This window comes from Ruegeria sp. CH6 (genome assembly GCF_056537005.1).
The window spans coordinates 225920-283273 of the sequence record NZ_JBQFQS010000002.1 but is presented as its reverse complement, the minus strand read 5'-3'; the positions used below and the strand labels follow the sequence as shown (position 1 = coordinate 283273).

General features: G+C 55.2%; 55 protein-coding genes (2 of these 55 only partly in view). 24 read left to right on the top strand and 31 right to left on the bottom strand.

The genetic code is table 11. From position 1 onward, the window contains the following. From rpsF to ACR0CW_RS05650, 6 genes are all read left to right on the top strand, one after another. On the top strand, positions 1-167 hold the end of the coding sequence (gene rpsF / locus ACR0CW_RS05675) for a 30S ribosomal protein S6 (protein ID WP_155151103.1). 187 nt of this gene lie to the left of the window's left edge; 167 of the gene's 354 nt are visible here — the last part of the coding sequence; its start codon lies beyond the left edge, outside the window; its stop codon occupies positions 165-167. Positions 168-194: 27 nt separating this feature from the next. After that, positions 195-422, top strand: coding sequence for a 30S ribosomal protein S18 (gene rpsR, locus ACR0CW_RS05670; protein ID WP_005982441.1), 228 nt, complete (start codon positions 195-197; stop codon positions 420-422). A 12-nt stretch (positions 423-434) separates the two neighbouring features. After that, on the top strand, positions 435-1055 hold the full coding sequence (gene rplI, locus ACR0CW_RS05665) for a 50S ribosomal protein L9 (RefSeq protein WP_170330987.1): 621 nt from the start codon (positions 435-437) through the stop codon (positions 1053-1055). A 151-nt stretch (positions 1056-1206) separates the two neighbouring features. Further along, complete coding sequence (locus ACR0CW_RS05660; RefSeq protein ID WP_155151877.1) at positions 1207-1683, top strand: lytic transglycosylase domain-containing protein; 477 nt, start codon at positions 1207-1209, stop codon at positions 1681-1683. A gap of 226 nt (positions 1684-1909) precedes the next feature. Continuing rightward, positions 1910-2611 carry a helix-turn-helix transcriptional regulator gene (locus tag ACR0CW_RS05655; RefSeq protein ID WP_170330989.1) on the top strand — a complete coding sequence of 234 codons (702 nt, stop codon included), beginning with the start codon at positions 1910-1912 and terminating at the stop codon, positions 2609-2611. A gap of 96 nt (positions 2612-2707) precedes the next feature. Next, positions 2708-3571 carry an acyl-homoserine-lactone synthase gene (locus tag ACR0CW_RS05650; protein WP_480787098.1) on the top strand — a complete coding sequence of 288 codons (864 nt, stop codon included), beginning with the start codon at positions 2708-2710 and terminating at the stop codon, positions 3569-3571. 96 nt (positions 3572-3667) lie between these two features. Here ACR0CW_RS05650 and tig read toward each other — a convergent pair whose 3' ends face one another. The 3 genes from tig to ACR0CW_RS05635 form a co-directional block, all read right to left on the bottom strand. Next, a complete protein-coding gene (tig, locus tag ACR0CW_RS05645; protein ID WP_155151109.1) occupies positions 3668-4999 on the bottom strand; it encodes a trigger factor in 1332 nt (443 codons plus the stop codon). Between the two features lie 184 nt (positions 5000-5183). Then, positions 5184-6308: a porin gene (locus ACR0CW_RS05640; RefSeq protein ID WP_170330993.1), complete on the bottom strand. Its 1125-nt coding sequence runs from the start codon at positions 6306-6308 to the stop codon at positions 5184-5186. Between the two features lie 310 nt (positions 6309-6618). Beyond that, the gene (locus ACR0CW_RS05635; protein ID WP_480787097.1) at positions 6619-8355 is read right to left on the bottom strand and encodes an NAD(P)H-hydrate dehydratase; all 1737 of its coding nucleotides are present in this window, start codon (positions 8353-8355) and stop codon (positions 6619-6621) included. A 169-nt stretch (positions 8356-8524) separates the two neighbouring features. Here ACR0CW_RS05635 and ACR0CW_RS05630 point away from each other — a divergent pair, with 169 nt between their 5' ends. Both ACR0CW_RS05630 and glnA read left to right on the top strand, forming a co-directional pair. Continuing rightward, positions 8525-8863 carry a P-II family nitrogen regulator gene (locus ACR0CW_RS05630; RefSeq protein WP_108800222.1) on the top strand — a complete coding sequence of 113 codons (339 nt, stop codon included), beginning with the start codon at positions 8525-8527 and terminating at the stop codon, positions 8861-8863. A gap of 37 nt (positions 8864-8900) precedes the next feature. Beyond that, on the top strand, positions 8901-10307 hold the full coding sequence (gene glnA, locus ACR0CW_RS05625) for a type I glutamate--ammonia ligase (protein ID WP_155151118.1): 1407 nt from the start codon (positions 8901-8903) through the stop codon (positions 10305-10307). A 54-nt stretch (positions 10308-10361) separates the two neighbouring features. On the opposite strand, the gene ACR0CW_RS05620 is transcribed toward glnA, so the two are convergent. Next, the gene (locus ACR0CW_RS05620; protein ID WP_480787096.1) at positions 10362-11723 is read right to left on the bottom strand and encodes an MFS transporter; all 1362 of its coding nucleotides are present in this window, start codon (positions 11721-11723) and stop codon (positions 10362-10364) included. Positions 11724-11947: 224 nt separating this feature from the next. Between ACR0CW_RS05620 and ACR0CW_RS05615 the strand changes: the two genes are divergently transcribed. Together ACR0CW_RS05615 and ACR0CW_RS05610 are read left to right on the top strand one after the other, a co-directional pair. Further along, positions 11948-12745: a lytic murein transglycosylase gene (locus ACR0CW_RS05615; RefSeq protein ID WP_480787095.1), complete on the top strand. Its 798-nt coding sequence runs from the start codon at positions 11948-11950 to the stop codon at positions 12743-12745. Positions 12746-12925: 180 nt separating this feature from the next. Beyond that, the gene (locus ACR0CW_RS05610) at positions 12926-13855 is read left to right on the top strand and encodes a hypothetical protein (protein ID WP_480787094.1); all 930 of its coding nucleotides are present in this window, start codon (positions 12926-12928) and stop codon (positions 13853-13855) included. 36 nt (positions 13856-13891) lie between these two features. Here ACR0CW_RS05610 and ACR0CW_RS05605 read toward each other — a convergent pair whose 3' ends face one another. Next, positions 13892-14635: a heme-dependent oxidative N-demethylase family protein gene (locus tag ACR0CW_RS05605; protein ID WP_480787093.1), complete on the bottom strand. Its 744-nt coding sequence runs from the start codon at positions 14633-14635 to the stop codon at positions 13892-13894. Between the two features lie 123 nt (positions 14636-14758). On the opposite strand from ACR0CW_RS05605, the gene dddP reads away from it, so the two are divergent. Next, positions 14759-16102: a dimethylsulfonioproprionate lyase DddP gene (dddP, locus tag ACR0CW_RS05600; RefSeq protein ID WP_480787092.1), complete on the top strand. Its 1344-nt coding sequence runs from the start codon at positions 14759-14761 to the stop codon at positions 16100-16102. A gap of 484 nt (positions 16103-16586) precedes the next feature. Next, positions 16587-17807, top strand: coding sequence for a bifunctional alpha/beta hydrolase/OsmC family protein (locus ACR0CW_RS05595; RefSeq protein WP_480787091.1), 1221 nt, complete (start codon positions 16587-16589; stop codon positions 17805-17807). Positions 17808-17846: 39 nt separating this feature from the next. Here the strand turns inward: ACR0CW_RS05595 and ACR0CW_RS05590 are convergent, their stop codons facing one another. The 5 genes from ACR0CW_RS05590 to ACR0CW_RS05570 all read right to left on the bottom strand — a co-directional run bounded on the left by ACR0CW_RS05590 (position 17847) and on the right by ACR0CW_RS05570 (position 20320). Next, positions 17847-18197, bottom strand: a complete 351-nt coding sequence (locus ACR0CW_RS05590; protein WP_480740171.1) for a hypothetical protein — start codon at positions 18195-18197, stop codon at positions 17847-17849. Positions 18198-18207: 10 nt separating this feature from the next. Then, on the bottom strand, positions 18208-18747 hold the full coding sequence (locus tag ACR0CW_RS05585; protein ID WP_480787090.1) for a hypothetical protein: 540 nt from the start codon (positions 18745-18747) through the stop codon (positions 18208-18210). A 159-nt stretch (positions 18748-18906) separates the two neighbouring features. Continuing rightward, a complete protein-coding gene (locus ACR0CW_RS05580) occupies positions 18907-19494 on the bottom strand; it encodes a biotin transporter BioY (protein WP_480740168.1) in 588 nt (195 codons plus the stop codon). 68 nt (positions 19495-19562) lie between these two features. Continuing rightward, complete coding sequence (locus tag ACR0CW_RS05575; RefSeq protein ID WP_480787089.1) at positions 19563-19991, bottom strand: DUF6314 family protein; 429 nt, start codon at positions 19989-19991, stop codon at positions 19563-19565. Continuing rightward, complete coding sequence (locus tag ACR0CW_RS05570) at positions 19988-20320, bottom strand: hypothetical protein (RefSeq protein WP_480787088.1); 333 nt, start codon at positions 20318-20320, stop codon at positions 19988-19990. The genes ACR0CW_RS05575 and ACR0CW_RS05570 overlap by 4 nt, the downstream gene beginning before the upstream one ends. A gap of 89 nt (positions 20321-20409) precedes the next feature. On the opposite strand from ACR0CW_RS05570, the gene purB reads away from it, so the two are divergent. From purB to ACR0CW_RS05550, 4 genes are all read left to right on the top strand, one after another. Then, the gene (gene purB, locus ACR0CW_RS05565; RefSeq protein WP_480787087.1) at positions 20410-21714 is read left to right on the top strand and encodes an adenylosuccinate lyase; all 1305 of its coding nucleotides are present in this window, start codon (positions 20410-20412) and stop codon (positions 21712-21714) included. Between the two features lie 381 nt (positions 21715-22095). Then, positions 22096-22638, top strand: coding sequence for a tetratricopeptide repeat protein (locus ACR0CW_RS05560; protein ID WP_480787086.1), 543 nt, complete (start codon positions 22096-22098; stop codon positions 22636-22638). A 68-nt stretch (positions 22639-22706) separates the two neighbouring features. After that, positions 22707-23810, top strand: a complete 1104-nt coding sequence (locus ACR0CW_RS05555) for a flagellar motor switch protein FliG (RefSeq protein ID WP_480787085.1) — start codon at positions 22707-22709, stop codon at positions 23808-23810. A 117-nt stretch (positions 23811-23927) separates the two neighbouring features. After that, positions 23928-24851, top strand: coding sequence for a lysophospholipid acyltransferase family protein (locus tag ACR0CW_RS05550; RefSeq protein ID WP_480787084.1), 924 nt, complete (start codon positions 23928-23930; stop codon positions 24849-24851). Here ACR0CW_RS05550 and ACR0CW_RS05545 read toward each other — a convergent pair whose 3' ends face one another. Next, complete coding sequence (locus ACR0CW_RS05545) at positions 24852-25553, bottom strand: DUF1223 domain-containing protein (protein ID WP_480787083.1); 702 nt, start codon at positions 25551-25553, stop codon at positions 24852-24854. A 226-nt stretch (positions 25554-25779) separates the two neighbouring features. Here ACR0CW_RS05545 and acnA point away from each other — a divergent pair, with 226 nt between their 5' ends. The 3 genes from acnA (at position 25780) to ACR0CW_RS05530 (ending at position 30927) form a co-directional block, all read left to right on the top strand. Further along, positions 25780-28470 carry an aconitate hydratase AcnA gene (gene acnA / locus ACR0CW_RS05540; protein WP_480787082.1) on the top strand — a complete coding sequence of 897 codons (2691 nt, stop codon included), beginning with the start codon at positions 25780-25782 and terminating at the stop codon, positions 28468-28470. A 137-nt stretch (positions 28471-28607) separates the two neighbouring features. Then, positions 28608-29309: an SDR family NAD(P)-dependent oxidoreductase gene (locus ACR0CW_RS05535; protein ID WP_480787081.1), complete on the top strand. Its 702-nt coding sequence runs from the start codon at positions 28608-28610 to the stop codon at positions 29307-29309. Positions 29310-29424: 115 nt separating this feature from the next. Then, entirely contained in the window at positions 29425-30927 is a 1503-nt protein-coding gene (locus tag ACR0CW_RS05530; protein ID WP_480787080.1) for a BCCT family transporter, read from the top strand. A 72-nt stretch (positions 30928-30999) separates the two neighbouring features. On the opposite strand, the gene ACR0CW_RS05525 is transcribed toward ACR0CW_RS05530, so the two are convergent. The 10 genes from ACR0CW_RS05525 to yajC form a co-directional block, all read right to left on the bottom strand. Next, complete coding sequence (locus ACR0CW_RS05525; RefSeq protein ID WP_480787079.1) at positions 31000-31545, bottom strand: DsbE family thiol:disulfide interchange protein; 546 nt, start codon at positions 31543-31545, stop codon at positions 31000-31002. Further along, positions 31538-31696 (bottom strand): heme exporter protein CcmD, encoded by a 159-nt coding sequence (gene ccmD, locus ACR0CW_RS05520; RefSeq protein ID WP_155151176.1) that lies wholly within the window; start codon positions 31694-31696, stop codon positions 31538-31540. Before ccmD ends, ACR0CW_RS05525 begins: the two co-directional genes overlap by 8 nt. Further along, complete coding sequence (locus ACR0CW_RS05515; RefSeq protein ID WP_480787078.1) at positions 31693-32466, bottom strand: heme ABC transporter permease; 774 nt, start codon at positions 32464-32466, stop codon at positions 31693-31695. The genes ccmD and ACR0CW_RS05515 overlap by 4 nt, the downstream gene beginning before the upstream one ends. 61 nt (positions 32467-32527) lie before the next feature. Further along, positions 32528-33184, bottom strand: a complete 657-nt coding sequence (gene ccmB, locus ACR0CW_RS05510) for a heme exporter protein CcmB (RefSeq protein WP_480787077.1) — start codon at positions 33182-33184, stop codon at positions 32528-32530. Further along, on the bottom strand, positions 33181-33795 hold the full coding sequence (ccmA, locus tag ACR0CW_RS05505) for a heme ABC exporter ATP-binding protein CcmA (RefSeq protein ID WP_480787076.1): 615 nt from the start codon (positions 33793-33795) through the stop codon (positions 33181-33183). The genes ccmB and ccmA overlap by 4 nt, the downstream gene beginning before the upstream one ends. Positions 33796-33874: 79 nt before the next feature. After that, positions 33875-34228: an Mth938-like domain-containing protein gene (locus tag ACR0CW_RS05500; protein WP_170331035.1), complete on the bottom strand. Its 354-nt coding sequence runs from the start codon at positions 34226-34228 to the stop codon at positions 33875-33877. A 12-nt stretch (positions 34229-34240) separates the two neighbouring features. Further along, entirely contained in the window at positions 34241-34993 is a 753-nt protein-coding gene (locus tag ACR0CW_RS05495) for a TSUP family transporter (protein ID WP_480787075.1), read from the bottom strand. Further along, complete coding sequence (gene secF / locus ACR0CW_RS05490; protein ID WP_155151188.1) at positions 34986-35954, bottom strand: protein translocase subunit SecF; 969 nt, start codon at positions 35952-35954, stop codon at positions 34986-34988. The genes ACR0CW_RS05495 and secF overlap by 8 nt, the downstream gene beginning before the upstream one ends. Before the next feature lies 1 nt (position 35955). Then, positions 35956-37617: a protein translocase subunit SecD gene (secD, locus tag ACR0CW_RS05485; RefSeq protein ID WP_480787074.1), complete on the bottom strand. Its 1662-nt coding sequence runs from the start codon at positions 37615-37617 to the stop codon at positions 35956-35958. A 33-nt stretch (positions 37618-37650) separates the two neighbouring features. Beyond that, positions 37651-37938 (bottom strand): preprotein translocase subunit YajC, encoded by a 288-nt coding sequence (gene yajC, locus ACR0CW_RS05480; protein WP_155151194.1) that lies wholly within the window; start codon positions 37936-37938, stop codon positions 37651-37653. Between the two features lie 313 nt (positions 37939-38251). Here yajC and ACR0CW_RS05475 point away from each other — a divergent pair, with 313 nt between their 5' ends. Both ACR0CW_RS05475 and serS read left to right on the top strand, forming a co-directional pair. After that, positions 38252-39847 carry a mechanosensitive ion channel family protein gene (locus ACR0CW_RS05475; protein ID WP_480787073.1) on the top strand — a complete coding sequence of 532 codons (1596 nt, stop codon included), beginning with the start codon at positions 38252-38254 and terminating at the stop codon, positions 39845-39847. A gap of 86 nt (positions 39848-39933) precedes the next feature. Then, complete coding sequence (serS, locus tag ACR0CW_RS05470; RefSeq protein WP_155151200.1) at positions 39934-41226, top strand: serine--tRNA ligase; 1293 nt, start codon at positions 39934-39936, stop codon at positions 41224-41226. Between the two features lie 54 nt (positions 41227-41280). Here serS and ACR0CW_RS05465 read toward each other — a convergent pair whose 3' ends face one another. The 5 genes from ACR0CW_RS05465 to ACR0CW_RS05445 all read right to left on the bottom strand — a co-directional run bounded on the left by ACR0CW_RS05465 (position 41281) and on the right by ACR0CW_RS05445 (position 46751). Further along, complete coding sequence (locus ACR0CW_RS05465) at positions 41281-41952, bottom strand: helix-hairpin-helix domain-containing protein (RefSeq protein ID WP_480787072.1); 672 nt, start codon at positions 41950-41952, stop codon at positions 41281-41283. Positions 41953-42045: 93 nt separating this feature from the next. Next, the gene (locus tag ACR0CW_RS05460) at positions 42046-43032 is read right to left on the bottom strand and encodes a fatty acid desaturase (protein ID WP_480787071.1); all 987 of its coding nucleotides are present in this window, start codon (positions 43030-43032) and stop codon (positions 42046-42048) included. Between the two features lie 166 nt (positions 43033-43198). Next, the gene (gene der, locus ACR0CW_RS05455) at positions 43199-44662 is read right to left on the bottom strand and encodes a ribosome biogenesis GTPase Der (protein ID WP_480787070.1); all 1464 of its coding nucleotides are present in this window, start codon (positions 44660-44662) and stop codon (positions 43199-43201) included. A gap of 48 nt (positions 44663-44710) precedes the next feature. After that, positions 44711-46033, bottom strand: a complete 1323-nt coding sequence (locus ACR0CW_RS05450; protein WP_480787069.1) for a PQQ-like beta-propeller repeat protein — start codon at positions 46031-46033, stop codon at positions 44711-44713. 46 nt (positions 46034-46079) lie between these two features. After that, positions 46080-46751, bottom strand: a complete 672-nt coding sequence (locus tag ACR0CW_RS05445) for a hypothetical protein (RefSeq protein ID WP_480740131.1) — start codon at positions 46749-46751, stop codon at positions 46080-46082. A 225-nt stretch (positions 46752-46976) separates the two neighbouring features. Here ACR0CW_RS05445 and ACR0CW_RS05440 point away from each other — a divergent pair, with 225 nt between their 5' ends. Together ACR0CW_RS05440 and ACR0CW_RS05435 are read left to right on the top strand one after the other, a co-directional pair. Beyond that, positions 46977-48209, top strand: a complete 1233-nt coding sequence (locus ACR0CW_RS05440; RefSeq protein WP_480787068.1) for an efflux RND transporter periplasmic adaptor subunit — start codon at positions 46977-46979, stop codon at positions 48207-48209. Next, on the top strand, positions 48206-52006 hold the full coding sequence (locus ACR0CW_RS05435; RefSeq protein ID WP_480787067.1) for an efflux RND transporter permease subunit: 3801 nt from the start codon (positions 48206-48208) through the stop codon (positions 52004-52006). Before ACR0CW_RS05440 ends, ACR0CW_RS05435 begins: the two co-directional genes overlap by 4 nt. A 47-nt stretch (positions 52007-52053) precedes the next feature. Here the strand turns inward: ACR0CW_RS05435 and ACR0CW_RS05430 are convergent, their stop codons facing one another. From ACR0CW_RS05430 to ACR0CW_RS05415, 4 genes are all read right to left on the bottom strand, one after another. Further along, on the bottom strand, positions 52054-52377 hold the full coding sequence (locus ACR0CW_RS05430) for a hypothetical protein (RefSeq protein WP_155151218.1): 324 nt from the start codon (positions 52375-52377) through the stop codon (positions 52054-52056). A gap of 162 nt (positions 52378-52539) precedes the next feature. Then, positions 52540-52932: a DUF2147 domain-containing protein gene (locus ACR0CW_RS05425; RefSeq protein ID WP_480787066.1), complete on the bottom strand. Its 393-nt coding sequence runs from the start codon at positions 52930-52932 to the stop codon at positions 52540-52542. A gap of 43 nt (positions 52933-52975) precedes the next feature. Further along, positions 52976-54781: an ABCB family ABC transporter ATP-binding protein/permease gene (locus ACR0CW_RS05420; RefSeq protein WP_480787065.1), complete on the bottom strand. Its 1806-nt coding sequence runs from the start codon at positions 54779-54781 to the stop codon at positions 52976-52978. 77 nt (positions 54782-54858) lie between these two features. Beyond that, positions 54859-56244: a LysM peptidoglycan-binding domain-containing protein gene (locus ACR0CW_RS05415; RefSeq protein ID WP_480787064.1), complete on the bottom strand. Its 1386-nt coding sequence runs from the start codon at positions 56242-56244 to the stop codon at positions 54859-54861. A 126-nt stretch (positions 56245-56370) separates the two neighbouring features. Here ACR0CW_RS05415 and ACR0CW_RS05410 point away from each other — a divergent pair, with 126 nt between their 5' ends. After that, positions 56371-56922 (top strand): LOG family protein, encoded by a 552-nt coding sequence (locus ACR0CW_RS05410; protein ID WP_480787063.1) that lies wholly within the window; start codon positions 56371-56373, stop codon positions 56920-56922. A 42-nt stretch (positions 56923-56964) separates the two neighbouring features. Here ACR0CW_RS05410 and ACR0CW_RS05405 read toward each other — a convergent pair whose 3' ends face one another. Continuing rightward, positions 56965-57354, bottom strand: the 3' portion of a protein-coding gene (locus tag ACR0CW_RS05405) for a baeRF12 domain-containing protein (protein WP_480787062.1). 75 nt of this gene lie beyond the right edge of the window; only the last 390 of its 465 coding nucleotides appear in the window; its start codon lies off the right edge, out of view; its stop codon occupies positions 56965-56967.

The following is a 57354-nucleotide window of genomic DNA, read 5'->3' as shown; positions in this document are numbered from 1 at the left end:
TGAAGACCGACGCCCCCGCCGGCGCCGTTCAGGAAATGGAACGCCTGATGCGCCTGCATGACGACGTCATGCGCGTTCTGACCATCAAGGTCGACGAGCATGCCGAGGGCCCCTCGGTCCAGATGCAGAAGCGCGATGAGCGCGAAGGCCGCCGCGAGCGCCGCTGATCAACGCCTGACGAAAGGACATATACCATGGCCGCAAAACCATTTTTCCGCCGCCGCAAGGTTTGCCCGTTCTCGGGCGACAACGCGCCGAAGATCGACTACAAAGACACTCGTCTGCTGCAGCGCTACATCTCTGAGCGTGGCAAGATCGTTCCTTCGCGCATCACCGCCGTTTCGGCGAAAAAGCAGCGTGAACTGGCCCGTGCTATCAAGCGCGCCCGCTTCCTCGCCCTGCTGCCCTACGCCGTGAAGTAAGGAGAGACTGACATGCAAGTTATCCTTCTGGAACGCGTTGCGAAACTGGGTCAAATGGGCGACGTCGTTGACGTCAAGCCTGGCTACGCCCGCAACTTCCTGCTGCCCCAAGGCAAAGCGCTGAGCGCGTCCGAGTCGAACATCGCCTCGTTCGAAGCCCAGAAAGCGCAGCTTGAGGCACGCAACCTGGAAACCAAGAAAGAAGCTGAAGCACTGGCTGAAAAGCTGGACGGCCAGCAGTTCATCGTGATTCGCTCGGCATCGGACGCCGGCGCCCTGTATGGCTCGGTCACCCCGCGTGACGCCGCAGACGCCGCAACCGACGCTGGTTTCACCGTCGACAAGAAACAGGTCATCCTGATCGCACCGATCAAGGAACTGGGCCTGCACTCGGTTGCAGTTAAGCTGCACCCCGAAGTCGAAGTTGAGATCAAAATGAACGTTGCCCGTTCGGAAGAAGAAGCCGAACTGCAGGCATCGGGCAAATCGATCCAGGAACTGGCAGCCGAAGAAGAAGCCGCTGCTGAATTCGAGATCGCCGAACTGTTCGACGACATCGGCTCGGCCGCCTCGGAAGACGAAGAGCTGGCTCCCGAAGCTGCTCCGGCTGAGGAAGACGAAGCCAAAGCCTAATCCTTTTGGATTTCAGATACGAAAGGCCGCGTATGATTGCGCGGCCTTTTTTCTTTGCGCCATACGAGCAAAATTTGGCCAGAATTCAGACCTAAGCTTGCAGTCTGATGATGGCACCATATCATCGGCCATCGCATCTCGGAGATTCCCCATGACTGACTACTTTCGCCGCAGCGTATTGGCCTTTGTTCTCTTTGCTCCGCTGGCCGCTTGCGGTGGCCCGGATACGCCGACGCAAGATACATTCAATCCCCCACTCTACCCCAATGAAACGCCCGAGCTGCGTGAATCAATCAACAAATGGGCGGATCACTACGAGCTGCCGCGTGAATTGCTGCATAAACTTGCCATTCGCGAAAGCACCCACCGTCCCTGGGCCGTAAACCGCCCTTACTATGGCTTACTGCAGATCCTTCCCGCTACCGCGCGATCGATGGGCTACACCGGAAATGCTCAAGGGTTGCTGGATGCAGATACAAATCTCGAGTTTGCAGGAAAATACCTGCGCGGCGCATGGCTTCTGTCGGACGGTGATCAGCAACGAGCAATCTTTTTGTATGCCAAGGGCTACTATCCCGAGGCAAAAAAGCGTGGAATGTTGGTCGAGACCGGGTTGGTCAAAGAATAATGTCGTCTGATTTGCGAAAAACCCTCGGCCAAAGACCGTTTGGTGTGGATTAGCCGCAATAAACTAACAGAATCGAGTTAATCTGTTGCCAATAGCACTCAATAAGCCCATGTGATATACACAAATGGCTTGCACAAGACCCTTTGGTTGACGCAACGTAGACTTCTATGGGGAAAGATATGGCAGTTTGTTGGGGAACGCTGCCGACGGTACAAAGGTTGGACAGTTGAAGCTCATCGACTTGGCCGCAATAGATCACGAGGAGAAGTCGGCTTACGACATCATTAACTCTGTATGTGATGAGCTTGGCTTCGACTACGCCTCTTATGCGACCACACACCCAGTTAAGGGCGACGTGCAGGGTTATGCAAATTACCCTGACGAGTGGAAGATTCATTATGGGAGCCAAGGCTTTCATAAGGTTGATCCAACGCTCTATCAATCCGCGCTGAGTATTGCGCCCGTTGATTGGGGGCGTTTCAATCATGATGACAAGTTCAATGCCGTTTTCCGTGACGCCCATGATTTTGGAATAACCGATCGCGGGCTGACTGTTCCGATCCGGGGGCCATATGGCGAATGTGGCTTGTTGAGTGTCACCAAGGATTGTTCTGACACCGAATGGAAAAAGCTGAAGAAACACGTCATGGGGGATCTTCAGTTGGCAGCTGTACAGGCGCATGATACCGTTATGCAGTCAGGATTGCTGGCCAAGGCGCTATATCTACCTGCCCTGTCATCGCGCGAAAAAGAGATCTTACAATGGACAGCTGAAGGTAAATCTCAGCAGGATATCGGTGATATTCTTTGCATCTCTCACCGTACAGTCGAAGTTCATATGCGCTCTGGTCGTGAAAAATTGGGTGCTTTGACTACCCCACAAGCCATCGGAAGGGCAATAGGTCTGGGTTTAATCTACCCTGGGTAATCAAATTAGGCCCAAAATTACGGGAAATCCCCAATAGTCTTGTTTCGAAACTAAGTTAATCTCCTCTCTACGGTAACCAGACTGTAGGGGGATGGAATGATCATCGTAATTGATGGTATCAACCAGCATAAGTTCAATGATGTCTTGGATGACATGTATAAACTGCGGGCCCGTGTGTTCGGGGATCGCCTTGGGTGGGATGTAAATATCCAAGACGGGCGTGAGAAAGACCAGTTCGACGACCTGCATCCTGCACACGTGGTCAGCATCAACGACGAGGGGGACGTCGTTGGGTGCATGCGCCTTTTGCAGACCACCGGGCCACACATGCTGGCCGATGTATTCAGCTCGATTATGGACGGCGAACCGCCCATTCGAAGCTCTCAGGTATGGGAAGCAACCCGCTTCTGCGTAGACACAAAGAAGCTTGGACGTGGACGCGGTAAGAATTCCGTATCCTACGTGACCAGTGAGGTCATGATCGGCTCATTCGAATACGCCCAGGAGGCGGGTGTTCTGGATGCGATCGCGGTCATTGACCCAGTCATGAATCGGGTGCTTCAGCGTTCGGGCAATGCGCCGTGCGATTATGTCGGATCAGCAAAACCGATGGGCAAGGTTGTTGCGATGGCGGCATTGATGGATTGCTCGGATGAGCGTATCTCAGCCATTCGCGAATATGCCGAAATTGATCACGACGTCTTCCTGACGGATGAGCAGGCACTCGAAAGGTTTGAAGCAAGCCGGATTTCGTTCCAGCAAGACGCCACAACCGCTAATTTAGACCACCAACCGCTCACTGAACTGGAAAAGTACTTTGTCGAGCAAATGCACTCGGCAACAACGAAAACCGAAGTCGAAGCTGTTCTCAGATTGATCGAGGCACTTTCGGATCGGTTCACCCCAGAGCAAAAGACTGCTCTGTTAAAGACCCCCCGTGCTTTTGCTCATGAGGCCTGACCCCCTCACCTCATAAGTCAAAGCCACCCATGCGGAGCCGTCTTATTTCAGACGGCTCCGCTTTATTTTGGCCCCTGATCAGGGGAAGGAAGAGGATTATTCCTCTTCCAGTGCCTCAACGGCTTTCTGAAGGTCATCTTTGCTGACTTCTTTGTCTGCAACCTGAGCCAGTTCGAAGACGTAGTCGATAACCTTGTCTTCGAAGATCGGCGCGCGCAGCTGCTGCTGCATCTGAGCGTTCTGCTGCACGAACTCGAAGAACTGACGTTCCTGTCCCGGGTACTGACGTGCCTGGTTCATGATTGCCTGAGTCATCTCGGCATCAGTAACTTCCACTTCGGCTTTCTGACCCAGTTCCGCCAGCAGCAGACCCAGACGTACGCGGCGTTCGGCCAGCTTGTTGTGCTCGTCGGTCGGCTCGATCTCGGCGTGGTCGTGACCTTCCACTTCCGGGTTTTCTTCGTGCCACAGCTGATGTGCGATCTGCTTGGCTTCGGCATCAACCAGCGACGGCGGCAGGTCGAACGATACCTTTGTATCCAGCGCGTCCAGCAGGGCACGTTTCATAACTGCGCGAGATGCACCGGCGTATTCTGCTTCCAGACGCTCGGCGATCTGAGCCTTCAGCGCAGCCAGATCTTCTGCACCAAATTTGGTAGCCAGTTCATCGTTGACCTCAGCAGCGACGGGCTCTTTCACCTCTTTGATGGTGCAAGTGAAAACAGCGTCTTTGCCAGCCAGGTGCTCGGCACCGTACTCTTCAGGGAAGGTTACGTTGACGTCCTTCTCCTCTTCGGCCTTTACGCCAACCAGTTGCTCTTCGAAGCCAGGAATGAAGCTGTTCGAGCCCAGAACCAGCGGATAATCTTCTGCCGAGCCACCCTCGAACTCTTCGCCGTCAACTTTACCAACAAAGTCGAATACGATCTGGTCACCATCTTTGGCTTTGGAGCCTTTGCGACGCGCTTTGAAATCCTGCGCTGTCTCGGCCAGATTGTTCAGTGCTTCTTCGACAGCTGCGTCATCTGCTTTGACTACCAGCTTTTCCAGTTCGACCGACTTCAGGTCTACCTCAGGGATTTCAGGCAGCGCTTCATAGGACATTGCGACTTCGACGTCATCGCCTTCTTTCCAGTCCTCGTTGGTCATCTTGACCTCGGGCTGCAGGGCAGGACGTTCGCCGCTGTCTTCAAAATGCTTGTTCATCGCGCCGTCGATGGATTCCTGCATCGCTTCACCCAGCAGGCGCTGGCCAAACTGCTTTTTCAGCAGCGCCATCGGCACCTTGCCTTTGCGGAAACCCTTCATTTCGATTTCCGGCTGCGCTTCGGTCAGCTTTTCGTTGACCTTTTCGTCCAGCTCGGCGGCGGTGACAGTGATGTTGTAACCGCGTTTCAGACCTTCGTTCAGCGTCTCGGTAACCTGCATTATGGTAGTCCCCATAGGATTCGGGGCGCGCAAAACGGCGCGCCGGGCAAATTTGACGCCTTCTATTTGCCCAGCCGCCCGCGTGCAAGGGGCAAGTGCCAGATCTGCCCTGTTTTACCGGCCTAACAAACAAAAAAACGCCCCGGTGCGAGCCGAGGCGTTTTCAGATCACAAAGAGATCTGGTCAGAACCTCCATCGGGCGCCAAGCACCCATGCTTCGTTCTTGTCAAAGGACACACTGTCTTTGAAGTCATGGTTGCGATACTTCAGGTAAGCATCCGTATTAATGCTGTCTATACGCTGAACAACGGCGATACCCCAGGCTCTTGTGCTGGATCCGTCATTCTCAAAATCAGCGCCGTCGTAGTAGTCGATACCGACCCCGGTTTTACCCCACGAAATCCAGTCATCCTCATATGCGATCTTGCCATACCAGTAGTTCGGATCAGATGCGCCAACCGCATCATTGCTTCGTGTACCGCCTGCAACGGTAAAGCTCAGACCGTTTTGCAGCAGAACCGAGGCCGAACCGATGGTGTCCTTGCGATCACCCGAGTTATCGTCTGCCTGACGAACTGCATAAGCGACACCCGCCGAGAACTCGACGCCACCGCTGAAGGTGTTGTTATAGAAAACACCTACGTCGTAGTAGTCGTCATCATCGCTGCTGGACAGAATGTTCTGACCATATGCAAAACCGGCAGAGAATCCGTTGAAGCTGGGCGTGTCATAACGAATACGACCGCGGCGTGAGCCATCAAAGTTGCTGCTGGAGTCGCCGACGGTGATGTCACTCAGAATGCCGTCAGTGCCGCGATAAAAGAAGCCCGAGTTTTCATCATTGGTAAATGAGTAAAGCGCCGTACCTACATAGGACAGGTCTACTTCGGCAGCACCATCCGATACCATGCTGCCCTGACCGGCTGAGAATTTACCCCAGTTGCCCTTTAGTGCAAAATCAACGTGGCGGATGTCTTCACGCGTCCAGCCGCTGAAGTTGGTACCAAGCTGGTTCCATTCGGACGAGTTTGGCAGGCCCAGTGCCGATTCAAACCGGAACGTGAACTCGTTTTGGCCAAACGGCTGCATCAGGCGCAAACCAACGCGGCTGTTTGACAGATCGTTATCCAACACGCGGGTCTCAGTTTGCTGCCCATCATCTACCGAGATGAGTGCAGGGTTGAACTGTCCGTACAGCAGGACATATCCGCCACTGTTATTTTCGTATTTCAACTCGGCAGCGGCTGGAATTGCCGTCGTTGCGGCCAGTACTGCAGCTGCGGAAGAGAGTTTGAGATTAAGGGTCATTTCACTCACCATGAAAAGTTCCGGTTTCAGGTACTGCTCAAATGTTTACTGAACGCGATGGTTCCAGAGGCGCTCAGTCCATGCCGTATATTCATTGCAAATCCGCCACAGCCGACACAGCGATGAAAGACACATTCTTATTTCTTTTCAAAAGGCTACATTTACAAGCCCAGGTGGCAGCAAATTGCTCCCAAATAAATTCTGCCCTTCCGCTATGCGTCTGGCAAACACTCGCTATGCATTAACGCAGAATGAACCGGCATAAAGTCGCCAATCCTACGCTCAGTAGGCCACTATTTGCGCAACGCAATCAAACATTCAGCTTTTTAAGAACTTCAGGTAGCTGTTCGGGCAGATCTTCTGCGATCAGGCCGGGTCCAAACTGCCGCGCGCATTCCACGTGCAACCAGGCTCCGGTCTCGGCAGCTTGCATTGGACTAAATCCGCGAGCCAGCAAACCGGTTATGAAACCTGCAAGAACATCCCCTGCGCCCGCCGTTGCCAGCCATGGCGCTGCACGATCGTAGTGCGCTGAGTTAATCGCACACTGCCCATTCGGTGCAGCAACTACAGTATCCGGCCCCTTGAATAAAACCACGCACCCTGCCCGTTTGGCCGCATCGCGCGTTGCATCCACTTTGGAGTAGGCCGGGCCTTCGGTAGGCGTTGCCGCCAGCTTTTCGTCAATATCCGGAAACAGCCGCGCAAATTCACCTCCGTGCGGGGTTAACACGCAGTTTTCGTGCAATCGAGAGAACAACAATGCCGGATCATCCGCAAAAGCCGTCAGTGCGTCGGCATCCAGAACCGTTGCGCGCTTTGCCTCAAGGGCTGCGGGCACCAAATCCCGCGCACACTCTAAACCCAACCCAGGACCAAGACAGAGAGCGTTCAGCCGCTCGTCCTTAAGCACGTCGGTCAGCCCCTCTGCCCCCTCAACCTGCTGTAGCATGATGGCTGTCACCTGCGCCGCGACTTCCATCTGAGCCGCTGGAGGCACACCCAGCGTCACCAATCCAGCCCCAATGCGCAAAGCCCCTCGGGCGGCTAGCCGCGCAGCGCCGGTCTTAGCCGGACCACCCGAGCAAATGAGGGCGTGGCCGTGGGTGAACTTGTGATGTTGTTTGAATTTGGGCAAGCGATAGAGCGGCAACCCACCCCATGTTCGCTCGTCTTTCACGCGGCCCGGTGCCTCGGCAAGGGTTAGAAAAGCAGGGCGGCTCGCCCTGCGAGAAGGCTTTGGTCCCAACGTGAAAGCATCGTCATATGGTTCACCGTTAAAGCGGCAACGCTGCTTGGAAATACCGATGTCTTTAACAACGAGCTTGCCACACAAATCCGGCCCTTGCGCCAGGAAATGCCCGGGCTTTGGGCTGTCGAAACAAACGGTCAACCACGCAAAACGGTCGCGCAAAGCACGCGCGCCGCCCGCTTGGGCAATCTTGTTCCGTATCTCTACAGGAAAACTGTCCAGCACCTCGCGAGACCATGGGTTCGAAGCCTCTTGATGCAACGCCCGCCCGCTGTCCAAACACAAGCCGGATGGCGCGTCGATGCTGATCATGCGGTCGGTGTAGTGGTCCCCATTCACACCAGAAAGATGCCGAACGACCTTGAACAGTTCACCGTCCAAACCGCGTTTCAACCCCGTCCCGAACAGTGCGTCAACGTACAGATCGGCAAAACCACCCTTGCGCATATTCTGTTCGGTCAGCGGTACAACCTCTCTTAACTCCAGCCATCGATCATAATTCACTCTCGCATCTGCCGGCAGCTTTTCGGGATCGCCATAGAGAAACACCGCAACCTCCCAACCCCACTCCTTCAGCAGCCGCGCCACGACAAACCCGTCGCCGCCATTATTGCCGGGACCACACAAAACCACGGCTGTACCAGATGTCTTCGACAGCTCAGGCCACTCTTCAAAAATCGCCTCAACTACACCGCGTCCAGCCCGCTCCATGAGCTCCAGACCGGTCACCTCGCCAGACTCGATTGCTGCAAGTTCAATCGCCCGCATCTGTGCCGCTGTTAGCAATTCCGTCATCTCAAATCCCTCGGCGATTCAATTTTGATTACTTTTTGTGCAAGCCGATCAAAATTTGACCTGCCGCCTGTTTTCTCAGCGTCCAACCCGGACCATTTTCGCAATCACATTGCCGACCGAATTTAGACGTGGTCAGTGCCACAGTGACAAGAGTTAATAGGAGCCCGGGATGAAGAAGATCGAAGCGATCATCAAGCCGTTCAAACTCGATGAAGTAAAAGAAGCGCTGCAGGATGTCGGCGTCCAGGGACTCAGCGTGATCGAGGTTAAGGGCTTTGGCCGTCAGAAAGGACACACCGAGCTGTATCGCGGCGCGGAATATGTCGTCGACTTTCTGCCCAAAGTGAAGGTCGAGGTCGTACTGGACGACGATCAGGTCGATGCAGCGATCGAAGCGATCGTAGATGCAGCGAAAACCGACAAGATTGGCGACGGTAAGATCTTTGTCTCGCCCGTCGAACAAGCCATCCGCATCCGTACCGGCGAGACCGGTTCGGACGCTCTGTAAGCCAATTATCGAATTCTCAAACAGAGGACATGAGAGAATGAGCAAGGACGCAGTTCTTCAGCTGATTAAGGACGAAGGCGCCGAATACGTCGACGTTCGTTTCACCGACCCGCGCGGCAAACTTCAGCACGTGACCCTGATGGCCGATCAGGTTGACGAAGACTTTCTGGAAGAAGGCTTCATGTTTGACGGCTCGTCTATCGCGGGCTGGAAATCGATCGAAGCTTCGGACATGAAGCTGATGGTCGACACCGAAAGCGCTTATGTCGATCCGTTCTACGCGGAAAAGACAATCTGCGTGCACTGCTCGGTTGTTGAGCCCGATACCGGCGAAGCCTATGAGCGTGACCCGCGCGGCACCGCACAGAAAGCAGAAGCTTACCTGAAAGCATCGGGTATCGGCGACGTAGCCTACATGGGCCCCGAAGCTGAATTCTTCCTGTTCGACGATGTTCGTTTTTCGAACAGCATCAACAAGGTATCTTACGAAGTTGATGCAACCGACGCGTCGTGGAACACCGACACCGAGTACGAGATGGGCAACATGGGCCACCGTCCGGGCGTCAAGGGCGGTTACTTCCCGGTCAACCCGATCGACGAAGCACAGGACCTGCGTTCGGAAATGCTGTCGACTATGAAGCGTCTGGGCATGAAGGTCGACAAGCACCACCACGAGGTTGCGTCCTGCCAGCACGAGCTGGGCCTGATCTTCGACAGCCTGACCAAACAGGCCGACGAGCTGCAGAAGTACAAGTACGTCATCCACAACGTTGCGCACGCCTACGGCAAATCGGCCACTTTCATGCCCAAGCCGATCGCAGGTGACAACGGCACCGGCATGCACGTGAACATGTCGATCTGGAAAGACGGCAAGCCGCTGTTCGCTGGCGACAAGTATGCCGATCTGTCGGACGAAGCACTGTGGTTCATTGGCGGTGTTCTCAAGCACGCCAAAACCCTGAACGCCTTCACCAACCCTGCGACCAACAGCTACAAGCGTCTGATCCCAGGCTTTGAAGCTCCTGTTCTGCGCGCCTACTCGGCACGTAACCGTTCGGGTTGTGTACGTATCCCATGGACCGAAAGCCCGAAAGCCAAGCGTGTCGAGGCTCGTTTCCCCGATCCGGCAGCGAACCCCTACCTGTGCTTTGCTGCCCTGCTGATGGCCGGTCTGGACGGCATCAAGAACAAGATCGATCCGGGCGAAGCCATGGACAAGAACCTGTACGATCTGCCTGCCGAAGAACTGGCTGACATCCCGACCGTTTGCGGCTCACTGCGTGAAGCTCTGGAAGCTCTGGCATCCGATCACGACTTCCTGCTGCAGGGCGACGTGTTCACTAAAGACCAGATCGACGGTTACATCGCACTGAAGATGGAAGAGGTCGAAACCTACGAGCACACCCCGCACCCCGTTGAATACGGCATGTACTACAGCTGCTAATTCAACCCTTTGCGGTAAGATCAGGGGCGCCTTTCATGGGCGCCCTTTTTCGTTTCATGTCCCTTCGGCCGTGTTGATCTCATTCCTCTCAATCGCGATGTAGGCGTACATCAAAACCGCAGCAGATATTACTGCTGTTACCCAGAACACTGCAGCAAACGATCCCAGCATTGCATAGGTACTGCTGCAGACCGCCATTCCCAACGTTCCTCCCAACAACTGGCTGCTCAGCACGATACCCCCGGCTTGTCCCTGCATTCCAGGCGGAACCGAGATCATCACGGCTCGCTGCGGAGGAACAAAGAGGAAGGAAATAGCCACACCCGAAATCAACAGCCCGGCAAATACGAACAGATTCTGATCCAGGCCCATACCGATCGCCATACAGACCAGTCCGATCAGGGTGCCCAAAACTCCGAACAATGAAGGAAGTCTGGTTCCATAAGCGTCTGCGGCTTTGCCTGCATAGGTCGCAGTTAGCACAGGTGGCACCACGGCTGGCAGCAATGCCACTCCGGCCATCAGCGGAGACAGACCAGAAGACTTCTGAAAATACAAAGCACCAAACACGAAGGTTGCGATTTTGACGAATTGGGCGAGCGACACGATCATGTTTGATGCTGCAAAGGTACCATTGGAAAACAGTCGCATCGCGATAAGCGGCGCAGTGGTGCGCAGTTCGACCCATACGAACAAAGCCAACATCACTATGCCGGTGATCAAAGGCCCGATGACATCAATCCGCTCCCAACCGCGCTCGGGCCCTTCCATGATGCCGAAAACGGTGAGGGTGAGACCTCCGACCAGAAGCAGCAAACCTGCCCAGTCGAATCCAGCCTCGGCTCGTCGGGGTGGATCGCGCCAGAACACCCAAGTGATGCAAGCTACGATCAGAACGATTGGCGGGTTGATCCAAAAGATCCAGCGCCAAGACAAATAGTCGGTCAACAGGCCTCCGACCACTGGGCCAAGTGCCAGAAAACTTGTCCCGATCGCGCCGTAGATTCCAAGGGCCATTCCACGTTCACCCTCATCAAAAGACATCGAGACCAGAACAAGTGAAAGCGGAAAGATAATGGCAGCCCCAATACCTTGAACTGCACGCGCGACGACGATCCCTGAACCACTTTGTGAATATCCTGCGGCGAGTGACGCAATGCCGAATACAAGTAGTCCGACGATGATCAGGTTCCGCGTACCGATGATGTCACCGAACCGCCCCGCAGCACCAGCAAGCGCTGCGAGCACAAGCAGATAAATGTTCACGACCCAGTGTGCACTCAAACTGCTCAGGCCAAGATCTGATTGGATCGTTGGCAATGCAACACCCACAACGGTTTCATCAAGAAGAATGACCCCAAGAATTGCGCCCATCGCGGTAAGAACCCACCAGCGACTGTTCGACGTCTTGCCCATCGGAACTCCGCCTCCCCCTGAGAAAGAAACCTGATTTCATACTCATAGAACATGGCAGGGCTGAGATCCGTCAAGGAGCCAGTCGCGGTCACTTGCAAGGGCGACGCGCCTCAGACAAAGTAGTTTTACGCCTGTTTTGGCGCAAATTGATCAATTTACTTCTTTGCGATAGCCGAGCCAGCTATCCTGAAATTCGGATTAGTCAGATCGAAAGAGTGCTGTTCATGAAGCTTCTCGTTGCTCCCGTTGCCGCCATTGCCATCTCTTTCGCCTCTGTTGGATTGGCTGCGTCATGCGGCAATACCAGCGCCGGTTTTGAATCCTGGAAACAGAGTTTCGCCAAACAGGCCCGCAAAGCAGGGGTGCGCAAAAAGGGACTGCAGGCGCTGGCGCAGACCCAATACGCCACGAGGACGATCGCAGCTGATCGCAACCAGAAAAGCTTCAAGTATTCCTTGGACAAATTCATGAGGGTTCGGGGCGCAGATACCATCGTATCTCAAGGGCGCAAGCGGAAGGCGCGCAACCCGCAATTCTATGCGGCTCTGGAACGACAATACGGTGTTCCCGCCGGTGTTCTGATCGCTATTCACGGCATGGAAACGGGCTTTGGGAATTTCATGGGCGATAGTCAGGTTGTTTCCGCAATAACAACACTGGCCTACGATTGTCGCCGGTCTGAGTTCTTTATTCCTCATGCGATCGGAGCGCTGAAATTGGTGGATCAGGGCAGCATCACCATGGCGACAAAAGGGGCAAAACATGGCGAACTGGGCCATACACAATTTCTGCCTGGCAACGCCATAACCTATGGCGTCGATGCCACCGGAGACGGCCGCGTGGATTTCTACAACATGACCGACGCTCTGGCCTCGACCGCAAATTTCTTGCGTAAGAAAGGGTGGAAACCCGGTCGGGGCTATCAACCCGGAGAGCCGAACTTTGCAGTTATCCAGCAGTGGAACGCAGCATCTGTTTATCAGCAATCCATCGCAATCATGGCCTTGCGAATCGACAGCTAGGTCAAGTTTCGCCTTAGCTGGCCGCACCCAATTTTCGCCACATTATCGCCACATCTAACCAGTTGACCCGGCGTTTTATTGGTTTCCAAAGCGTAATCAATCCTGCAAAAAATTCATTTTTTTGCATTTTCGTCAAATTTTCCCCTACTTGTCTCGCTATGATTGTGTGTCAGAAATCATATGGCAGAGGACTGTGCTGTGACTGCAAAGCACAAATACCATGGTGGACTTCAGTTCAACGGCGACGCGGAAGGCGCGCTCCGGCGGTTCTGTCACACCGTTTCTGCGACACTTGAAGACTATGGTCATCTGGTCGAACGCAAGACGCTGACCAGCAAGACCGAAGCCAGTATCGTGTCCAGCCACTATCTTGTTCGGCTGCATCTTGAAACGACGCATGATGAGGCGAACGACCGATACGGACGTCTGGATCGTGCGGCCGGGTTGAAGACCATGGCTCGTCCTGCGGTTTCGCGTCCCAAGCACAGGCTAGCGATTTCGATTACCCCGGTTTCCGAGTTATTGGACGACAGCGAGATTTCCGAATTGATCCTGGTGGTAATGCTATATCGCATGGTCGATATCTGTTCGACCCAGCGAGTTGAATGGCTGTCCCCGAACACTGTTCTGACGATTGAACAGTTCCTGAGCACGTTCGATTCATTCACTCCTCGAAAACCTCGGGAGCGCAAACAGATTTTCGAATCCGTAACGGGTCAATTTGCTGGTATCGACATCGCCGATCAGGAAGAATTCGATCTTGAATCCGCAGCAACAAGAACATCAGGCCGCCCGATCAAGCTGACTGACGACCAGTTGCTGAGCATCGCGTTCAGAACAGATAATGAGCCGGTGCCCGAAGTTGACCAGCCAGAAGCCGAAGCACCAGATGATGAAAGACCCAGTGATATTCTGCGTCTTACCAGCTGGGGCATGACCGGGGCAGTCGCAAGTTTTTCTGCACCAATCGCATTATCAATGGCAGCAGTAAACCTGATCCGTGGTGAGGATTTTCGCCTGAATACACAGGTTCTGGTGTTCACCGTCGCGATCGTTGCACTGAATGCAAGTAACGCTTTTGCCGACGTTGCCAACGCGCTTGGCATGTAAACTTACTACCAACGACCCTCCTTGGAGACCCCGTCATCAGGCGGGGTTTTCCATTTCGGACATCACATGTTCCGGAAGAACGTAGGTGTGAATCGAGAACACGACCGCACGTGTCTCTGGCAGGCGTAACAAAGTCTGACGTTCACTTCGCATGTATTGCGCCCCACACCTGTCGCGTATCTCCCGCGGCTCGTTTGCACTGCGGGGCTGATGCAGTTCTGCATCCTCGTACCACAGAGCATTGAACCGCCAGAGCGGACGACCTGTCTGTATCCCGTCAAAGAGCCGCTGAACACGTCGCGCAACATTGGCATCATAGCTGGCAACAGGAATATGGATATCGAGAAGCGGTCTCATGAACTTCTCAGACAGTCGCCAGCTTGCCGGAAAGCACAGGATTGCACCGGTCAGCACATGCTCATCTTCCATCTTTTGCAGGATGCAGAAATCCTCCTGCACCAATCTGCAGAGAGTATCGAGAGGTTGCGTTCGATCAATTGCGACCTGAACGCCATCTGGACGTACGACCACATTCGATGCTGTCGGATAAACCTGCGCCAGCACCATATCCAAAAGCTCTTGTGCAGGAGCCATTGCTTGGGGATCCAGCGCCAGAACTTCGGATCTCCGCTCGCTCAGCAAAGATTCTCTTCGCTGCATCTGCTCGGCGAATGCATCATCCTGATGCAACCAGGTCTCCATGCTTGCCGGTTGGATGCCCGGCAATGGACGTTGAATCAGAGGGTTGTATGGAATTTCTTGCTGTAGAATTGCCGTCATGAACCTGAATTAGCATTCAATCCGTCTCATGTCGGTCAAAAAGCGACGGCCATATCGTCGCAATTCACCGAGACGCGGCGGATTTGTCTCTTCAAGCTTTACCTGCAAGCAGGGAGGCGAGCCGTGAACCACCACTACCGGGATACCCGCAAGATTGATCCGACCCGAGGCGCAACGCTGGGTGATGGAACTCCGAACGAGAACGACCGGATCGAAATCGGCCCAACACAACTGGCATTTGGTGAATGGGCCAACGCAGGGTTGGAGCCTCCAAACCTGGAACGAATGCGGGAACACCGTTGGAAGCGCTTGACGCAAGCCATCGTAGACCGTGGGTATGGTGGTATGTTGATGTTCGATCCGTTGAACATTCGCTATGCCACCGACAGCACGAACATGCAGCTGTGGAACACGCACAACCCGTTCAGGGCCGTTCTTTTGTGCGCCGATGGCTATATGGTGATTTGGGACTACAAGAACTCACCCTTCCTCTCGACCTTCAATCCGCTGGTACGTGAACAGCGATCCGGCGCCGACCTGTTCTACTTTGATCGCGGCGACAAGGTTGATGTTGCTGCGGACGTGTTTTCCAACGAAGTACGCGTACTGATCGAGGAGCACGGCGGAAACAACAAGCGGCTTGGGGTCGACAAGATCATGCTGCACGGCCTGCGCGCGCTTGAGGCGCAAGGTTTTGAAATCATGGAAGGCGAAGAGCTGACCGAAAAGACCCGTGCGATCAAAGGGCCAGACGAAATCCTTGCCATGCGCTGTGCAAATCATGCCTGCGAAACGGCTGTGGGCGAAATGGAGAAATTTGCCCGGGCAAATGTCGGCGATGGCAAGACCTCCGAAGACGACATCTGGGCCGTTCTGCATGCCGAGAATATCCGGCGCGGGGGTGAATGGATCGAAACCCGTCTGCTGGCTTCGGGTCAGCGCACCAACCCCTGGTTTCAGGAGTGCGGCCCTCGGATCACCCAAAAGAATGAGATCATCGCATTCGATACCGACCTGATTGGATCTTACGGTATCTGCATCGATATCTCACGAACCTGGTGGATTGGGGACGAGAAACCGCGTGCCGACATGATCTATGCCATGCAACATGCCCACGAACACATCATGACCAACATGGAAATGTTGAAGCCTGGCGTGATGATCCCTGAACTGACAGCCATGGCGCACAAGCTGGATGATAAATTCCAAGCCCAGAAATACGGCTGTCTGATGCATGGGGTCGGTCTGTGTGATGAATGGCCGCTGGTGGCCTATCCCGACAAGGCTGTCGAGGGTTCATACGACTATCCGCTCGAGCCCGGAATGGTCTTGTGTGTCGAGGCTTGCGTCGGTGAGGTTGGCGGAGATTTCTCGATCAAGCTGGAGGATCAGGTCTTGATCACCGAAGACGGCTACGAGAACCTGACCACTTACCCATTCGATCCTGCGCTGATGGGGCAGAACTAAAAGCAGTACTCACTTTGTCCAATGTGAGCGCATAACGTTACCATGCCAGTCCTCTATCGGGGGCTGGTAACTTGAGTTGGCTGCTCCGAAGGTTGGTGAGTACTGACCAAGCGCAAATCCGATCGCGCCGCTCAAAACAAGAGCAATCAGTAAACCCGGTTGTATCGGAAAATCGTGTGCACGGGGATTAGCATGTGCCATCTGTCTCTCCTTGCTCAAGGTGTCGGTACAATCGCAATGTGAGTGTTGATGGGACTTAATTAAATCGAATATTTGTTTGCTTTTACTTCACAGATACTGATGGGGTGCGCACAACTGCCAAACCGACATCAGATTGCCGACAGCACTACGACCTCACCCTGCATCGCCTATCAAGTTCTACTTCCGGATACTCACCTTCACGTGACGCTTCTGACATAAGGGTTGTGACCCTTCCTGGATGTACACACTATTAGGCAAATCCCAACAACTCCGAGGAGCAGCTATGCCAACGGAACGCATTACTTTTGCCGGTCATGACGGCAGTCAGTTGGCCGCGCGCCTGGATCTGCCGGATGGTCCGGTTTTGGCAACGGCGCTATTTGCGCATTGCTTTACCTGTTCCAAAGATATCCCGGCAGCACGGCGTATTTCTGCACGACTGGCTGCGATGGGTATTGCCGTTTTGCGCTTTGATTTCACCGGGCTGGGCCATTCGGGGGGCGAGTTTGCGAATACGACCTTCACTTCGAACGTAGAAGACCTGATCGCGGCATCGCATTATCTGGCCGGGCGCAATATGGCCCCTGCTCTGCTGATTGGTCACTCGCTGGGTGGTGCAGCAGTCCTGCGCGCACGTGCCGGCATTCCGTCCGTCAAGGCGGTCGTCACCTTGGGTGCGCCAGCTGACCCGGGCCACGTCTCTCATCATTTCGAAACCGCCCTGCCACAGATCGCAGCAGAAGGCAGCGCTGAAGTCACGCTGGGTGGACGACCATTCCGGATCGGCAAAGCCTTCGTCGATGATATATCGGAGTCTGCGCTGACTCCTGCAATCGCAGAGCTGAAAGCGGCGCTGCTTATCCTGCATGCACCGCGTGATGAAACCGTAAGCATTGACAATGCCAGCACGATTTTTCTGGCCGCAAAACATCCAAAGAGTTTTGTCACACTCGACGATGCGGATCATCTGATCACACGGGCTGCGGATGCGGATTATGCCGCAGATGTCATTGCGGCGTGGGTCTCTCGCTACGTCAACCTCAGGCCACCTGCCCCACCTCCGGGCGCACCCGAAGGGGTTGTGCGCGTAACCGAGGCGGATCCATCCGGGTTCATGCAGGATATTCAGTCCGGACCGCGCCACCACGCAGTGGCAGACGAACCCACCTCCTATGGCGGCACAGACCGGGGAATGTCACCCTATGGTTTCGTGTCATCAGGCCTTGGTGCGTGTACATCGATGACCATCCGTATGTATGCCCGACGCAAAAAATGGCCCCTCACCGGCGTCAGCGTCGATGTGTGCCATGACAAAGTCCATGCACAGGACGCTGGTCTGGCAAGCGAAGGCAAAGTGGATCAGTTCCGCCGCAAAATCAGGCTGGAAGGACCACTGGATCAGGCGCAACGGGACAAGCTGATGGAAATCGCAGATAAATGCCCGGTCCACCGAACTCTGGAAGGTTCGGCACGCATCACGACCGAACTCCTTCCCTCAACCTGAGTATTCCGCCTCCGATCTGGTCGGAGGCGGTATCTCGCCTCAACGGCGGGGGCCGGGTCTGTGTATGGGTGGCCGCGCTACAGGTGGGCGTGCAACCGGTGGCCGTGGCCGCGCGGGCGGTTTGGCAATGGGCGGCTGAGGCCGCACCGGTGGCTTGCCATCAGGCGGTCTCGGGCGATCGGGATTGATTGGTCGATCCGGCCTGACAGGACGATTGACGTCAACATTTACGTTTACGTCATGATAATAGTCATTCCAGAGCATCGAGTCATAGAACGGATCATAACCATATCCGACGCCAACCGAGACACCGTCACATCCGGAAATTGAAAAACCGGCCGCGCCCAGTCCCAACGCTAGCAAAGTACGCTTCATAAGCTTATGTGCCATCTGATCCTCCTTACTGGGCTGAACGGAAAGATCCGAAAATATCGTTCAGATCATTCACATAAGCTGGATCAGCACCATCACGCAGGACTGCGACTGCGACTGCGATGCGGTTTCCTGGCAAATCAATGACGGTCGCAGTAAAGTTAATACCTCGCCCGTCGCGACGACCAGTTCCCCGGACCACTTGCGCGGGAAGGCCACCGATAGTTGCTTTGCTACTTCCTGTTACCTGCGGATCCTTGACCAGAAACTTGTCGATGTCCTGCAGATATCGAATACCCCCCTCGATCGAACTCACACCGGTTGGCGACACGAACCCAATCCAGACATTATCATCTGTAACCGGGCGCATTCCCATGACACGGGCAACACCACGTGCATCGCCAACGGCAGAGTCTTCGATCTCTCGCGGTCCACCAACGCGAAGTGTCCAAAAATCGGGAACTTCGAATTGAAACAACGCCTTGCCACTATCTGTGTATGTGACGGGCGTGTCCGCCACCGTCGGAGTTGCCAGCCCCATCAAGGCCGCAATGCAAGGGGCAAGCATTAACCTCATATTAATACGCATATCTCAATAACCTGATCAGTTGTCCGCCATCAGACTGCACGTTGTCGACGACATTTGTCCAGTATGACATTGTTCAGAAAACAAAAAACCCGCGCCGAACCAAATCAGCGCGGGTCGGGTTTAGGATACGGTCACCAATCAGGTGCGCGCATCACCGATCAGTTTCCACAAGCTCGGGATCAGCAGAGCGGCCAGACCCAGCTTGATCGCGTCACCCAGCAGGAACGGTGTCAGACCCCATTCCAGGATCGGCTTATCCCAGCCGTAGAGTTGTCCGAGCCACAGCAGACCAGGCACGTAGATCACGACGTTTGCCAAAACCAGCGCCAAAGCCATTTTGCCGACCGAACGATCCCAGCCTCGCGACGCCAGAACGCCCAGTAAGACAGTGGCCAGAAGGTAACCCACCAGATAGCCTCCGGTGCCGCCCATCATGTAGGTCAGGCCGAATTTTTCAGCCGAGGAACCCGCAAAGACGTCAAAGCCCAGCGCACCGATCAAAAGATAACCGAGCATGGTAACAAGACCCAGACGCGCACCATATGCGGTCCCGATGGTGAGTACTGCAAAAGTACCCATCGTGATCGGAACAGGCCACATCGGCACTTTGATCTTTGCGGCGACCGCCAGTGCGACAATACCCAGAACAACCAGGACGACTTGCTTGATACGCAGCGCAGTTCCTTCGCGCGGGCCGATTGCATCGGCCAATACGTTCGAATTCATCATGTCTTCTCCCACTTCAGACAGAAATTCTGAAATAGGAATGCCTATTTAGAACAGCCACTGCAAGTTTATTTCGCTAGTGCAGCATATTCTGTCTTCATTTCGTAGGATTTTCGAGGGCCGGAAACTGTCCAGTGCGCAGTCCAGCGCGGCCACTTCGAAAAATCATACACAACGTCATAGCTGTCGGGTGGGCAATCATGATGGTCTGTCGTTTCAAATTCACCCAATTTCAGACGATGAAAAAACCTGCCGTCTTCGAACCGAATTTCAATCACGTCACCCGCGCCCTGCCAGAGGTATGTCCGCGTTCCCTTGATCGAGGGCTGGCCCGGTATCCGCAGAGTAACGGCCTCTTGGTAGGTTAGCCCGGTCTCAGAGATCGTTAGGCATGCGGTCCCGTCAGCCTGCAACACCTGATCTGCTTTGGCATCGTGTATCACGCGCGTTAACTGCCACTTACCTGCGAAATCAGTAATCTTGCGCGGTCCCGTCAATTCTCATGTGTCCCATCTGTGATATCGCCACTCTCACCGACAAAGCGGATTGTATCTCCGCTCTGCTGAACCGTGTAACATGCCCACAGATCCGAGGGCGGCCAAAGAGAGCAATACTGATCATCGCGCACGGCCCAATGACCTGCGCTTGGCCGGCCCGAAAAGTACTGGGTCAGCATCGTGTCATCGAATGTCTGCCAGGCCCCATTGGAATAAACCAGCTTTTGCCCGGTCAGTGCGGTCAGTATTTCATCGCCGGTAAGCTGCCGGAACTCATCTGCAGCCAGAACCCCGGGCCAGATCGCTAAAATCAGGGCAAACCGTCTCATATCAGCACTCGCGCCTTGTTCCCTCGCCTACTCAGGTTTAAACCCCGCGGCATCGCCTCCTGCCAAATCACAAAAAGGTGCAGCTGCCAATGATTCCACGTTATTCCCGCCCCGATATGGTTGCCATCTGGTCGCCCGAAACCAAGTTCCGCATCTGGTACGAAATCGAGGCGCACGCATGTGATGCAATGGCAGAACTGGGTGTAATCCCGCGCGAGAATGCCGACGCCGTCTGGAAAGCCAAGGACGTGGAATTTGACGTTGCTCGCATCGACGAGATCGAAGCGGTCACCAAGCACGACGTAATCGCATTCCTGACCCACCTGGCCGAGCATGTTGGCAGCGACGAGGCCCGTTTCGTGCATCAGGGTATGACATCTTCGGACGTGCTGGACACCTGCCTCAACGTCCAACTGACCCGCGCCGCTGATCTGCTGATCGCCGACCTCGAAGGTCTTCTGGCCGCTCTGAAGCGCCGCGCGATCGAGCACAAAGATACCGTCCGCATCGGTCGAAGCCACGGTATCCACGCCGAGCCTACCACCATGGGCCTGACCTTCGCGCGTTTCTACGCCGAAATGGACCGCAACCTGTCGCGCATGCGCGATGCCCGTGCCGAAATCGCAACCGGAGCGATCAGCGGTGCGGTCGGCACCTTCGCCAATATCGACCCGCGTGTCGAAGAACATGTCTGCGACCAGCTGGGCTTGGTCCCCGAACCAATCAGCACGCAGGTCATCCCGCGCGACCGTCACGCTGCATTCTTTGCCACGCTAGGCGTCATCGCCAGCAGCATAGAAAACATTGCCATCGAAATCCGCCACATGCAGCGGACTGAGGTGCTGGAGGGGGCGGAGTTCTTCTCGATGGGCCAAAAGGGCTCGTCGGCCATGCCGCATAAGAAAAACCCGGTCCTGACCGAGAACCTGACCGGCCTGGCTCGCATGGTGCGCGCTGCCGTGATCCCCGCGATGGAAAACGTGGCGCTCTGGCATGAGCGCGATATCTCGCATTCCTCGGTCGAACGGATGATCGGACCCGATGCCACGATCACGCTGGACTTTGCGCTCGCCCGTCTGACTGGGGTGATCGACAAGATGCTGATCTTCCCCGAGAACATGATCGAGAACATGAACAAGTTCCCCGGCCTGGTGATGAGCCAGCGGGTGCTGCTGGCCCTGACACAGGCTGGTGTCAGCCGCGAAGACGCCTATGCCATGGTTCAGCGAAACGCGTTGAAGGTTTGGGAACACCGCACCGATTTCAAAGAGGAACTGCTGGCTGACCCAGATGTCACCGCCGCGCTGAGTACTGAAGAAATCGAAGAAAAATTCGACCTCGGGTATCACACCAAGCATGTCGACACGATTTTCGCGCGCGTTTTCGGCGAGTAATCACGATATCTAATTCATCAGACAGGGGCCCGAAGCGCATTACGCGGTTCGGGCCCTCTTCTTTTGCCAGACAAGGCAAAATCGGCTATCCTGATCCCGCATTTTCCAGATCGGGAGAACCGCAATGATCCGAACCCTTCTGTGCTCAATAGCGCTTGTCTGTACTTCCTCGGCGGCCATGGCATGCAACGCGCATTCCAAGCAAACTCAATCCTGTGCACCGGGTACATATTGGGACAGCGAGAGCCAAAGCTGCGCGAAATCCGTCAACAGCTGAGATTTTTCTTTCCTACTTGTGAATAAAAGCGAAGCATCAATTGTTAGCTTTTTTACAGATCACACTATGCTTGTTGAGAGCAGTCTTTAGAACGGAGTAGGAATATGCGCCTTGTTTTAGCTTCAGCTATTGCGTTTCAAGCTTTTGCCTTTGCGCCAGCAGTTCACGCTGCGGGCGGAGATAGCAGCCCGCCAAAGCCCACCAGTACGACCAAGAAATGCCTGTTTGGTCGCGTCTATGACGAGGCGGCTGGGCGTTGCGTCAAACCGAACAAAACCAATTTCACCGACGACCAGCTTTATGATGCGGTTCGCGAATTAGCATATGATGGCCAATACGAACATGCTCAGGATGTTCTGCGTGTCATGAGCAATCAGAACGATGATCGCGTTCTAACATATTGGGGTTTCACATACCGCAAAATGGGAGAACTCGAGCTGGCGAACGTCTTCTATGAGAAAGCAATCGACACGAACCCGGACAACATTCTGGCCCGCAGCTATATGGGTCAGGGATTTGTTGCCGAAGGCAAAACTGATCTTGCGATCCAGCAGTGGCGCGAAATCAAAGCGCGTGGTGGCGAAGGCACATGGGCCGAGGCATCATTGCGCGAAGCGATCCGAACAGGGCTGACATACAGCTACTAAACTTCAGGGTTTCTTTACCCGACTCTCCGTAATCTGCCTGTGGAACAAAATATTGGCACCACAGGCAGATGCAGGACACAACCGCACTAATACAAATGGCTCCGGGCGCTTCTGCACCAGTTGCAGATAGTGAGGAAACCCAGACGAGGCTGATCCCGCGCGCGCTGAACGGCCGGGAAAAGGCAGCTGTCGTTGTTCGGCTTTTGCTGAACGAAGGGGCCGACCTCGCGCTTGAAGAACTCCCAGATGATTTGCAGGAAAGGCTGACCCACCAGTTAGGACGCATGGGACTGATTGATCGTGTGACGTTGGCTGCTGTTGCCGGGGAATTTGCAGATGCGCTGGACAGCGTCGGGCTGGCCTTCCCGCATGGCTTGGCTGGAGCATTGGATGCCGTCAACGGTAAGATCGCACCCGCTACGGCGGCCCGCCTTCGTAAGGTTGCAGGCGTCCGGCAAATTGGCGATCCGTGGCAGCGCCTGCGCGAAGTGCCGCCAGAAGACCTTGCCAGAATTGCTCAGGCAGAAAGTACCGAGGTCGCTGCCGTGATGTTGTCAAAACTGGACACCCCGAAGGCTGCGCAACTACTTGGTCATTTGCCCGGTCCTGTGGCGCGCAGGATCACCTATGCCGTTTCCAAGACAGCCAATGTGACTCCCGAAGCCGTGGAGCGGATTGGCTGGTCGCTGGCTGCCCAACTGGACCAACGCCCTACCCCCGCATTTCGGGAAGGACCGGATGAACGTGTAGGGGCTATTCTGAACCAATCCGCCGCCGCTACGCGCGACGGCTTGCTTACAGCGCTGGACAAAGAGGACGCGGATTTCGCCAATGCCGTGCGGCAATCGATCTTTACCTTTGCGCATATTGCCAACCGGATCATGCCGCGAGATGTCCCAGTGGTACTGCGAGGGATCGAGCAGCCGGTTCTGGTAACTGCCCTTGCAGGGGCCAGCGGCGAGGATGACAATGCCTCGGTCAATTTTTTGCTCTCAAACATGTCGACCCGAATGGCCGACAACCTTCGTGAGGAAATTACTGAGCGTGGGAAGGTCAAACAAACCGAAGCTGAAGAGGCGATGGCAAACATCGTCGGTGTGATCCGCGCGTTAACGGATGAGGGTGCGATAACTCTGATCGAGAGTGAAGACGAAACAGAAGACGGGAACTGAACCGCAGCTTGGCAAGCATAGCGTGTTCATTGTGTTCTGGAATTGCGAATACTTGTTAACGGCGGATCAGGGCTGTATGTCTGGCCGCCTAGAACGAAATTCTTGCGAGTCCCCTGAATGCCTGTCGAAAAGTCGGAACTAAGCCGATTTGAGCTTGGACAATACTATGTGACAAACCTGTGCCTTAAGGGGATCATCGGTGCCATGAGGCTGCTGCCCTATGAGCGCCGCATATCGGCGATGGGCGCAATCATGCGCACTTTGGCACCAGTGGTTGGGTTTCGCACGCGTGTTCGACGCAATCTCAAACTGACCTGCCCGGATTTACCCGAGGACGAGGTTAAACGTATTTGCAGGGCGGTTCCTGACAATGCCGGCCGGGCCATCATGGAACACTTTTCACCCGAAGGGTTCACGGATCGCCAGAGAAACGCAAAAATCTCGGGCCCAGGAATCGAAGCCTTTGACGCCGCAGTCGCCGACGGGCGTCCGGTCATGATGATCACGGCACATTTCGGTCACTACCTTGCTGCGCGTATCGCGCTGCAAGCACGCAGCCAGAAGCCGATTGGCTGTCTGTATCGCCGTATGGCAAACCCCTATTTCAACGATATGTACGTGGATGCATTCCACAAGACCGGAAAGCCCATGTTCGAACAAGGCCGCCGGGGTATGGTTGAAATGGTTCGCACGCTCAAAAGCGGTGGCATCATTGCAATCGTTTCGGATCTGCACGCACAAGGCGGCGAAGAGCTCACGTTCTTTGGCAAACCGGCTGTGACTTCGGTGCTGAACGCTGAACTTGCCATGAAATACAAGGCGGTTCTGATCCCTTGTTATGCCGTGCGCCAGCCCAACGGTATCGATTTTGAGATCATGCTGCATGATCCAGTGCCGCACACGGATCCCAAAACGATGACCCAGTTTACCAATGACGATCTAGAGACCATGGTGCGTCAGCATATGGGTCAGTGGTTCTGGATCCACCGCCGCTGGAAAGCGTGGAATGGCTTGGGCGTTCAGCCCGAAGATATGCCCTGATTACTTGGCCCGCGTGGCCGCTACGATTGGTCCATGCCCTGCCCTCTGTACCAGAACAACGGCGGGTAGATCCGATGACAGGGTTGCCGAAAACTGCTGTGGCGCTACCCCATCCCATTGCCCTGCCGTAAGCCAGGTCTCGACCACATTCGCATAATCAAGCTCATGCCCGGCCAACTCTCCGCGCCGGATCGAGGCGTGACGCATCGGGGAGTACTGCACCACCGTGATCTCATAAGTCTCGCCCGCAGGCAGTTCGACAGGCGTTACTTCCACAGTCACGTCATTGCCCGAGCGTACGGCTTTAACTGATGCTTCTGGTGCTGCCTTCAGATGTGCATTGATTATTCGGTCCAGCTCTCGCGATTTGGCACCGACCACATCATGCTGACCATTAATCACCATTTGTGGCGTATAAATCATCGTCCGCCCACCTTCGCGCGCATAGGCACGCTGCCGCACTGTATGGGCCGGGTCGGCATATTCGTCTTTCCAGCCAATGTAGTCCCAGTAGTCCACATGCAAGGCCAGTCCGATAACATCATCTCGCTCGGCCAGATCATGCATGATCTTGTCTGCCGGTGGACAAGATGAACACCCCTGTGACGTGAACAACTCGACCACGACCGGATCGCTTTCAGCAGCTACAGAAGCTGCAAAGAATATGGAAACAAGAGCTGTCGCGGCGGCGGATCTGAACATTTTATCGTCTCGGTACGTTTGGCTGCCTAACCGGTTTAAACGGTTAACACATCAACCTCCAATCAAGGTTTCTTGAAACGTTTTACATCAAAGTTCCGCCAAAATGTGTACAATAGTATACAAAAATGACGCATCTTGTTCGTAAGGCCTTGAACCGTGGCTAAACGTGATACAGATAGCCCTCAGCGAATCCCAAAATCTAAGTCATTTGAGAGGGAGGCCACAGATGCCCATCAAAGTTGGACAGGATACCGCCAAAACACGTCGCAGCCTGAGCGTGAACGGCAAGTCCATTTCCTATTATTCGATTCCCGCCGCTCAAGAAGCCGGTCTGGGCGATTTTTCAAAACTCCCTGCCGCATTGAAAGTTGTGCTGGAAAACATGTTGCGGTTCGAGGACGACGGTTTCTCTGTATCGGTTGATGATATCAAGGCCTTCGGTGAATGGGGTGCCAATGGTGGCAAGAACCCTCGCGAGATCGCATACCGCCCTGCCCGTGTGCTGATGCAGGACTTCACCGGTGTTCCTGCCGTGGTTGACCTTGCTGCGATGCGTGACGGGATTAAGGCGCTGGGTGGCGACGCACAAAAGATCAACCCACTGAACCCGGTGGATCTGGTCATCGACCATTCGGTTATGATCGACGAATTCGGCAACCCCCGCGCCTTCCAGATGAATGTGGACCGCGAATATGAGCGGAACATGGAGCGGTACCAGTTCCTGAAATGGGGCCAAAACGCGTTCAATAACTTCCGCGTTGTTCCCCCCGGCACAGGCATCTGCCACCAGGTAAACCTTGAGTATCTGGCACAAACCGTCTGGACCGACACTGACCAGAGCGGCGAAGAAGTTGCTTACCCTGACACGTTGGTTGGAACCGACAGCCACACCACCATGGTTAACGGCATGGCTGTTCTGGGCTGGGGTGTTGGCGGGATCGAAGCCGAAGCCGCAATGCTGGGCCAGCCGATTTCGATGCTGATCCCCGAAGTTGTGGGCTTTGAACTGACCGGTGCAATGGTCGAAGGCACTACTGGCACCGATCTGGTGCTGAAAGTGGTCGAGATGCTGCGCGAAAAGGGCGTGGTAGGCAAATTCGTCGAATTCTATGGCGAAGGTCTGGATCGACTGCCGCTGGCAGACCGTGCAACCATCGCAAACATGGCGCCGGAATACGGTGCGACCTGTGGCTTCTTCCCCATCGATGGTGAAACGCTGCGCTACATGCGCAACACGGGCCGCGATGAAGACCGTATTGCACTGGTTGAAGCTTACGCCAAAGAGAACGGTTTCTGGCGTGATGAGAGCTACGCTCCGATTTACACCGATACGCTGTCACTGGACATGGGTACCATCGTTCCCGCGATCTCGGGACCGAAACGCCCGCAGGACTATGTCGCGCTGACCGACGCAAAGGCTGCTTTCCACAAAGAAATGGAAGAAACCTTCAAGCGTCCCATGGGCAAAGAAGTCGCGGTTAAGGGTGAAGACTACACAATGGAATCGGGCAAGGTGGTCATCGCCTCGATCACATCCTGTACCAACACTTCGAACCCCTATGTCATGATCGGTGCCGGTCTGGTTGCGCGTAAGGCCGCCGCGTTGGGCCTGAACCGCAAACCTTGGGTCAAAACCTCTCTGGCACCGGGATCGCAGGTGGTTTCTGCCTATCTCGAGGCCGCTGGGCTTCAGGATGATCTGGACAAGATCGGCTTCAACCTGGTCGGTTATGGGTGCACCACCTGTATCGGAAACTCCGGCCCCATTCAGGCCGAACTGTCTGATGCGATTGCCGAGGGTGATCTGGTCGCTACCTCCGTTCTGTCGGGCAACCGGAACTTCGAAGGTCGTATCTCACCTGACGTTCGTGCCAACTATCTGGCGTCGCCGCCACTGGTTGTGGTTTATGCGCTGGCCGGTACGCTGGACATCGATCTGACCTCAGAGCCGATTGGCACCGACAAAGACGGCAACGACGTCTACATGAAGGACATCTGGCCGGATCAGAAAGAGATCGCAGATCTGGTTCAGCAGACCGTCACGCGTGAAGCGTTCCAGTCGAAATATGCTGACGTGTTCAAAGGTGATGAAAAGTGGCGCGAAGTCGAAGTTCCGCAGCAGGAAACTTATGACTGGCCCCCAACATCGACCTATATTCAGAATCCGCCCTATTTTCAGGGCATGGGGCCAGAGCCGGGCACGATTTCAAACATCGACAACGCCAAGGTTCTGCTGATCCTGGGTGATATGGTCACAACCGACCATATCTCACCAGCTGGTTCTTTTGCGTCCACCAGCCCGGCCGGAAAATACCTGTTGGATCGTCAGGTTCAGCCGCGCGAGTTCAACTCCTACGGTTCTCGTCGTGGTAACCATGAGGTCATGATGCGCGGCACCTTCGCGAACATCCGTATCAAGAACGAGATGCTGGATGGTGTAGAAGGTGGTTACACCAAGGGCCCGGATGGTGAGCAAACTTCGGTCTTTGATGCCTCAATGGCGCATCAGGAAAACGGTACTCCGCTAGTCGTCTTTGGCGGCGAACAGTACGGTGCAGGTTCCTCGCGCGACTGGGCAGCCAAGGGTACTGCTCTGCTTGGCGTCAAAGCTGTGATTGCCGAAAGCTTTGAGCGTATTCACCGCTCCAACCTGGTTGGCATGGGTGTCATCCCGTTCGAATTCACTGGCGGCGACACCCGGAAAACGCTTGGCCTCACAGGCGATGAGACGGTTTCGATTCACGGCCTCGATACGGTTGAGCCCCTGCAGGAAGTGCCCTGCACAATCGTTTATGGTGACGGATCCGAAAAGACCATCACGCTCAAGTGCCGTATCGATACAGCACCCGAGATCGAGTACATCGAGAACGGCGGTGTTCTGCAATATGTGCTGCGCAATCTTGCCAAGGCTGACTAAAAATAAACCTGTGATCAGACGTAAAGAGCGCCTTTTAAGGCGCTCTTTTCATTTGAATTAACTGCACCGACCACATCAATCTATTCGGATGTTGTCTTCGGGCACATTTCCGGATTTGGTGGCGGTAGGAGGATCGCATGGAAAAAGTAGCATTGGTTACCGGCGGTGCCCGAGGCATTGGCCGCGCAATCGTCGAAGACCTGGGCACGGATCACTCAGTCGCCTTTACCTGGCTTACATCCAAGCCTGCCGCAGCACTGTGCGCCGACACCAACCTCGCGATTCAATCTGACCTGAGAGAGCCCGATCAGGCATCTGAGGTCATCCGGCAGGTCATTGAGCATTATGGTCGGTTAGACGTAATCGTAAACAACGCCGGTCTTGTCAGGAGCACGCCCAAAGATCAGTTTGAGCGCGAAGATCACCGTGCAATTCTTGACCTCAACCTGCTTGCACCTGCCGCGTTGCTTTCTGCTGCCTTGCCCCATTTGAAACCGGGTGCAGCGATCGTGAACATATCATCGATGAACGCTACACTGCCCCCTCGGGATGCGGCGACCTATGGCGCAAGCAAAGCGGCCCTTAACCTCTGGACCCGTGCCATGGCAAAGGAACTGGGGCCAGAGGGCATCCGCGTAAACGCAGTGGCCCCGGGCGCGATCAACATCCCCGAAGCGCCGCGTTCAGATGAGCTGACTGCGATTTTTGTGAAAGACACCGCATTGGGGCGCGCAGGAACACCAGAAGATATCGCCAAAGCGGTTCGCTTTCTTGCGTCGGACAATGCGTCCTTCGTCACCGGTGAAGTACTGCCGGTAACCGGTGGATATCGGCTTTAGCAGCATCTGGTTACTGCCGAAACACCAGAAAGCAACGGTCGCTGAAGCTAAGTTGTGGCAACGACCCCAAAAACATTGCAATGTTTCTATACCTCACAGATGGACAGGTTCGAGGATGGCTAAACCGAATGCGTTGCTGATTTGCTCTCTCTGCGTGATTGCTGTGGTGGGGATATGGGGCGTCATTGATATCGACGGTTTGGTCGGTTGGGCAAGCGGCTTGGTTCAACAGACCTTTCACAGCCGGGGCTGGTTTGTAATGCTTGCCGCCTCAGGTATGCTCATCGGCTGTCTGTTTCTGGCATTCTCATCCTACGGAAACATCAAGTTGGGGCGGGATGATGAGGAACCTGAATTCTCGACTGCTTCTTGGATTGCGATGCTTTTTTCGGCGGGTATGGGGGTCGGGTTACTGTTTTGGGCTGTAGCCGAACCCCTAACACATTATCGCTTCATATCCGGTATGGCCCCGGACTTCATCGCAGCGCAACAGGCCATGCTGGCTACTAACTTCCATTGGGGCTTGCATGCCTGGGCAATCTACGGCTCAACCGCGCTGACCATTGCGTATTTCAGCTTTCGCAGAGGTACCGGAATGCTGGTCAGTGCCCCTATTCAAAGCCTCTTTCCCGGCGAGAGATGGGCTGTCATCGTGGGTTGGTGGTCGGACTTCATGGCGATCATTGCTATCGCGATTGGGGTTGGCGGTTCTATGGCGATGGGCGTTTTTCAAGTTGCTGATGGCGTCGCGGTCATGATGAACCGCGAGGTAGCGGGAACGCTGCTTATCGGCGCGGTCTTTATCGCGATGGTCGCAGCATACGTTCCCGCGCTGATGATTGACCTGGGCCAGGGCATGTCACGTCTTTCGAACGCCGCCATGCTAATCGCTATTGCGTTGGTAGCCTATACAATCGTCCTCGGGCCTACCGAGTACTTGCTGAATACGGTTGTGCAGGGCTTTGGTGACTATGCAACAAACGTAATATCGCGGGGTTTCCAAACCTATACATTCTTTGGCGATGACGTCGCCAAATGGTTCAGCGACTGGACCCTCACCTATATGGTCTGGTGGATCGCATGGGGTCCGTTCGTCGGTGTGTTCGTAGCTCGCATCTCAAGAGGACGCACCATTCGCGAGTTCGTAATCGGCGTACTGTTTGCCCCAACCCTGTTTTCAATACTCTGGTTTGGCGCATTCGGAGGTATCGGATTGTTCGAGGCGTTGAATGGCGCGGGTGAATTGCTGAACATGACTCAAACGAACGTTGAACGTGTTACTTTTGGGCTGCTCGAACGTTTGCCGTTCCCAGTGCTGACCACTCTTGCAACGGTCCTGGCTGCGTTCCTGTTTATTGTCACAAGTGTCGTCAGCGCAGCATTCGTTTTGGGGACGTTTTCAACAGCAGGTGATGCCAACCCTCCACCCAAAATACGCCTGATCTGGGGGGCGCTACTTGGATTGCTAAGCGTGGCAATGATCCTTTCAGGATCAGTGGACTCGGTGAAAGTCCTGATATCGCTGGGCGCCCTGCCCTTTGTGTTCATTTCAGTATTGTTGATGGTCTGCCTGTTCCGTGGCCTTCGTGAGGAAGGAGATTCCCGTGCTGATCGGTGATTTGACAGACACGTTGATGAATCTGGTCACGTTCACCTTTATCGGCGCGATGCTATGGATCTGGCTACGCCGCTAGTCAGATTCTCCGGCCGCTTTCTCAAGCGCGGGTCGGATCGTGCTTTCGATGACGCGCTGTGTGATCGGCCCTGCAAAGCGCAGGATAATCGTGCCTTCTCCGTCGATCACATAGGTCTCTGGCACGCCGTACACGCCCCAGTCCAGCCCCATGCGCCCGTTCTCGTCACGTCCGATAGCACGGTACGGATCACCTAATTCGTTCAGAAATGACTCGGCATTCCCGACCTTATCTTTGTAGTTGATGCCGTAGACGGGGATGCCCTCTTGCGACAAAGCCTCAAGGTTCGGATGCTCGGCGCGACATGGGGCGCACCAGGATGCCCAATAGTTGACCAGCTTGACTTCGCCATCCCGCAGGGTCGCGTCATCAAAGAATGGCTTACCCGGGAATTCGGTCATCACAACAGGAGGAGCAGGCTGCCCTTCACGTGCGGATGGCAGGGAATCCGGGTCGTCACGGAACATTCCGACGCCTGCCAGCAAGGCAAACGCGCCAAAAATCAGAGGCGGAGCAAGCATCAAAGGCGATATCTTAGCCATTCCTGGACATCCTTTGTTCGACCTTCTCCATTTCGGCCCTGACCTTGCGACCACGAAGGACGCTGAAAACCACCAGCGCGATCAACAGCAGGATTGATGCCGCGTAGGCAGACAACACGGTGTCGGCGTATTTGCCCAGATCGGGGATCATCCGTTTATCCTTTCACGCGCCAGCAACGCGTTGATCCGGCGTGCCCGGATTTCAGTGCCTGTGCGATACAGAAGCAGCGCAACAAACAGCAGCACGAACCCCACGATGCAAACCAGTAGAGGATAGAAATAGATATTGCTGACTTTTTCTTCTGTATCTGCGCCCGTTACTGCACCCGCCCGCATAACGGATGCCCCCTGATGCAACCCTTGGTTCCAGAAGTTCACAGCATAGCGGCTGAGGATCGCAAACACGGAGCCAACCAGACACAGGACCGAGGTCAGATCTGCAGCAGTGTCAGGGTCTTCGATCGCTTCCCACAGGGCCACATAGCCCAGGTAGAACAGAAACAGGATCAGGAAAGAGGTCAGGCGCGGATCCCATGCCCACCACGTGCCCCACATGGGTTGCCCCCAGATGGCACCCGTCGCAAGCGCGATCAAAGTCATGACGATGCCGATCGGAGCGGCCGCGCGTGCGGCCAGCGCACTGACGTGATGACGACGTACCAGCCAGACCAATGAGGCCGCCAGCATCATGAGCCAGCAATTGATGGCCATAAGGGCTGCAGGCACGTGTAGATAGATGATCTTGACGGTCGATCCCTGCTTGTAATCGTCTGGGGTGAAAAAGAACCCCCAGATCAACCCGACAAAAAGGCATACAGCCGACGTGATCCAGAAAAACGGCAGGACACGCTCGCTGGTCGCGAGGAACTTTCGCGGGTTGGCGTATTCCCAAAGGGCGTTGGCTTTTGTTGCGATCGACATGTGCCTTATCTAGTCCGAGTCGGAGCGGTTCTCAATTGACATCAATCAATGTTCCCCACTGTCACCTAAGATTGATACGCAGTACGGCAGCGCTGGCAAACGGCAATAGCGCCACGGTGGCTGCGGTGATCCCAGCCAGCATCAGCAGCGGGGTTTGTGTCTCCATACCTATGGCTCCACGTCGTGCTACCTCTGCCCCAAATATCAGTGTCGGGACATACAAAGGCAGGACCAGCAGCGAGAGCAGCAAACCACCGCGTTTCAGCCCCACGGTCAAAGCCGCACCAAATGTCCCTATGACACTCAGGGCCGGTGTGCCGATCAGCAGCGAGACAACAAGCCAGAGATACCCCGGAACCGGAAGGTTCAGCAGTACACCCAGCACAGGCGCAGCCAGTACCAAAGGCAGCCCCGTAGTGATCCAATGTGCCAGCGCTTTGATGGTTACTACGCCCTCCAGCGGCAAGGGAGCCGTTGCCAACAGATCCAAAGATCCGTCCTCCCAATCCAGTGCCAAAAGCCGATCCAGTGACAGCAAGCACGCCAGAAGCGCACCCAGCCACAACACACCCGGCGCGATGGTAGAGAGCAGCGAAGATTGCGGGCCAACGGAAAATGGCACCAGGACAGTCACGATCAGGAAAAAGGCCAGGCCCAGCCCAAATCCTCCGCCGGCACGGAATGCAAGCTTCAGATCACGCAACAACAAGGCGATCACAGGAAACCTCCATCGAAGTCATCGATCGGTTTGGGTTTAGCCTTGTTGGGACCGACGTCCAAAACCTCTCCCTCCAGACCGAGTTCAATATGGGTGGCGATCAGTGCTGACCCCCCCTGTCCCAGATGTGTGCGAACCGTATCGGCGAACAGAGCCACGGCCTCGCGGTCCAGTGACACGGTCGGCTCATCCAGCATCCAGATCGGTCGCCCGGTGACCAGCATTCTGGCAAGGCCTAGTCGCCGTTTCTGACCAGCGGACAGGTTACCGGCGTGACGGTCGGACAGATCGTTCAGCCTGAAAGCGTCCAGCGCAGGTTGAATATCCTTTGTCCCGAAAACCGACGCCCAGAAATCGAGATTTTCAGTCACTGTCAGCGTTGGTTTCAAACCGTCTGAGTGCGACGCATAGGCAATCTGATCTTCGGCACCCTCAATGCGGCCCGATAACGATGGCTGCAAGCCAGCCAAAGTGCGCAACAAAGTGGTTTTTCCGATCCCGTTTGGTCCACGCAGGATCAGTGCCCGGCCCGGTTTCAGCACAAAGCTCAACCCTTCGAGCACAGGAATGCCCCCTCGGGCAATCGACAGATCGGTAACGGTCAGTGTCATTGCCTTCGCTTATCTCATTGTCGTGAAGGGCAAAAGGAGGGATTTGCCGCAGGTACAAGCCCGTGCGTTGTCTGAACAATCAGACCGGGATCAAGGCCAGAGCAATACGACGCCCTTCCGAGAGCAGCACGTTGTAGGTTCGACAGGCGGCTGGCGAGTTCATGACCTCGACGCCAATCCCTGCGGCTTCCAGGGTCGACCGCAAATCACCGGGGATATGCGCCATCTCTTTGCCGGTGCCGATGAACAGAACATCTACTTCTTCTGAAAGATCAAGCAACGGCTGAACATCGGTGTACTGCCCCCACGCCTTTGTTCCAGTTGGCCCGGTTAGCACCGCGCCCTCAAAAACCTCACCGCCAATACGAAAGAAGCCCGGACCATAGCCATCAACAGGCTTGGCATCCGTAAAGGTCACCTGATTGAGTCGCATTCCAAAACCCCTTCAGTCGAAGATCGGCAGGCCAGTTATAACCGCGAGCGCGATCACGGAGTAAGCCGCCACCCGGTAGAGCTTCTCCAGCGATGGATCAAACAGCGCCTTACCGATGAGTGTGGTTATCACATAAGGCACACTCAGCAACAGAACCACCCAAAGCGCGGATGTATCCGCGAGGCCGCCGATCATGATATTCGTGACGATGACGATATCCAGCAGAGCCAGAAAGATAATCGTATTCGCACGAACCTTGCGAACATTGGCTGAGCTTGCCAGATAGAAGACGATCACAACCGGTCCAGTCAGACCAGTCATTCCACCGACTGCGCCCGCACTGCTGCCGATGGCAAGCCGCCCCGGCAGCCCCAATCGTCCATTCCAACGCCAGCCAGTTGCCACCGCAAGCAAGGTTAACCCAACCACCGTGCATGCGATCCAGCGCAAGACCAGCGCATCGACTTGTACCATCACCCACAATCCAAGTGGCACAGTCACAGCAGCAGCCAGAGCAAGTGTCCCGACTTCGGACTTGTCGCATTCCTTCCACGCCTGCGGAGCTAGAGCGAGGGTTGAAACGATACCAGTCGCAGCCATCAGAAACACGACATCTGTTGCCGGCAGGAACTGAGTTCCGATCGGCACGAATATCATGGCTGTGCCAAAACCGGTGAAGCCGCGGACAAGACCCGCGGCTCCTATTGTGAAAATCAACCATCCGATGCCCGGCAGAGCCAGGGCAGCTTGCAAACCCTCAGGCATCTATGTTGGCAAACTGATTGCCCGCAGTGTTCGAAGGCTTGGTCCAGTCGCGCTTAACCCCCAGCCACAGCAGGATGGTCGAAGCCACAAAGATGGATGAGTAAGTACCCACGATAACACCCCAGATCATCGCAAAGACGAACCCGCGGATCACGTCACCGCCCAGAACATAAAGCGAGATCAGTGCCAGCAGGGTCGTAACCGAGGTCATGACCGTCCGGCTGAGGGTCTCGTTGATGGACAGGTTCAGAACCTCTTTCAGGTCCTTCTTCTTGTACTTGCGCAGGTTCTCACGAACACGGTCGAATACGACCACGGTATCGTTCAGTGAGTAACCAACAATGGTCAAGAGCGCGGCGATAATCGCCAGATCAAATCGGATCTGCAGTTCCGAGAAGATACCAATGGTCAGGATCACATCGTGCACCAGCGCAGCAACGGCGCCGAGCGCAAACTGCCATTCGAACCGAAGCCAGATGTAGATAAGAACCGCTCCAATCGCGAGCACTACCGCTATGACCGCCGTCTGGATCAATTCGCCAGATACTTTGGGGCCAACAGATTCAACTGACACGAATTCAATGTCAGGCGCGGCACCGGTGAGTGCCTCTTCAACAGCCGTAATTGTTGCTGCGGTCACCGCTTCGGCATCATCCTGAGCCTGAATGCGGATCATGGCTACGTTTTCGTCCGGCCCGAATGTCGGATCAAAGATTTCGGTGATGGAAACATCACCCAGCTCCAACGGAGCGATCGCATCACGATAAGCGCCTACATCAATCTCCTGTGCGCTTTGGGTACGGATTGTCGTACCACCACGGAAATCGATACCAAAGTTCAGACCCTGCAGCATGAACGAGGTAAAGGCCACAACCATCATCAGACCCGAAATGCCCAGCCAGATTTTCCAGCGGCTGAAGAAATCGAACGAGGTTTCCTTGGGAACAAGTCTCAGTCGCATATCAAACCTCGATCATTTTCGGACGGCGGCGTTCGAACCAGATGACGATCATCAGACGCGTCACGAAGATCGCGGTGAAGACCGAGGTCAGAATGCCGAGGCCCAGAGTGATGGCAAAGCCGCGAACCGGGCCGCTACCCATCGCAAACAGGATTACAGCCGTAATGAACGTCGTTACGTTGGCGTCCAGAATGGCCGACAGCGCCTTTTCATAGCCTAGCTCAATTGCTCGGGCAGGCCCTTTGGCGGATTTGAGTTCTTCTCGGATACGTTCGAAAATCAGCACGTTGGCGTCAACGGCCATACCAACCGTCAGAACAATCCCCGCAATACCCGGTAGTGTCAGCGTTGCCCCAATCAGCGACAGCAGGCCGAAGATAAGCCCCACGTTGATGATCAGCGCAACATTGGCAAAGAGACCAAACAAACCGTAGCTGAGCGCCATGAAGACCAGCACCGCGACAAATGCAACGATTGTAGCTACCTTGCCTGCGTCAATGCTGTCCTGACCCAGCTCCGGACCGATGGTGCGTTCTTCGAGGAATTCCAGACCGGCCGGCAATGCGCCTGCTCGTAGCAGAACCGCCAGATTGGTACTTTCTTCAACGGTAAAGTTACCGGTGATGATGCCAGACCCGCCCGGGATATGGCTCTGGATCACAGGAGCGGAAATTACCTCGTCATCCAGAACAATGGCAAAGGGTGCGCCAATGTTTTCAAGCGTATAGTCACCGAACTTGCGGGCACCTGATGTGTTAAAGCGGAAGCTGACCGCCGGGCGCCCGTTCTGGTCAAACGAAGGCTGTGCATCCACGAGTTCTTCACCGGTCACAACCGGAGCAGACTCGATTGTGTAATACACCCCATCTTCATCGATGGAGGGTACAATTTCCTCACCAATCCCCGGAACAGCATCCGGGTCGGATCCACGCCTGACAACCGGATTGAAAGTCAACTGGGCCGTGGTGCCAATGATCTCTTTCAACTCAGATGCACTGCCGATACCTGGCACCTGAATCAGAATACGATCTGTTCCTTGCCGCTGAATCGTCGGTTCGCGTGTACCGACCTCATCAATACGGCGACGGATGATCTCCAGAGCCTGCCGAACAGTTCTGTCGTTCGAAGCCAGCTTTTCGGCCTCGGACAGTTGAACAATGATCGTATCGCCCTGGCTGCTGACCTCGATATCGTTGGCCCCAACACCTGTCAGGGTTTGAATTGGACGCGCCAGACCGCGAACAACTTCAAGCGCTCGGGTGATACCCTCGGGCTGACTGATGCGAACGCGAATCTCATCAGGAGCAGAAGGTTGCTTGCGGATCGTACCGACGGTTGCCCGTTCATCCCGCAATGCTTCGCGGACCTCGGGCCACATCGCTTCCATCCGAGCTTCGTAGACATCTTCGACCTGAACTTCGGCCAGAAGATGTGCACCACCCCTCAGGTCAAGGCCCAAATTGACCAGCGAAGACGGCAACCAATTCGGCCATTGCGCCGCCTCGGCCTGCAGTTCGGGAGTATCGATGCCAAGCTCGATCTCGGCCTTTGCATCGTTCGATTGTTCGACACGCGTATAGAACGCATTCGGCAGGGCCATGATCAGGCCGATCACACAGACCGACCAGATCAGAACCCGCTTCCAGGTATCAATTTGCAGCATTACCCTGCCTTTTCAGAAGGTTGTGGAGCGCTCTTATTTCGCTGGTTCGGTTTTGTTCAGAACCTGTGCGATGGTCGACTTGACCACGCGAACCTTCACACCCTCGGCGATTTCAACTTCGATCTCGTTGTCGCCTTCCTTGACCTTGGAGACTTTGCCAATCAGGCCACCCTGGGTGACAACCTGATCGCCCCGGCGCACGGCTTCGACCATGGCCTGATGTTCCTTCATCTTCTTCTGCTGCGGACGGATCAGCAGGAAATACATGATCGCGAAGATCAGGATCAGCGGGAGAAACTGGGCGATTGCGCCACCTTCCATGGGATATTCCTTTGTTTTGGTCTTGCGGTCATGTACCGCAAATTTGGCGGGAACCTATTCATTGAAATGCGTGTTTGCAAGCAATGGCATTACCATGGGCTATTCTTTGAAACAGGCATTCCTTTACATGGATAGTTCACAAGCCCCCAGTGACAGATCCACACCTGTAAAAAGAATTGCTTACAAGCTGCAGTTCAGCCCTAGGAACATTAGCCGTCTCGGATATAGTTAGGTATCAGGAGGGCCAATGATTCAATTAATCCAATCCTTTGGCATATTTGCACGCCTTTGCATGGCAACCCTGTGCGTATGCATGCTGGTGTCTCCGACATGGGCGCAGGAAGCCCCGACGCCTCCGCCAGCTCTGAGCGAGGAGCAATCCGATGTCTTCAAAGCTCCGGTAATTGTCGACGGCGATACGCTCTTTCATTTGCGTGGCTCAAGCGCTCTGCCCGCTACGGAACGGGCAGAAAGAGTTCAAGACAAGATCATCGAGGTCGCTGAGTCTTCCGAAAATACCGATATTGAAATCACCTATGAAGAGACCGAACTCGGTACACGTATACTTGCGGATGGGATCTTCGTATCAGTTGTTACAGAGGCTGATGCCGAGCTGGATCAGATGGAGCTTAGCGTCCTCAGCCTCTTGCATGGTGATGCCATACACGAGTCAATCGTCGCCTACCGGGCTAACCGCACCGAACAGGCAAGGGTGTCTGGTGCAATCGAAGCCAGCGCATGGACCGTTGGATTTATTCTGTTCATCGTCGTCATCCTCTGGCTGCACCGCCGGATCAGACGACGTACTCTGGAAATAGTTCAGAGCTATCTGCAGGATGTCGAGACCGCCACCGCCAAACACGTTCAGGCAGAGGCCATCGCGGCCCTGATCCGGTATGGGCTGAACTTTGTTCTGTTGGTTATCTTCTTCCTTGGTTTTTATTACTACCTTTCATTCGTCCTGCTTTCGTTCGCGGAAACTCGGTACTTCGCTCAACTACTGCTGACCTATCTGACTGAGCCGGTCCTGCTAATCTTTAAGGGGATTATCAGCTATATCCCGAACCTGATCATGCTGGCCCTGATTTCGTGGGTCACCATGTACATCATCAAAGGCATGCGAGTGTTCTTTGATGCTGTCGAAGCCGGCACGTTTGACATGGGCGACTTTGAAAAGCACTGGGTTAACCCGACTTTCAACATTGCCCGTGTCGTGGTCATCCTCATCGCTCTAGTCTTTGCAGTGCCCTATATTCCGGGCTCGGATTCCGCAGCCTTCCAGGGGCTGACCATTTTGGTCGGTGCGATGTTGTCCCTTGGTGCGAATTCGGTCGTCAGCAACATGCTTGCTGGCCTGTTCGTGATCTACCGTCGCTCAACCTCAATCGGTGATCGCATCCAGATTGGCGATCACATCGGTGATGTGGTCAAAATCAAACTGATGGAAACCCATCTGAAGTCTATCAAGAACGAACTGATCTCGATCCCGAACGCTCAGTTGATGAACTCTGATGTGGTCAATTTCTCGAAGAAAACAGATGGTAACGGCCTGCTTTTGCACACCACCGTCGGTATCGGCTACGAAGAGCCGCCTGAAAAGGTCGAAGCTATGCTGATTGAGGCAGCGCGGCGTACCAAGGGATTGAAATCCAAGCCCGAGCCCTTCGTTCTTTGGACTGCGCTTGCCGACTATGCCATCAACTATCAGGTCAATGCATATACGACTCGCGGCAGCACGATCCCAAAGATCAGGTCCGATCTGCATCGCAACATTGTTGCTGTATTTAACGAAAACAACGTGCAGATCATGACACCGTCTTACATGGCCGATCCGCCTGAACCCAAAATCCCAACCGAGCATTGGGATGGGCATCTGGCGCACGAATCCTCAGACGAGTCCAAGAAGTAAGCCTAAATCGCGCGGCGGGTGCTACACCCCGCCCGTCAGATGGTGCATAAGCGGCTGCAGTGATTCACTTATCAAGGATCTGAGATATGCACGACATCCGCGCCATTCGCGAAAACCCAGCCGCCTTCGACGCCGCTCTTGCGCGCCGTGGGGACGCGCCGGTGTCGTCAGATTTGCTAAGGCTGGACGAAAGCCGCCGCGCCAAGATTCTGGCAGCAGAAACAGCCCAGGCTGAGCAAAACAAAGCTTCCAAAGAAGTTGGTGCCGCCAAGGGACGCGGCGATGAAGCCGAGTTCGAGCGCCTGCGCGCGCTGGTGGCTGAGAAAAAGGCCGAGGTCGCACATATGCAGACCGAAGCCAAAGATCTGGACGCGCTGCTCACCGACCAACTGGCCCGCATCGCCAACCTGCCGGCTGACGATGTTCCGCAAGGTGAAGACGAAGACGACAATGTTGAAGTCAACCGTTGGGGCACCCCTCGTGAGCTCGATTTTGCGCCCAAAGAGCACTACGAGATCCCAGCCGTTGCTGCGGCTATGGATTTCGAGACCGCCGCCAAAACCAGCGGCAGCCGCTTTGTGAACCTGTCGAAAGGCGTGGCACGCATTCACCGTGCGCTGGCCCAGTTCATGCTGGACACGCATATCGACAAGAACGGTCTGACAGAAATGCAGACGCCGGTTCTGGTGCGTGACGAAGCCATGTACGGAACAGACAAGCTGCCGAAATTCGGTGAGGACAGTTACCAGACCACAAACGGCTGGTGGCTGATCCCAACGTCCGAGGTCACTCTGACCTATTCGGTGTCGGGTGATATCCTGGACGAAAGCGCCCTGCCTATCCGGATGACGGCACACACAGCCTGTTTCCGGTCCGAAGCTGGTAGCGCAGGTAAAGATACCGCAGGCATGTTGCGTCAGCACCAGTTCGAAAAGGTCGAGATGGTCTCGATCACACATCCCGACAATTCGGATGATGAACAGAAGCGCATGTTACGCTGTGCCGAAGATCTGTTGGAGCAGATGGGCATCCCCTACCGCACGGTGGTCCTGTGCACGGGTGACATGGGGTTCGGCGCACGCCGAACCTATGACATCGAGGCCTGGTTGCCCGGGCAGAACGCCTATCGCGAGATCAGTTCGGTATCGACCACCGGCGATTTTCAGGCCCGACGCATGAATGCGCGTTTCCGTCCCGAAGGGGGCGGCAAGCCGGAGTATGTGCATTCGCTGAACGGCTCGGGCCTTGCTGTAGGCCGCTGCCTGATTGCAGTCCTGGAGAACGGTCAGAATGCAGACGGCACAGTCACGTTGCCAGATGTACTTGCCCCCTATCTGGGCGGCAAACTCACGCTGCAACTGGACGGAACTCTGGCGTAAAAAAACCGGCAGCCCAACAGGCTACCGGTTTCCGGTTCGAAGGCGGAGAAGTGATTACTTCTTCGCCTTTTTCTTATCCTTCGACTTGCTGTCTTTCTTTTTGCCGTCTTTTTTCTTTTCGTCTTTTTTCTTGTCGTTCTTTTTTGACTTTTTGTCCTTCTTGGACTTGGCCTTCACCTTTTCCTTGGCCTTGGAAATTGCGGCTTCCATCTCTTTCTTCTTTTTGGCCGCTTTTTCTGCCTTGGCTTTTGCCTTGGCTTTTTTCTTTGCCTTAGCTTCCGCTGCAGCCTTTTCGGCGGCTGCGGCTTCTTTCGCAGCCTTTTCAGCCGCGGCACGCTTTTCTGCCGCCTTACGTTCGGCTTCGGCCTTCTTGGCTGCAGCTGAAGCCGTGGCCGATGTCTTTCTCACCGTAGCCCTGCTTGCTGCTTTGGTTGGCGGCGCAGACGCAGGTTTTTTGGCTACGGTTTTACGCGCGGCAGGCTTGCGGGTCGCAGGCTTTCGTGCTGGTGCCCGAGTTGCAGTGGTTTTTGCTGCAGTGGGTTTCGAAGAAACCGCAGCCTTAGCAGCTGCTATCAGGATCGGCGCACGGGCCGCGCCTATTCGAGGGACCTTAACCAGTTCTTTCGGGTTCGCCTTTGCCAGATCATCGGCGGTTTTATAGCCATTATCGGCCAATGATTTTGCAAGCGCGTCTCCTACGCCCTTTACGCTGGTAACTGGTGTCATTCCGGGTCCTTTCTCTATCTCCTTGATCAAACGTATATACACAGCATATACATGACTGCAAGTCACAGCCGGTGGCTGATCACCTACATGTACCTAACTGCTATGCACCAGTTCGGTCGTTTTGCCTTTCTTGGGGAACGGAACGAGGCGTTTTTTGTCCTCGTCCCAAAGTTTGAGGTTAAGCGCCGCTACAGCCTCGGGGAATTGGATCCTGCGCGGCGTGTATTCAGGCGGCAGATTGTAATGACATGCGCGCAGTCGGTATGAAGGAATGCGGGCATTGAAATGGTGTATGTCGTGCAAGGTGATACAGGCGACGGCATTGTCAAACCACCAACCGAAATCGAGCGCGGATGATCCGTGAAGAGCCGCTATTTTGGGATCAAGCTCTGGGCGTCGATCCCAGTACGTATCTTCAAAGTTATGTTGCAAATAGACAAGGAACACTCCCAGCATTCCCCCCAGCAGTGAAAAGACCAGCCAAACCAGAATGCCGGCTGTTCCTGCGATCAGGTAGAGGAGACCCAAGAAGACTACGATGGAGAGATTGTGTAGCAATACGCCTTTGACCCCAAAACGCATGGTATTCTTTGGCCAGCGGTAGCGGATGAAATAGGTGAACAGTGCGCCTACGGGCACAAGGATGAACGGATTGCGATAAAGCCGATAGAACAGGCGGGTTTTCCAGTCGGCGGCCTCCCACTCACGGAGGGTCATCGTATGGATTTCGCCGGTTTCTCGATGTTCTAGATTACCGATCCCCGAGTGGTGCAGATTGTGGTTCTGCTTCATGACCTCGAACGGTGCAAACGTAAATGGTGACAGCCCGTGCCCTGCCCATTCATTCTGCTGTCGTGTTTCGAATAGTGAGTGATGGCCGCAATCGTGCTGCAATACATACAGGCGTACGGCCGCAAACGCGAATATGATCCCTGCCGGTACCATAATGTACCAACGATCTACATACACGATCGCTAATGTCAGGGATGCAAAGTAGACTGCAAATGTCCCGAAATAGCTAAACGCGGCCAGCCTGTTGTCCTGCACCGCGTACTGTCTTGTGTATTCCCTCAGATCCATCAAGCCCGCTCCCAACGATGGTCCGGATTAATAACCTTTTCAAAACTATGTGCGGTTTGTCCGCAAACAAGCTGCGCGCACAAAAACAGATGCACGCTCATGAATGCTAACGCGATGCCAAGGGCCTGTCACGCCCTTCGGTCAAAAATGCTGAAAATTGGCGCAGTTACGCCCTGCCCTTGAGATGTTTGGCCAAAGCACCGGCGTTTTTCTTCCGCCGACCCTTGTAGGGGTTCTTGTCGCCTTGGCCGCGCAGGGTCAGCCGAATGGGCGTACCCGGCATGTCAAAATCTTCACGCAGGCCATTGACCAGATACCTCGAATAACTGTCCGGCATCTTGTCTGGATGCGAGCACATGACGACAAAACCTGGCGGGCGTGTTTTTGCCTGCGTCATGTAGCGCAACTTGATCCGGCGTCCCTGTGGCGCAGGAGGCGGGTGCTGTTCTAGCATTGCTGTCAGCCAGCGATTCAAGGCGGCGGTTGGCACGCGACGATTCCAGACATCATGGGCGCGCAGGATTGCTGCACGCAACCGTTCCAGGCCGCGGCCCGTTTTCGCAGAAACCGTAATCAGTGGTGCTCCGCGCAGCTGTGGCAGCAGACGTTCGAAAGACTGTTTCAGATCACGCAGCTTTTCCTGCTTGTCCTCTTCAATGTCCCACTTGTTAACAGCAATGACGACCGCCCGACCTTCACGCTCAGCCAGATCAGCGATACGCAGGTCTTGCTGTTCAAACGGAATGGCCGCGTCGAGAAGGACAACGACCACTTCAGCAAACTTGACCGCACGCAGCCCATCCGAGACCGACAGCTTTTCAAGCTTTTCCTGAACCTTGGCCTTTTTTCGCATGCCCGCTGTATCAAAGATACGCATCGGAGTGCTTTCGCCATCCGGATCGGCCCAGTCAATGCGCAGGCTGATTGCATCCCGGGTAATTCCGGCCTCGGGCCCAGTCAGCAGACGATCTTCACCAATGATCTTGTTGATCAGCGTCGACTTACCGGCATTGGGACGACCAACCACGGCCACTTGCAGAGGCTTCGCATCAGTGATGAGAGGTGTTTCGCCCTCTCCTTCCTCATCCAACTCGATATCGGTTTGCGGGGTATCCTCAGACTGCTGCTCTTCCATCGCGTCCGCGATAGGCATCAGCTGCGCGTATAGGTCTGTCATGCCCTCGCCATGCTCACCCGACAGACGAACAGGCTCACCCAGACCCAGATTATAGGCCTCCAGCACGCCTGCGTCAGCGGCTGAGCCTTCGGCTTTGTTGGCCGCCAGAATGACGTGTTTCGAACGCTTGCGCAGAATATCGGCAAACATCTCATCCGTCGGCGTCAGCCCTGTGCGTGCATCAATCATGAACAGGCAGACATCAGCCATATCGACTGCGCGCTCGGTCAGGCGCCGCATACGTCCCTGAAGGCTGTCATCGGTCGCGTCTTCAAGACCCGCGGTATCGATTACGGTAAAACGCAGATCACCCAGACGCCCTTCGCCTTCGCGCAGGTCACGCGTTACGCCGGGCTGGTCGTCGACCAAAGCCAGACGTTTGCCCACGAGGCGGTTGAACAGGGTGGATTTGCCCACATTCGGGCGCCCCACGATGGCGAGGGTCAGCGACATGATACTCAACTTTCAAGACTCAGACGCGCCCTTTAGCGCATCTTTTCGTCAACGGAAAGCGTGCAGTTGTCCCTTGGTGGACATAACATACAGCGTTTGGCCAGCCACAACCGGTGCTGTGGTTGCACCACCGGGGATTTCAACCTGATGAACCAGAGTGCCGTCCGTAGGACTATAGAACCGCAGATATCCATCATTCGAAGCAATTACGATGCGGTTACCAGCCAGGATCGGACCATAATGCGCGTAGATCGCGCCGCGACGACCCGGCTTGTCTTTGACAAAGCCCGGAAGGTCCTTGGCCCAAACGACCGACCCATCCGCTGCGTTCAACCGGATCAGCTGGCTCCGATCACTGATCAAAAAGATGCTGTTTCCAGCAGGCCAGACTGTATCGACTGCCCCTTCATCTGCTGTCCAGTTGCGTTCTCCAGTGTTCGCGTCAAACGCCACCGTCCGTCCGGAATGGTTGCCGATATAGATCGTATCACCCACAACCATGGGCCCACCTGTGACGTCAAAGATCTGCGCAGCAGCACGACCGCGGCGCCCTCCGGCTACCGAAGCATTCCAGCGTCTGATCCCACCCCGACGGAAGGTCGCGGCAATATCACCCGAACCGAATGCAAACACAGCCAGATCCGAAGCGATGACAGGTGCTGGCGCCCCCAACACATTCCCTACGCTTGGCGTACCCTCAATTTGCCAGGCAATACGACCGTCCTTGGTGTTTATGGTCCAACCGGTTTCATCCCCTGCGACCAAGTACAACAGACCATCACTGACCAGAGGTGACCCGCTGCCTGTCGCGTTCAGACGTTTTTGCCAACGCTTGGCACCTGTTTTGGCGTCCAACGCGGTCAAACGGCCATAGCCGGATGAGATATAGAGCACGCCATTAGAATAAGCCATTCCACCGCCCGTGGCGTCGGAATCACCATCTGTTGGCGGAATGAGGTTGGTGCTCCAGACCACCTGCCCCTGAGGTGACACCGCAGATACGGTTGCACCTGAGTCGAGGGTATAGATCAACCCTCCGGCGACAACCGGCTCGGCCGTAATTCGCTGTTTGCGAGAATCGCCATTGCCGATCGAGGTCGACCAGATCGATCGAGGAGCGCTGCTGAGCGCGGCATTTGTGGTACGGAATGCAGATGTGCCCGGGCTTTGAGACCAGTTTGCGTTCCGGCTCTGGGCTGGCAAGCTGATCGGCTTTGAACCACGGGTCTCAACAGTTTCGGTATCCGCAGCAGGGCGAATGTCTTCGCGTTCACCGGGCAGAATAATCTCAGGTTCCTGACAGGCGCTCAGCGCCGTCAATGCGACCGTTGCCACCGACAAACCAAAGCGGGAGAAAAGTCTTATTTCCATGAAGTTCCGAACTCGCCTGTCTATTCCGTTAAACCGCTGCCAAAGCTCAACCTTGCTGAGCCACCAACGGTTCCGGCTCTCCGCCCAGCGCCACGATCAGGTTCGTGGCCCGTTGTTGAATGTCCACACCTGCCTCGGCGTCCTGTCGCAACGCCTGTAGTCGGTCCACAGCTGCCTGGGTGTTTCCTTCGGCCACGTCGATCAGCGCCAACTGTTCCTCGGCCAGCAAGCGCAACGGGGCACCAGGTGCCGCCAGCGCCTCGAATTGCAGTCGGCGATCGGCAGCAGGCAGGCTTTCTCCCTGCAACAGCAATGCTTTGAATGCCGCCATATCGCGATAGATCTGTGGCAATTCGCCCTGAACGGCAATGCTGTTCAGATTTGCGATGGCATCCTGCTCAGAACCCGTATCAACCTGTGCGGCAGCCAGCAGCATGTTCAGGATAGCATCACCACCTACAGACTGGGTTTCCACACTTTCCAGTTTCGCGGCCCGTTCAGCCGAACCGTTTTCGGCAAGAGCAGACAGAATCGAATCTCCCAGAGCCTCGGCCCTGCCTGTGTCACGCGCTTTACGGTATTCATTGAATGCCGCACCGCCTACGATCAGAACTACCGCAGTTACGCCAACCCAGCCCCAACGGCGCAAAAGCAGATAGAGCCGGTCGCGGCGCACCTCTTCGGTGACCTCATCAATAAAACTGTCGACGTCGCTCATTCCTGCCCCCAGGCGTTGTATTCAGCTGTATAGCGCCATGTCATACCCCGGCACCATCGGCAAGCCAAGTGCCGGAATTTGCACATTTGCACCAGATGGGCCGCCTCTTGCGAAAAAAAGTAAACCGAACTATTCAGTTCAGTATGGACATGCAGCATGCCCAGCCCCATTTCATGGCATGCACACCGATTACGGTATTGCGAAGAACTCAAGGAGACGCACGGCATGCGGTTGATTTCATTCATCAACGCCCTTTTGGTTATTGTCGCGTTATATTTACTAGTTTTTGAGCGTGACGCTCTGTTTGCATTTGCAGGTCGCGGCGATGCCGAGACCGAAACCTTGTCAGAGACCGATTCTGAAGAAGTTAACACCATGGCCTCAAAGGCCATCGGAGTGGTGGCACTGCGTTCGACCGCTCGTGAAATTGACAGCGCTGTGCTGCTTAGAGGGCAGACCAAAGCCAACCGTCAGGTAGAAGTTCTGTCTGAAACTACTTCGACTGTTGTATCCGAGCCAAAGCGCAAGGGCGCCTTTGTCGAAGCGGGCGATCTGCTATGCGAGCTTGATCCGGGTACGCGCCACGCCAGCCTGACCGAGGCAAAAGCCGCCCAACTAGAAGCGCAAAGCCGGGTTCCCGAAGCTGAGGCACGTCTCGAAGAAGCGCATGCGCTGGTTGCCGAAGCAGAGATCAACCTGAAAGCGGCACGTAAACTGTCCGAGACCGGATTTGGTTCTGAAACCCGCCGTATCTCCAGCGAAGCTGCGATGAGCACAGCCCAGGCAGGCATCAAATCGGCCGAAGCCGGGCTGGAAGCCACACAGGCGGGGATCGAAGCCGCCTCTGCCGAGGTTGCTGCGGCTGAGCGTGAGCTCGAGCGTCTAACTATCGAAGCGCCATTCCGGGGCCTACTGGAAAGTGACACAGCCGAATTGGGCAGCCTGATGCAACCAGGCTCGCTTTGTGCGACGGTCATTCAGCTTGATCCGATCAAGCTGGTTGGTTTCGTTCCGGAAACCGAAGTGAACCGTGTGATCGTAGGCTCTCTTGCATCGGCTCAACTGGTAACAGGCCTTCAGGTCGAAGGCCGGGTGACGTTTTTGAGCCGTTCGGCAGACGAAACCACTCGCACATTCGAGGTTGAGATCACTGTTCCGAACCCAGAACTGCTGATCCGTGATGGTCAAACTGCAAACATTCAGATCGCAGCCGAAGGGGTTAAGGCGCATTTGCTGCCCCAATCCGCGCTGACCCTGAACAATGACGGTCAACTCGGAGTTCGAACAGTCGGCGCTGAAAATGTCGTTGATTTCAAACCCGTCCGCATCCTGCGGGATACGTCCGAGGGCGTCTGGATTGGCGGGCTGCCGGAAACAACTGACATTATCGTTGTCGGGCAGGAATTCGTGACCCGAGGCGTCACGGTCGCACCAACATATCGGGAAGCTTCGCAATGACGGGTATTGTCAGTTGGGCCGCTGATCGAGCCCGAATGGTTCTGGCCTTCATCGCGATTTCGCTGATTATCGGCGGGTTTGCCTATGTGAACCTGCCCAAGGAAGGCGAACCGGACATCGATATCCCGATGCTGTTCGTATCGGTTCAGTTCCCGGGCATTTCGGCCGAGGACAGCGAAAGCCTGCTGATCAAGCCGATGGAAACCGAGATGGCCGATCTCGACGGGCTGGATAAGATGACAGCCACCGCCGCCGAGGGCTACGCTGGTATCCTGATGGAATTCGAGTTCGGCTGGGATAAGTCCGCCACCATCGCTGATGTACGCGATGCGATGAATACAGCGCAGAGCAAATTCCCCGACGGAGCCGAGCAATACACGATCACCGAGGTCAATTTCTCGGAGTTCCCAATCGTCATCGTCAACCTGACCGGTGCGGTTCCCGAACGCACTATGGCGCGTATCGCCAAGGACCTGCAGGACGATCTCGAAGCGCTTGATTCAGTTCTTGAAGCGGGAATTGCGGGTGATCGCGACGAGATGCTTGAGGTCGTGATCGATCCTTTGCGTCTTGAAGCCTACAATGTCACCGCCAATGAGCTGATTAATGTTGTTCAGAATAACAACCAGCTAATTGCAGCTGGCGAGGTTGAAACCGAACAGGGCACATTCTCGGTCAAGATCCCTTCCTCGTTTAAAACGGCTCAGGATGTGTATGGCCTGCCCGTCAAGGTGAACGGCGATCGTGTCGTGACGCTGGGTGAGCTTGCTGAGATCAACTACACCTTCGAAGACCGAGCGGGCACCGCCCGTTTCAATGGCGAGTCGACCGTGGCGCTCCAGGTCGTCAAACGCAAAGGGTTCAACCTGATCGATACGGTTGCTGAGGTGAAAGCGAAAGTTGCCGAAGCACAATCAAAGTGGCCAACTGAACTGCAGGCAGCGGTTGATGTCGGCACATCCAACGACCAGAGCCGTATCGTCGATTCGATGGTTCGCCAGCTGGAAGGGTCGGTTCTGACAGCAATCGCACTGGTGATGATTGTCGTTCTGGCCTCGTTGGGGACCCGTGCCGCGCTGCTGGTGGGTTTTGCGATCCCAACCTCTTTCCTGCTGTGTTTTGCCCTGCTCGCAATGATGGGGGTCAGCATCTCGAACATGGTAATGTTCGGGCTGATCCTGGCCGTTGGCATGCTGGTCGATGGTGCGATCGTTGTTGTGGAATATGCGGACAAACGCATCAAGGAAGGCGTTGGCCCGATGCACGCCTATGTCGAGGCGGCTCAGCGGATGTTCTGGCCGATCGTATCCTCGACCGCCACGACTCTCTGCGCATTCCTGCCGATGCTGTTCTGGCCGGGCGTTCCGGGCGAGTTCATGAAGATGCTGCCGATCACGCTGATCTTCGTTCTGTCGGCCTCACTCGTCGTCGCGCTGATCTATCTGCCGGTTGTCGGCGGTGTATCCGGGCGCCTTAGCCGTATCTTTGATCGCACCTCTGACTGGTTGCGCGCTACTACTCCTTGGTGGGTGCGTGCAGTTCTTGTTCCGCCAGTACTCTATATGATGTTCCTGGGTGCGATGCAGATGGTGAACCCCGACTACCTAATGCCCGGGTCATCCTTTGGTGGCGTGATCTTTGGGGCGATTTTGCTGATGTTCGGAGCGTTCGGCGGGTCCGTAGCGTTGAGCGCTGCCAAAATCGAACGCGCACCTGAAACCCGTGTGCATACTGCCAAAGAGCACAGCGTCTTCGGCTATGTCATGAAGTTTCTCGTTGGCAATCCCGTTATGCCCGTTGTTTCGATCCTGCTGATCGGGGCCGGCGTTTTTGCGGTCATGTTCGCTTTCGGCAGTAACAATCGTGGTGTCGAATTCTTTGTTGAGACCGAGCCGGAACAGGCAACGGCCTACGTCCGTGCACGTGGGAACCTTTCGCTTGATGAAAAGGACGACATGGTTCTGGCCGCCGAAGAAGTCATCGGCGCCCACCCTGCAGTGATCAATGTGTTCTCTTTTGCAGGCGAAGGTGGTCTCAACCAGAACAACGGGGGCGCCGAGGCCCCTGCTGATACAGTTGGTCGCGTCCAGTTTGAGATCCTGCCTTGGGAAGATCGCCCGAATATCTCAGAACCCATCTTAGGTGGATTGTTCGATCGACAGGTCATTTCCCCTGAATACGACGGGGACTTTGTTCTAGAAGAACTGTCTGCAGAGCTGGCCTCAATTCCTGGCATCATTGTCGAGATCCAACCGCTTGAGCAGGGTCCTGCATCGGCCAAGCCGGTACACCTGCGGATCAGGGGTGACAATTGGGAAGAGCTGACGAATTCGACCCTTGCAGCGCGAGAGGCGTTCGACAACACCCCCGGCCTGATCAAGACTGAGGACTCGCTGCCATTGCCTGGCATCGACTGGCAGATTGACGTCGATGTCGCCAAGGCGGGTCGTTTCGGCGCGGATGTTGCAACCGTCGGCGCCATGGTCCAGTTGGTCACGCGGGGCATCTTGTTGGGCGAAATGCGTCCCGACAGCACGGATGAGGAAATCGAAATCCGTGTCCGCCTGCCAGACGAAGATCGGGTTCTGTCCACTCTTGATACGCTGAAGGTTCGGACACCGGACGGTTTGGTCCCCTTGTCGAACTTCGTCACGCGGCAGCCAGTCAAGAAGCTGGCGGAGATCAACCGGATCGATCAGGAACGGTACTACGACATCAAGGCAGATGTTGAAGCAGGCCTGAGTAAGGTGGTTGTTGATGGTCCTGATGGTACTGAACAACGACTGGCCGTTGTGCGGGAAATCGTTGAAGGTGCGACACCCGCCGGTACCGTTATCACGAGTGGAGACGGCAGAGAGTTCGAGCTGGTGCAGCTTACCGGCGCCGAAAGCACGGGTGACCTGATCACACGCATCGACAGCGGTGACGCCCGTTTTGCGCTGATCAATCCAAACGAGCGGATTGCAGTGCTGACTGAGTGGCTGAGCAGCGACCCCTTCCCCAAAACAATCTCTTGGGAATGGACCGGTGATCAGGAAGAGCAAGCAGAATCCGGAGCGTTCCTTGTGAACGCCTTCATGGGTGCGTTGGGTCTAATGTTCGTGATCCTGCTGGCGCAGTTCAACTCGTTCTACAACTCGGTGTTGGTGCTGTTGGCGGTTGTGCTGTCAACGACCGGCGTTCTGATCGGGATGATGGTGATGCAACAGCCGTTCTCGATCATCATGACAGGTACCGGTATTGTCGCGCTGGCGGGGATCGTGGTGAACAACAACATTGTTCTGATCGATACCTATCAGGAATACAGCCGGTACATGCCCAGAATTGATGCAATCGTCCGTACGGCCGAAGCACGCATTCGTCCGGTTCTGCTGACGACGCTGACCACCATGGCTGGTCTGACACCTATGATGTTCGGTCTGTCTCTGGACTTCATAAACGGCGGCTACTCGATCGACAGTCCAACCGCTCTGTGGTGGAAACAGCTGGCGACTGCTGTGGTGTTCGGACTGGGTATCGCGACGGTGCTGACGCTGATCGTCACCCCATCACTCCTTGCTCTGCGGGTTTGGGTGACCACCTATGCTGTCTGGTTAGGCAAGTTGTTGGCCCGGTTGACGGCCGGCCGATCCAGCCAGATTGCACAGGACATGGCAATCGGGCGCTCAGCTCGGGACATGCAATCCACCGAAATCGTCTGGGAAGATGGCCGGACACCGCGTGAGGTTACGTCGCCCAACGAAGAAAGCGACCCGACGGAACATCCGCCAACCGCACCTATCAAAGCGGCAGAATGAACAAAGGCGAACCTTCGGGTTCGCCTTTTTCTTTTAGGTTCAAAACCTTAATCTGAGAAAGTATAGGCACCCAAATCACATAGATCGAGGCTATAGTCTTCGACCGTGTATCCATCCGCGAAAACTCCGCGAATATCGTACACGCAAGTTTCAAGACCATCCGCGATCAGTACGCCGATTTCATAATCCGGCGCCAGATATCCCCCCTGCAGCAGATTGCTTTCCCAATCATCGGAAGAAGCCGACGATACGTTGAATTCAACAAGATCTGCCGAGCTTTCATTTATCAGCAAAAATTCCAGATCTTCGGCAACTGCCGCAGTAGCGGACAATGCAACCGCGATCAGCGGCGCAACAAGACGAAACTTCATCGGTACTTCCCTATTGTTGTGAATGAACCCGGCCGGGTTCGCTTGGTGAAATGGTCCAGTTGATTTCAAGGTTGAACACTGACGCGTCAACCAAAACCGTCTTAATGAAGCAATTTTCATGCCGGGGTGATATTCGATCCCACCCACAAACATAATGAGGGTTTATTTCTCCAAACGGGTCCAGGTCTGATGTCCGCACACCACATGCTCGCACCCACGAACTGTCAGCGTATTACCCGATAGCGTCATCTGAGGCGCCACATCCACGTCAATCATTGGGATCCAGAATTCGCCCCCACCATATTTTCCACTTCCCTCACTCGCCACGTCCCAGAATAGTTGCTTTCCGACATTCGGTGTCTGAACCTCCTTGCCCGAGGCATCATAGGCTGATTCAACCTTTCCGCAGAACTTGTCGCCACAGGCCGATATCTGAATGTGCGAAATCAGGTTCTTGCGGTCGGGTTCGGTTTTCCAAAGCCCAACGATAGGGTCAGCACACGCAACTGCAGGTACTCCCAGTGCAAAGAGCGCAACCAATATGTGTTTTTCCATACTGAGAATTCCTTGTTTCCGAAGCACAATAACGCCAACGATCTTAAGCTGCCTGCGTATCTGATTGCTGACGGCTCCATAGCTGCGCATAGCGTCCCTGACGCGCCAGCAGCTCATCGTGCGAGCCCTGCTCGATGATCTCACCTTGCTCCAACACAACGATCTGGTCAGCCTCGGCAATCGTGCTGAGGCGGTGCGCGATTGTAATCACCGTACGCCCCTCCCCCGCTCGCGCCAGGGCATCTTTGATGTCTTGCTCGGTATCTGTGTCCAAGGCCGAGGTCGCCTCATCCAGTAACAGAATAGGCGGGTTCTTGAGCAGTGTCCGCGCGATGCCAACCCGCTGTTTCTCACCGCCCGAAAGCTTGAGGCCCCGCTCTCCTACCTTCGTGTCATAGCCTTCTGGCAAAGCGGTGATGAAATCATGAATCTGCGCCGCTTTGGCCGCTTCCTCCACGTCGTCCTGACTTGCGCCTTCGCGACCGTAAGCGATGTTGTAGCGGATGGTATCATTGAACAGGACGGTATCCTGCGGAACCACACCAATGGCCGCGTGCAGACTGGTCTGGGTCACATCGCGAACATCCTGTCCATCAATCCTGAGCGCACCACCCGTCACATCATAAAACCGGAAGAGCAGCCGACCAATCGTCGACTTTCCTGATCCTGTTGCCCCGACAATCGCCACCGTTTGTCCCGCTTCGGCTGTCAGCGAAACGCCTTTCAGGATGTCCCTGTCCGCCTCATATCCAAAATGAACCTGGTCCAGCTCAACCTGCCCTCCGGAGACGACCAGATCTTTTGCGTCAGGTTTGTCCGTGACCTCTGCAGGCTGTTCCAGCAGCTGGAACATCTGCCCCATATCGACAAGCGACTGTCGGATTTCCCGATATACCGTACCAAGAAAATTCAAGGGGACGGTTATCTGGATCATATAGGCATTCACCATAACGAAATCACCGACGGTCAATGTGCCCTTTTGGACGCCAATAGCTGCCAGAACCATCACACCTATCAGACCGCAGGTGATCAGAAGCGATTGACCAAAGTTCAGGAACGCCAGCGAATATGCGGTTTTTAACGCGGCCTGCGCGTACGCCTTCATCGAGACATCATAGCGTGCAGCTTCACGCTCTTCCGCATTGAAATATTTGACAGTTTCGAAATTCAGCAGGCTGTCGATGGCGCGCTGATTAGCCTCGGTATCCTGATCATTCATCTCGCGCCGCAGCTTCACCCGCCATTCAGTGACTGCAAAGGTGAACCAGATATAGAGCGCGATGGTGACAGCAACGACAACCAGATACCAAACGTCGAACAGCCACATGAGAATGATCGCGACCAGCAGAAGCTCGAGGATCAGCGGGCCGATGGAAAACAGCAAAAACCGCAGCAGGAACTCAACGCCTTTCACACCCCGTTCGATAATCCGGCTCAGGCCGCCTGTGCGTCGCGTGATGTGATAGCGCATCGATAGCTGATGGATGTGTTGGAACGTCTCCAGCGCCAGCGCTCGCAAGGCCCGTTGGCCGACCGGAGCAAACAGGGCATCACGCAGCTGCTGGAAACCAACCGTCATCAGGCGCGCCATTCCATAGGCTACAGTGAGCCCCACCGCGCCCAATGCAAGCGGTGGCACGCCTTCGCCCGCCAAGCTGTCGACTGCGCCTTTGTAAAGGATCGGAGTATAAACAGCGATCAGCTTCGCCAGCACCAGCATGACCATCGCAAAAATCACACGGCGTTTGACCCAGGGCTCATCCTCTGGCCACAGGTACGGTGCGACCTTACGAATGGTCAGCCAGCCCGAACGGCGCTCGTCTATCTCTGGCAGGTTGTCAGAACTCATTGATCGGTCATCTCTTCACGTACCTTAACTGCGGTCAGAGATAGGCCCCAGCCCCCGAAAGGACCAGAGCCAAGCTTTTATTCCGGGATAGTAAATATCTGCCCCGGGTAAATCAGATCTGGATCGCGGATCAGTTCACGGTTCGCGTCGAACAGCTTTACGTACAGAATACCGTCCCCAAAACGTTCACGTGAGATTGCCCACAATGTATCCCCCTTCTGCACGGTGACCGAGCGGATTGAAGGGGTTTCATCCGGTTCCTGATTTGGGTCTGCTTCCTCAGTCGCCTGCAAAACCTCAACCGGTTCGCGTTTGAACGGCGTTTCGACGCGGCTCAGTACCGTTCCGTCGGTGTTGATCTCATCTACACGCAGTGTGTAGACGCCGGGGTCGATCCCCTCGAGGTCACCGCGCCATTTTCCGCTTTCATCGGGCGACAGTTCAGCAACCAACCGATTATCCAGGTACAGACGAACCGCCGAACCATCCTGCGCCCGACCGGTTAACTGAACATCGCCGGTATCAGAATAGCCGATTGTGTCCAACTCGATCTGTTTCGGAGCGTCAGCAGATGCAGTCGGCGATTGGACAAGTTCAACCCCCTCTTCACCCGAACGCAACACTGCAATTTGTTGATCGTCGGTCGCCTCTGCTTCAGGCTCTTCGGCCACCTGTTCATCGGTGTCATCCGTGGCTGTCTGCGTCTCTTCGGTATTTGCGGTGGTTACAGGTTCTTCGGTCGCCGTTGGCTCGGCGCTGGCGATCTGTTCTTCTTCAGCAACTTCGGGCTTCGGCTCGGGAAGAGCTGCAATCAGATAATCATCGGATCTTGCCGATTGCGTCCCATCAGAATGCTCTAAAACCAACCCGCGTGCATTTTCGCTGAATGGGATCGCAACAAATTCAGCAAACTGTCCGCTGTTGTCGACCGTAAAGGAATGCACAGGCTCGCCGTCCAGCAAGACGCGAATTTGGCTACCCGGCTCGGCATTTCCGGACAAAAGCGCGTTGCCATCCTTTTCAACAAAGATCTGATCCAACACAGGCGGGACTACTGCGGGCGGTGTATCTGCGCTTGCTTCCTGTTCGGTATCAGGTTCTTCAGCCTCTGCGGTGGCGTCTTGTGCCGGAGCTTCTTCTGTTGTCTGCTCCTCATGCCCTTGATCAGCGGTTTGCTCACTAGGTGCTTCAGGTGCCGTCTCGTCGGTTTCCTGCGCTTCCACAGACTCGGCCGCTACAGTTTCGTCGACTGACTGCGCAGTCTGTGTTTCCTCTGCCTCGGTGACCTGCTCCTCAGGTTCAGGCACGACTGCGGCCTCTTCCTGCGGTTGCTGATCTTTGTCTGCATCTCCACCGAACATGCCTGACAGGTACAAACCTCCTGCAATCAGCAATGCAACGATACCGGCGATCACCCCCCAGATGAATGTGCCTGAACTTCCGTTTCCCGACTTGGCGTCCATTTTTTTCCTTTCACCCCGCGACAAAAATGCTTTGAGTTAAAAGCATTCCGCCCGACAGTTGAGCCAACCTATCAATCCCGCTATCACGGGTCAAAACTTCTGACACAAGCCCGGAGCCCCCCATTCATGTCTCAGAAATCCGTCTGTGTGTACTGCGGGTCACGAAATGGCGAAAATACGGCCTATTCGGACGCTGCCCGCCAGTTTGGCCAGCTTTTGGCAAATGAAGACTGGAGACTGGTTTATGGTGCCGGAGATGTCGGTCTTATGGGTGAGGTCGCACGCGCGGCCCAAACTGCGGGCGGCGAAACCTTTGGAGTGATCCCGGTACATCTGGTGCGCCGCGAGGTCGGTAAAACCGACCTGACCCACTTTGTCATCACCGAGACGATGCACGAACGAAAGAAGGTCATGATCATGAATGCCGATGCAGTTGTCGTACTGCCCGGCGGCCCCGGATCATTGGACGAACTTTTCGAAGCGCTGACATGGCGTCAGTTGGGCCTGCATGACAAACCCATTTTTGTCATGAATGTGGATGGATACTGGGACGCTTTGCGTGCCCTATTGGACCAAGTGATTGATCAGGGCTTTGCAGATGCATCGCTGTCCGATTTCATCACATGGGTGGGGGATGCTGAAACCGCTATGACTGAACTGCGCAGATTGCTTGCGTGATCAGAGCGAATGTGGGCGGCGCAAACCGCCCACCTGCTTTGCTTATGCTCGCACTGTAGCTTTCAGACGACTGGTCAAAACCTGTTCGACCTTGTGCAAGGGATGGTTGGTCAGTGTTTTGTCGACTTCGGCCACCACTTTTGCCAGGACTTCGCTATGCAGGCGGCGTCGCAGCAGCCCAAGAACGTGGGGGCTGGCGACCAGCACCAGTCGTTTGTAAGCCCCCTTGAGGCCCTTGCGATTCAGCAAATTGGCCAGATCCTGCACAAACAGAGATTTCGCATGGGTCTTCCAGGTGCCCTCTTCGACCGCAGATTTCTGCTTGGGGCCACGATCATAGCGACGTCCGGCCCGATCCGAAGGTTTCAGATGTGCCATTTCCTGTTCCTGTTCTTCGACTGAGACGACGACCAGATTTGGGTCTTCGGCGTC

What these genes read in the sequence shown, in the direction of transcription:
- rpsR (WP_005982441.1), top strand. Translation starts at nt 195, where the DNA reads ATGGCCGCAAAACCATTTTTCCGCCGCCGCAAGGTTTGCCCGTTCTCG.
- rplI (WP_170330987.1), top strand. Translation starts at nt 435, where the DNA reads ATGCAAGTTATCCTTCTGGAACGCGTTGCGAAACTGGGTCAAATGGGC.
- ACR0CW_RS05660 (WP_155151877.1), top strand. Translation starts at nt 1,207, where the DNA reads ATGACTGACTACTTTCGCCGCAGCGTATTGGCCTTTGTTCTCTTTGCT.
- ACR0CW_RS05650 (WP_480787098.1), top strand. Translation starts at nt 2,708, where the DNA reads ATGATCATCGTAATTGATGGTATCAACCAGCATAAGTTCAATGATGTC.
- tig (WP_155151109.1), bottom strand. Translation starts at nt 4,999, where the DNA reads ATGCAGGTTACCGAGACGCTGAACGAAGGTCTGAAACGCGGTTACAAC.
- ACR0CW_RS05640 (WP_170330993.1), bottom strand. Translation starts at nt 6,308, where the DNA reads ATGACCCTTAATCTCAAACTCTCTTCCGCAGCTGCAGTACTGGCCGCA.
- ACR0CW_RS05635 (WP_480787097.1), bottom strand. Translation starts at nt 8,355, where the DNA reads ATGACGGAATTGCTAACAGCGGCACAGATGCGGGCGATTGAACTTGCA.
- ACR0CW_RS05630 (WP_108800222.1), top strand. Translation starts at nt 8,525, where the DNA reads ATGAAGAAGATCGAAGCGATCATCAAGCCGTTCAAACTCGATGAAGTA.
- glnA (WP_155151118.1), top strand. Translation starts at nt 8,901, where the DNA reads ATGAGCAAGGACGCAGTTCTTCAGCTGATTAAGGACGAAGGCGCCGAA.
- ACR0CW_RS05620 (WP_480787096.1), bottom strand. Translation starts at nt 11,723, where the DNA reads ATGGGCAAGACGTCGAACAGTCGCTGGTGGGTTCTTACCGCGATGGGC.
- ACR0CW_RS05615 (WP_480787095.1), top strand. Translation starts at nt 11,948, where the DNA reads ATGAAGCTTCTCGTTGCTCCCGTTGCCGCCATTGCCATCTCTTTCGCC.
- ACR0CW_RS05610 (WP_480787094.1), top strand. Translation starts at nt 12,926, where the DNA reads ATGGCAGAGGACTGTGCTGTGACTGCAAAGCACAAATACCATGGTGGA.
- ACR0CW_RS05605 (WP_480787093.1), bottom strand. Translation starts at nt 14,635, where the DNA reads ATGACGGCAATTCTACAGCAAGAAATTCCATACAACCCTCTGATTCAA.
- ACR0CW_RS05595 (WP_480787091.1), top strand. Translation starts at nt 16,587, where the DNA reads ATGCCAACGGAACGCATTACTTTTGCCGGTCATGACGGCAGTCAGTTG.
- ACR0CW_RS05590 (WP_480740171.1), bottom strand. Translation starts at nt 18,197, where the DNA reads ATGGCACATAAGCTTATGAAGCGTACTTTGCTAGCGTTGGGACTGGGC.
- ACR0CW_RS05585 (WP_480787090.1), bottom strand. Translation starts at nt 18,747, where the DNA reads ATGCTTGCCCCTTGCATTGCGGCCTTGATGGGGCTGGCAACTCCGACG.
- ACR0CW_RS05580 (WP_480740168.1), bottom strand. Translation starts at nt 19,494, where the DNA reads ATGAATTCGAACGTATTGGCCGATGCAATCGGCCCGCGCGAAGGAACT.
- ACR0CW_RS05570 (WP_480787088.1), bottom strand. Translation starts at nt 20,320, where the DNA reads ATGAGACGGTTTGCCCTGATTTTAGCGATCTGGCCCGGGGTTCTGGCT.
- purB (WP_480787087.1), top strand. Translation starts at nt 20,410, where the DNA reads ATGATTCCACGTTATTCCCGCCCCGATATGGTTGCCATCTGGTCGCCC.
- ACR0CW_RS05560 (WP_480787086.1), top strand. Translation starts at nt 22,096, where the DNA reads ATGCGCCTTGTTTTAGCTTCAGCTATTGCGTTTCAAGCTTTTGCCTTT.
- ACR0CW_RS05555 (WP_480787085.1), top strand. Translation starts at nt 22,707, where the DNA reads ATGCAGGACACAACCGCACTAATACAAATGGCTCCGGGCGCTTCTGCA.
- ACR0CW_RS05550 (WP_480787084.1), top strand. Translation starts at nt 23,928, where the DNA reads ATGCCTGTCGAAAAGTCGGAACTAAGCCGATTTGAGCTTGGACAATAC.
- ACR0CW_RS05545 (WP_480787083.1), bottom strand. Translation starts at nt 25,553, where the DNA reads ATGTTCAGATCCGCCGCCGCGACAGCTCTTGTTTCCATATTCTTTGCA.
- acnA (WP_480787082.1), top strand. Translation starts at nt 25,780, where the DNA reads ATGCCCATCAAAGTTGGACAGGATACCGCCAAAACACGTCGCAGCCTG.
- ACR0CW_RS05535 (WP_480787081.1), top strand. Translation starts at nt 28,608, where the DNA reads ATGGAAAAAGTAGCATTGGTTACCGGCGGTGCCCGAGGCATTGGCCGC.
- ACR0CW_RS05530 (WP_480787080.1), top strand. Translation starts at nt 29,425, where the DNA reads ATGGCTAAACCGAATGCGTTGCTGATTTGCTCTCTCTGCGTGATTGCT.
- ACR0CW_RS05525 (WP_480787079.1), bottom strand. Translation starts at nt 31,545, where the DNA reads ATGGCTAAGATATCGCCTTTGATGCTTGCTCCGCCTCTGATTTTTGGC.
- ccmD (WP_155151176.1), bottom strand. Translation starts at nt 31,696, where the DNA reads ATGATCCCCGATCTGGGCAAATACGCCGACACCGTGTTGTCTGCCTAC.
- ACR0CW_RS05515 (WP_480787078.1), bottom strand. Translation starts at nt 32,466, where the DNA reads ATGTCGATCGCAACAAAAGCCAACGCCCTTTGGGAATACGCCAACCCG.
- ccmA (WP_480787076.1), bottom strand. Translation starts at nt 33,795, where the DNA reads ATGACACTGACCGTTACCGATCTGTCGATTGCCCGAGGGGGCATTCCT.
- ACR0CW_RS05500 (WP_170331035.1), bottom strand. Translation starts at nt 34,228, where the DNA reads ATGCGACTCAATCAGGTGACCTTTACGGATGCCAAGCCTGTTGATGGC.
- ACR0CW_RS05495 (WP_480787075.1), bottom strand. Translation starts at nt 34,993, where the DNA reads ATGCCTGAGGGTTTGCAAGCTGCCCTGGCTCTGCCGGGCATCGGATGG.
- secF (WP_155151188.1), bottom strand. Translation starts at nt 35,954, where the DNA reads ATGCGACTGAGACTTGTTCCCAAGGAAACCTCGTTCGATTTCTTCAGC.
- secD (WP_480787074.1), bottom strand. Translation starts at nt 37,617, where the DNA reads ATGCTGCAAATTGATACCTGGAAGCGGGTTCTGATCTGGTCGGTCTGT.
- yajC (WP_155151194.1), bottom strand. Translation starts at nt 37,938, where the DNA reads ATGGAAGGTGGCGCAATCGCCCAGTTTCTCCCGCTGATCCTGATCTTC.
- ACR0CW_RS05475 (WP_480787073.1), top strand. Translation starts at nt 38,252, where the DNA reads ATGCTGGTGTCTCCGACATGGGCGCAGGAAGCCCCGACGCCTCCGCCA.
- serS (WP_155151200.1), top strand. Translation starts at nt 39,934, where the DNA reads ATGCACGACATCCGCGCCATTCGCGAAAACCCAGCCGCCTTCGACGCC.
- ACR0CW_RS05465 (WP_480787072.1), bottom strand. Translation starts at nt 41,952, where the DNA reads ATGACACCAGTTACCAGCGTAAAGGGCGTAGGAGACGCGCTTGCAAAA.
- ACR0CW_RS05460 (WP_480787071.1), bottom strand. Translation starts at nt 43,032, where the DNA reads ATGGATCTGAGGGAATACACAAGACAGTACGCGGTGCAGGACAACAGG.
- der (WP_480787070.1), bottom strand. Translation starts at nt 44,662, where the DNA reads ATGTCGCTGACCCTCGCCATCGTGGGGCGCCCGAATGTGGGCAAATCC.
- ACR0CW_RS05450 (WP_480787069.1), bottom strand. Translation starts at nt 46,033, where the DNA reads ATGGAAATAAGACTTTTCTCCCGCTTTGGTTTGTCGGTGGCAACGGTC.
- ACR0CW_RS05445 (WP_480740131.1), bottom strand. Translation starts at nt 46,751, where the DNA reads ATGAGCGACGTCGACAGTTTTATTGATGAGGTCACCGAAGAGGTGCGC.
- ACR0CW_RS05440 (WP_480787068.1), top strand. Translation starts at nt 46,977, where the DNA reads ATGCGGTTGATTTCATTCATCAACGCCCTTTTGGTTATTGTCGCGTTA.
- ACR0CW_RS05435 (WP_480787067.1), top strand. Translation starts at nt 48,206, where the DNA reads ATGACGGGTATTGTCAGTTGGGCCGCTGATCGAGCCCGAATGGTTCTG.
- ACR0CW_RS05430 (WP_155151218.1), bottom strand. Translation starts at nt 52,377, where the DNA reads ATGAAGTTTCGTCTTGTTGCGCCGCTGATCGCGGTTGCATTGTCCGCT.
- ACR0CW_RS05425 (WP_480787066.1), bottom strand. Translation starts at nt 52,932, where the DNA reads ATGGAAAAACACATATTGGTTGCGCTCTTTGCACTGGGAGTACCTGCA.
- ACR0CW_RS05420 (WP_480787065.1), bottom strand. Translation starts at nt 54,781, where the DNA reads ATGAGTTCTGACAACCTGCCAGAGATAGACGAGCGCCGTTCGGGCTGG.
- ACR0CW_RS05415 (WP_480787064.1), bottom strand. Translation starts at nt 56,244, where the DNA reads ATGGACGCCAAGTCGGGAAACGGAAGTTCAGGCACATTCATCTGGGGG.
- ACR0CW_RS05410 (WP_480787063.1), top strand. Translation starts at nt 56,371, where the DNA reads ATGTCTCAGAAATCCGTCTGTGTGTACTGCGGGTCACGAAATGGCGAA.